Annotated in this window: 58 protein-coding genes and 1 pseudogene (2 of these 59 cut by a window edge); 26 read left to right on the forward strand and 33 right to left on the reverse strand. The window is 72.8% G+C overall.

Features of this window, described 5'->3' with window-relative positions:
- The 4 genes from aroA to FXF65_RS19725 all read right to left on the reverse strand — a co-directional run.
- Positions 1-317 carry the 5' end (the start) of a 3-phosphoshikimate 1-carboxyvinyltransferase gene (aroA, locus tag FXF65_RS19710; protein ID WP_148351421.1) on the reverse strand. 958 nt of this gene lie to the left of the window's left edge, so 317 of the gene's 1,275 nt are visible here — the first part of the coding sequence; its start codon is at positions 315-317; the stop codon falls past the left edge of the window.
- A 54-nt stretch (positions 318-371) separates the two neighbouring features.
- Positions 372-1,082, reverse strand: coding sequence for an anti-sigma factor family protein (locus tag FXF65_RS19715; RefSeq protein WP_148351422.1), 711 nt, complete (start codon positions 1,080-1,082; stop codon positions 372-374).
- Positions 1,079-1,684, reverse strand: a complete 606-nt coding sequence (locus FXF65_RS19720; RefSeq protein ID WP_148351423.1) for a sigma-70 family RNA polymerase sigma factor — start codon at positions 1,682-1,684, stop codon at positions 1,079-1,081. Before FXF65_RS19720 ends, FXF65_RS19715 begins: the two co-directional genes overlap by 4 nt.
- A 164-nt stretch (positions 1,685-1,848) precedes the next feature.
- Positions 1,849-2,679 carry a DoxX family membrane protein gene (locus tag FXF65_RS19725; RefSeq protein WP_148351424.1) on the reverse strand — a complete coding sequence of 277 codons (831 nt, stop codon included), beginning with the start codon at positions 2,677-2,679 and terminating at the stop codon, positions 1,849-1,851.
- A gap of 52 nt (positions 2,680-2,731) precedes the next feature.
- On the opposite strand from FXF65_RS19725, the gene FXF65_RS19730 reads away from it, so the two are divergent.
- On the forward strand, positions 2,732-3,529 hold the full coding sequence (locus FXF65_RS19730) for an SOS response-associated peptidase (protein ID WP_187412400.1): 798 nt from the start codon (positions 2,732-2,734) through the stop codon (positions 3,527-3,529).
- Between the two features lie 178 nt (positions 3,530-3,707).
- On the opposite strand, the gene FXF65_RS19735 is transcribed toward FXF65_RS19730, so the two are convergent.
- Positions 3,708-4,478 (reverse strand): class I SAM-dependent methyltransferase, encoded by a 771-nt coding sequence (locus FXF65_RS19735; protein ID WP_148351425.1) that lies wholly within the window; start codon positions 4,476-4,478, stop codon positions 3,708-3,710.
- Between the two features lie 367 nt (positions 4,479-4,845).
- On the opposite strand from FXF65_RS19735, the gene FXF65_RS19740 reads away from it, so the two are divergent.
- The 5 genes from FXF65_RS19740 (at position 4,846) to FXF65_RS45345 (ending at position 9,997) form a co-directional block, all read left to right on the forward strand.
- Complete coding sequence (locus tag FXF65_RS19740) at positions 4,846-5,442, forward strand: sigma-70 family RNA polymerase sigma factor (protein WP_187412417.1); 597 nt, start codon at positions 4,846-4,848, stop codon at positions 5,440-5,442.
- Positions 5,443-5,450: 8 nt separating this feature from the next.
- Positions 5,451-5,747 (forward strand): mycothiol system anti-sigma-R factor, encoded by a 297-nt coding sequence (gene rsrA / locus FXF65_RS19745; RefSeq protein ID WP_148351426.1) that lies wholly within the window; start codon positions 5,451-5,453, stop codon positions 5,745-5,747.
- A gap of 37 nt (positions 5,748-5,784) precedes the next feature.
- Positions 5,785-6,705, forward strand: coding sequence for an NAD-dependent epimerase/dehydratase family protein (locus tag FXF65_RS19750; RefSeq protein ID WP_148351427.1), 921 nt, complete (start codon positions 5,785-5,787; stop codon positions 6,703-6,705).
- A 520-nt stretch (positions 6,706-7,225) separates the two neighbouring features.
- Positions 7,226-8,638 carry an HD-GYP domain-containing protein gene (locus FXF65_RS19755; protein ID WP_148351428.1) on the forward strand — a complete coding sequence of 471 codons (1,413 nt, stop codon included), beginning with the start codon at positions 7,226-7,228 and terminating at the stop codon, positions 8,636-8,638.
- Positions 8,639-8,647: 9 nt separating this feature from the next.
- Positions 8,648-9,997 carry an HD-GYP domain-containing protein gene (locus tag FXF65_RS45345; protein ID WP_148351429.1) on the forward strand — a complete coding sequence of 450 codons (1,350 nt, stop codon included), beginning with the start codon at positions 8,648-8,650 and terminating at the stop codon, positions 9,995-9,997.
- Between the two features lie 14 nt (positions 9,998-10,011).
- Here FXF65_RS45345 and FXF65_RS19765 read toward each other — a convergent pair.
- Positions 10,012-11,742: pseudogene (locus FXF65_RS19765) on the reverse strand (bifunctional copper resistance protein CopD/cytochrome c oxidase assembly protein); the annotation flags it as partial.
- Between the two features lie 156 nt (positions 11,743-11,898).
- Between FXF65_RS19765 and FXF65_RS19770 the strand changes: the two are divergent.
- The gene (locus tag FXF65_RS19770; RefSeq protein WP_148351431.1) at positions 11,899-13,329 is read left to right on the forward strand and encodes an SPFH domain-containing protein; all 1,431 of its coding nucleotides are present in this window, start codon (positions 11,899-11,901) and stop codon (positions 13,327-13,329) included.
- On the opposite strand, the gene FXF65_RS19775 is transcribed toward FXF65_RS19770, so the two are convergent.
- Genes FXF65_RS19775 through FXF65_RS19795 form a run of 5 tightly spaced genes read right to left on the reverse strand, consistent with a single transcriptional unit; the run spans position 13,307 to position 17,252 of the window.
- Entirely contained in the window at positions 13,307-14,512 is a 1,206-nt protein-coding gene (locus FXF65_RS19775; protein ID WP_148351432.1) for a cytochrome P450 family protein, read from the reverse strand. The genes FXF65_RS19770 and FXF65_RS19775 overlap by 23 nt on opposite strands.
- Positions 14,509-15,108, reverse strand: a complete 600-nt coding sequence (locus tag FXF65_RS19780) for a GTP-binding protein (protein ID WP_148351433.1) — start codon at positions 15,106-15,108, stop codon at positions 14,509-14,511. Before FXF65_RS19780 ends, FXF65_RS19775 begins: the two co-directional genes overlap by 4 nt.
- A complete protein-coding gene (locus FXF65_RS19785; RefSeq protein WP_148351434.1) occupies positions 15,086-15,490 on the reverse strand; it encodes a DUF742 domain-containing protein in 405 nt (134 codons plus the stop codon). The genes FXF65_RS19780 and FXF65_RS19785 overlap by 23 nt, the downstream gene beginning before the upstream one ends.
- A complete protein-coding gene (locus tag FXF65_RS19790; RefSeq protein ID WP_246198946.1) occupies positions 15,487-15,918 on the reverse strand; it encodes a roadblock/LC7 domain-containing protein in 432 nt (143 codons plus the stop codon). Before FXF65_RS19790 ends, FXF65_RS19785 begins: the two co-directional genes overlap by 4 nt.
- Positions 15,915-17,252, reverse strand: a complete 1,338-nt coding sequence (locus FXF65_RS19795; RefSeq protein ID WP_187412401.1) for an ATP-binding protein — start codon at positions 17,250-17,252, stop codon at positions 15,915-15,917. Before FXF65_RS19795 ends, FXF65_RS19790 begins: the two co-directional genes overlap by 4 nt.
- Before the next feature lie 309 nt (positions 17,253-17,561).
- Between FXF65_RS19795 and FXF65_RS19800 the strand changes: the two genes are divergently transcribed.
- Entirely contained in the window at positions 17,562-18,572 is a 1,011-nt protein-coding gene (locus FXF65_RS19800) for an AraC family transcriptional regulator (RefSeq protein WP_246198947.1), read from the forward strand.
- Positions 18,573-18,718: 146 nt separating this feature from the next.
- On the forward strand, positions 18,719-19,741 hold the full coding sequence (locus FXF65_RS19805) for a LysR family transcriptional regulator (RefSeq protein ID WP_148351436.1): 1,023 nt from the start codon (positions 18,719-18,721) through the stop codon (positions 19,739-19,741).
- Here the strand turns inward: FXF65_RS19805 and FXF65_RS19810 are convergent.
- Complete coding sequence (locus FXF65_RS19810; RefSeq protein WP_148351437.1) at positions 19,738-20,547, reverse strand: hypothetical protein; 810 nt, start codon at positions 20,545-20,547, stop codon at positions 19,738-19,740. The two genes, FXF65_RS19805 and FXF65_RS19810, sit on opposite strands and share 4 nt — an antisense overlap.
- A 1-nt stretch (position 20,548) precedes the next feature.
- A complete protein-coding gene (locus FXF65_RS19815; RefSeq protein ID WP_148351438.1) occupies positions 20,549-21,121 on the reverse strand; it encodes a papain-like cysteine protease family protein in 573 nt (190 codons plus the stop codon).
- 368 nt (positions 21,122-21,489) lie between these two features.
- On the opposite strand from FXF65_RS19815, the gene FXF65_RS19820 reads away from it, so the two are divergent.
- Positions 21,490-22,065 carry an antibiotic biosynthesis monooxygenase gene (locus tag FXF65_RS19820; RefSeq protein ID WP_148351439.1) on the forward strand — a complete coding sequence of 192 codons (576 nt, stop codon included), beginning with the start codon at positions 21,490-21,492 and terminating at the stop codon, positions 22,063-22,065.
- Here FXF65_RS19820 and FXF65_RS19825 read toward each other — a convergent pair whose 3' ends face one another.
- From FXF65_RS19825 to FXF65_RS19835, 3 genes are read right to left on the reverse strand one after another with little or no spacing between them, the layout of a single operon-like run.
- Positions 22,066-23,874: a choline/carnitine O-acyltransferase gene (locus FXF65_RS19825; protein WP_148351440.1), complete on the reverse strand. Its 1,809-nt coding sequence runs from the start codon at positions 23,872-23,874 to the stop codon at positions 22,066-22,068.
- Positions 23,871-24,728, reverse strand: a complete 858-nt coding sequence (locus tag FXF65_RS19830; protein ID WP_148351441.1) for a class I SAM-dependent methyltransferase — start codon at positions 24,726-24,728, stop codon at positions 23,871-23,873. The genes FXF65_RS19825 and FXF65_RS19830 overlap by 4 nt, the downstream gene beginning before the upstream one ends.
- A 10-nt stretch (positions 24,729-24,738) precedes the next feature.
- Entirely contained in the window at positions 24,739-25,584 is an 846-nt protein-coding gene (locus FXF65_RS19835; protein ID WP_148351442.1) for a HalD/BesD family halogenase, read from the reverse strand.
- A 212-nt stretch (positions 25,585-25,796) separates the two neighbouring features.
- Between FXF65_RS19835 and FXF65_RS19840 the strand changes: the two genes are divergently transcribed.
- On the forward strand, positions 25,797-27,584 hold the full coding sequence (locus FXF65_RS19840; protein ID WP_148351443.1) for a serine/threonine-protein kinase: 1,788 nt from the start codon (positions 25,797-25,799) through the stop codon (positions 27,582-27,584).
- 112 nt (positions 27,585-27,696) lie between these two features.
- Complete coding sequence (locus FXF65_RS19845; RefSeq protein ID WP_148351444.1) at positions 27,697-28,911, forward strand: PP2C family protein-serine/threonine phosphatase; 1,215 nt, start codon at positions 27,697-27,699, stop codon at positions 28,909-28,911.
- 3 nt (positions 28,912-28,914) lie between these two features.
- Here the strand turns inward: FXF65_RS19845 and FXF65_RS19850 are convergent, their stop codons facing one another.
- The 3 genes from FXF65_RS19850 to FXF65_RS19860 all read right to left on the reverse strand — a co-directional run bounded on the left by FXF65_RS19850 (position 28,915) and on the right by FXF65_RS19860 (position 30,932).
- A complete protein-coding gene (locus FXF65_RS19850) occupies positions 28,915-30,249 on the reverse strand; it encodes a hypothetical protein (protein WP_246198948.1) in 1,335 nt (444 codons plus the stop codon).
- Positions 30,249-30,518: a hypothetical protein gene (locus FXF65_RS19855; protein ID WP_148351445.1), complete on the reverse strand. Its 270-nt coding sequence runs from the start codon at positions 30,516-30,518 to the stop codon at positions 30,249-30,251. The genes FXF65_RS19850 and FXF65_RS19855 overlap by 1 nt, the downstream gene beginning before the upstream one ends.
- Positions 30,519-30,641: 123 nt before the next feature.
- Positions 30,642-30,932 carry a hypothetical protein gene (locus FXF65_RS19860; protein ID WP_067901808.1) on the reverse strand — a complete coding sequence of 97 codons (291 nt, stop codon included), beginning with the start codon at positions 30,930-30,932 and terminating at the stop codon, positions 30,642-30,644.
- A 230-nt stretch (positions 30,933-31,162) separates the two neighbouring features.
- On the opposite strand from FXF65_RS19860, the gene FXF65_RS19865 reads away from it, so the two are divergent.
- Together FXF65_RS19865 and FXF65_RS19870 are read left to right on the forward strand one after the other, a co-directional pair.
- A complete protein-coding gene (locus tag FXF65_RS19865; RefSeq protein WP_148351446.1) occupies positions 31,163-31,699 on the forward strand; it encodes a ferritin-like domain-containing protein in 537 nt (178 codons plus the stop codon).
- A 108-nt stretch (positions 31,700-31,807) separates the two neighbouring features.
- Positions 31,808-32,776, forward strand: coding sequence for a TIGR03557 family F420-dependent LLM class oxidoreductase (locus FXF65_RS19870; RefSeq protein WP_148351447.1), 969 nt, complete (start codon positions 31,808-31,810; stop codon positions 32,774-32,776).
- 67 nt (positions 32,777-32,843) lie between these two features.
- Here the strand turns inward: FXF65_RS19870 and FXF65_RS19875 are convergent, their stop codons facing one another.
- On the reverse strand, positions 32,844-34,100 hold the full coding sequence (locus FXF65_RS19875) for a M14 family metallopeptidase (RefSeq protein WP_148351448.1): 1,257 nt from the start codon (positions 34,098-34,100) through the stop codon (positions 32,844-32,846).
- 381 nt (positions 34,101-34,481) lie between these two features.
- Between FXF65_RS19875 and FXF65_RS19880 the strand changes: the two genes are divergently transcribed.
- From FXF65_RS19880 to FXF65_RS19895, 4 genes are all read left to right on the forward strand, one after another.
- Complete coding sequence (locus FXF65_RS19880) at positions 34,482-36,008, forward strand: FAD-binding oxidoreductase (RefSeq protein ID WP_246198949.1); 1,527 nt, start codon at positions 34,482-34,484, stop codon at positions 36,006-36,008.
- A 180-nt stretch (positions 36,009-36,188) separates the two neighbouring features.
- Positions 36,189-37,433, forward strand: a complete 1,245-nt coding sequence (locus FXF65_RS19885; RefSeq protein WP_148351450.1) for an alpha/beta hydrolase — start codon at positions 36,189-36,191, stop codon at positions 37,431-37,433.
- Positions 37,434-37,458: 25 nt separating this feature from the next.
- Positions 37,459-38,016, forward strand: coding sequence for a hypothetical protein (locus FXF65_RS19890; RefSeq protein WP_187412402.1), 558 nt, complete (start codon positions 37,459-37,461; stop codon positions 38,014-38,016).
- Positions 38,017-38,081: 65 nt separating this feature from the next.
- The gene (locus FXF65_RS19895; protein ID WP_148351451.1) at positions 38,082-38,888 is read left to right on the forward strand and encodes a VOC family protein; all 807 of its coding nucleotides are present in this window, start codon (positions 38,082-38,084) and stop codon (positions 38,886-38,888) included.
- A 139-nt stretch (positions 38,889-39,027) separates the two neighbouring features.
- Here FXF65_RS19895 and FXF65_RS19900 read toward each other — a convergent pair whose 3' ends face one another.
- Entirely contained in the window at positions 39,028-39,693 is a 666-nt protein-coding gene (locus tag FXF65_RS19900; RefSeq protein ID WP_246198950.1) for a TetR/AcrR family transcriptional regulator, read from the reverse strand.
- Positions 39,694-39,810: 117 nt separating this feature from the next.
- On the opposite strand from FXF65_RS19900, the gene FXF65_RS19905 reads away from it, so the two are divergent.
- Positions 39,811-41,151 (forward strand): acetyl-CoA carboxylase biotin carboxylase subunit, encoded by a 1,341-nt coding sequence (locus tag FXF65_RS19905; protein ID WP_148351453.1) that lies wholly within the window; start codon positions 39,811-39,813, stop codon positions 41,149-41,151.
- Between the two features lie 47 nt (positions 41,152-41,198).
- Positions 41,199-41,414, forward strand: coding sequence for a biotin synthase auxiliary protein BsaP (bsaP, locus tag FXF65_RS19910; protein WP_246178684.1), 216 nt, complete (start codon positions 41,199-41,201; stop codon positions 41,412-41,414).
- Positions 41,415-41,430: 16 nt separating this feature from the next.
- Here the strand turns inward: bsaP and FXF65_RS19915 are convergent, their stop codons facing one another.
- Both FXF65_RS19915 and FXF65_RS19920 read right to left on the reverse strand, forming a co-directional pair.
- Positions 41,431-41,940 (reverse strand): GNAT family N-acetyltransferase, encoded by a 510-nt coding sequence (locus FXF65_RS19915; protein WP_148351454.1) that lies wholly within the window; start codon positions 41,938-41,940, stop codon positions 41,431-41,433.
- A gap of 93 nt (positions 41,941-42,033) precedes the next feature.
- Positions 42,034-42,822, reverse strand: a complete 789-nt coding sequence (locus FXF65_RS19920; RefSeq protein WP_148351455.1) for a hypothetical protein — start codon at positions 42,820-42,822, stop codon at positions 42,034-42,036.
- 154 nt (positions 42,823-42,976) lie between these two features.
- Here FXF65_RS19920 and bioD point away from each other — a divergent pair, with 154 nt between their 5' ends.
- Together bioD and bioB are read left to right on the forward strand one after the other, a co-directional pair.
- Positions 42,977-43,720: a dethiobiotin synthase gene (gene bioD, locus FXF65_RS19925; protein WP_187412403.1), complete on the forward strand. Its 744-nt coding sequence runs from the start codon at positions 42,977-42,979 to the stop codon at positions 43,718-43,720.
- A 3-nt stretch (positions 43,721-43,723) separates the two neighbouring features.
- Positions 43,724-44,719, forward strand: coding sequence for a biotin synthase BioB (gene bioB / locus FXF65_RS19930; RefSeq protein ID WP_148351457.1), 996 nt, complete (start codon positions 43,724-43,726; stop codon positions 44,717-44,719).
- A gap of 74 nt (positions 44,720-44,793) precedes the next feature.
- Here the strand turns inward: bioB and FXF65_RS19935 are convergent, their stop codons facing one another.
- The 3 genes from FXF65_RS19935 to FXF65_RS19945 all read right to left on the reverse strand — a co-directional run bounded on the left by FXF65_RS19935 (position 44,794) and on the right by FXF65_RS19945 (position 47,613).
- Positions 44,794-45,459, reverse strand: a complete 666-nt coding sequence (locus FXF65_RS19935) for a Uma2 family endonuclease (protein ID WP_187412404.1) — start codon at positions 45,457-45,459, stop codon at positions 44,794-44,796.
- 128 nt (positions 45,460-45,587) lie between these two features.
- Positions 45,588-46,316 carry a GntR family transcriptional regulator gene (locus FXF65_RS19940; protein ID WP_067905497.1) on the reverse strand — a complete coding sequence of 243 codons (729 nt, stop codon included), beginning with the start codon at positions 46,314-46,316 and terminating at the stop codon, positions 45,588-45,590.
- A 112-nt stretch (positions 46,317-46,428) separates the two neighbouring features.
- Positions 46,429-47,613, reverse strand: a complete 1,185-nt coding sequence (locus FXF65_RS19945) for an 8-amino-7-oxononanoate synthase (protein WP_378232177.1) — start codon at positions 47,611-47,613, stop codon at positions 46,429-46,431.
- A gap of 67 nt (positions 47,614-47,680) precedes the next feature.
- Between FXF65_RS19945 and FXF65_RS19950 the strand changes: the two genes are divergently transcribed.
- Positions 47,681-49,240, forward strand: a complete 1,560-nt coding sequence (locus tag FXF65_RS19950; protein ID WP_148351460.1) for a sensor histidine kinase — start codon at positions 47,681-47,683, stop codon at positions 49,238-49,240.
- 61 nt (positions 49,241-49,301) lie between these two features.
- Here FXF65_RS19950 and FXF65_RS19955 read toward each other — a convergent pair whose 3' ends face one another.
- Both FXF65_RS19955 and FXF65_RS19960 read right to left on the reverse strand, forming a co-directional pair.
- On the reverse strand, positions 49,302-49,565 hold the full coding sequence (locus FXF65_RS19955; protein ID WP_148351461.1) for a WhiB family transcriptional regulator: 264 nt from the start codon (positions 49,563-49,565) through the stop codon (positions 49,302-49,304).
- Positions 49,566-49,891: 326 nt separating this feature from the next.
- Complete coding sequence (locus FXF65_RS19960; protein WP_148351462.1) at positions 49,892-50,833, reverse strand: diacylglycerol/lipid kinase family protein; 942 nt, start codon at positions 50,831-50,833, stop codon at positions 49,892-49,894.
- Positions 50,834-50,921: 88 nt separating this feature from the next.
- On the opposite strand from FXF65_RS19960, the gene FXF65_RS19965 reads away from it, so the two are divergent.
- The gene (locus FXF65_RS19965) at positions 50,922-51,386 is read left to right on the forward strand and encodes a hypothetical protein (protein WP_246198951.1); all 465 of its coding nucleotides are present in this window, start codon (positions 50,922-50,924) and stop codon (positions 51,384-51,386) included.
- On the opposite strand, the gene FXF65_RS19970 is transcribed toward FXF65_RS19965, so the two are convergent.
- Both FXF65_RS19970 and FXF65_RS19975 read right to left on the reverse strand, forming a co-directional pair.
- Entirely contained in the window at positions 51,370-52,128 is a 759-nt protein-coding gene (locus tag FXF65_RS19970; RefSeq protein ID WP_148351607.1) for an RNA polymerase sigma factor SigF, read from the reverse strand. The two genes, FXF65_RS19965 and FXF65_RS19970, sit on opposite strands and share 17 nt — an antisense overlap.
- Before the next feature lie 50 nt (positions 52,129-52,178).
- A complete protein-coding gene (locus FXF65_RS19975) occupies positions 52,179-52,607 on the reverse strand; it encodes an ATP-binding protein (RefSeq protein ID WP_148351463.1) in 429 nt (142 codons plus the stop codon).
- A 135-nt stretch (positions 52,608-52,742) separates the two neighbouring features.
- Here FXF65_RS19975 and FXF65_RS19980 point away from each other — a divergent pair, with 135 nt between their 5' ends.
- Positions 52,743-53,213, forward strand: coding sequence for a GNAT family N-acetyltransferase (locus tag FXF65_RS19980; RefSeq protein ID WP_148351464.1), 471 nt, complete (start codon positions 52,743-52,745; stop codon positions 53,211-53,213).
- 16 nt (positions 53,214-53,229) lie between these two features.
- On the opposite strand, the gene FXF65_RS19985 is transcribed toward FXF65_RS19980, so the two are convergent.
- Both FXF65_RS19985 and sodN read right to left on the reverse strand, forming a co-directional pair.
- Positions 53,230-53,544: a hypothetical protein gene (locus FXF65_RS19985; protein ID WP_148351465.1), complete on the reverse strand. Its 315-nt coding sequence runs from the start codon at positions 53,542-53,544 to the stop codon at positions 53,230-53,232.
- Positions 53,545-53,744: 200 nt separating this feature from the next.
- Positions 53,745-54,149 (reverse strand): superoxide dismutase, Ni, encoded by a 405-nt coding sequence (sodN, locus tag FXF65_RS19990; protein WP_218010571.1) that lies wholly within the window; start codon positions 54,147-54,149, stop codon positions 53,745-53,747.
- A gap of 187 nt (positions 54,150-54,336) precedes the next feature.
- Between sodN and FXF65_RS19995 the strand changes: the two genes are divergently transcribed.
- Positions 54,337-54,795 carry a S24 family peptidase gene (locus FXF65_RS19995; protein WP_148351466.1) on the forward strand — a complete coding sequence of 153 codons (459 nt, stop codon included), beginning with the start codon at positions 54,337-54,339 and terminating at the stop codon, positions 54,793-54,795.
- Here the strand turns inward: FXF65_RS19995 and FXF65_RS20000 are convergent.
- On the reverse strand, positions 54,696-55,177 hold the 3' portion of the coding sequence (locus FXF65_RS20000) for a CGNR zinc finger domain-containing protein (protein ID WP_148351467.1). 82 nt of this gene lie beyond the right edge of the window; 482 of the gene's 564 nt are visible here — the last part of the coding sequence; its start codon lies beyond the right edge, outside the window; the stop codon is at positions 54,696-54,698. The two genes, FXF65_RS19995 and FXF65_RS20000, sit on opposite strands and share 100 nt — an antisense overlap.

Below are 55,177 nucleotides of genomic sequence, written 5' to 3' on the forward strand. Positions count from 1 at the left end.
AGCGCGGCGACCGGCGGGATGAAGCGCATGACCGTCCCGGCGAGACCGGCGTCCACCCGGGCCGGGCCGCGCAGCTCGCCCGGCGTCACCCGCCAGTCGTCGGCCCCGTCGTCGGCCACGTCGGCGCCGAGCGCGCGGAGGGCGTCCGCCATCAGGACGGTGTCGCGGCTGCGCAGCGGCCGCGTGATCAGGGACGGCTCCGCGGCGAGCGCGGCCAGGATCAGCGCCCGGTTCGTCATCGACTTCGACCCGGGGATCGCCACGGCGGCGTCCACCGGGCCGGCGGCGACCGGCGCTGACCAATGCGGAGAGGGCATGACCCAAGGTTATCGGGCCCGGCGCGGCGCGGGCCGTCATGATCAGTGCGGGTTTCAGACCGGGATGGTGAGGAGCGTGCCACCGGTGTCGAGCCGCACCTCGAAGTGGCTGATCTGCTGGCGGCCGAGGGCCGTCCCGCCCTGCATGACGAGCGGCTTCGGCTGCTCGGGCACCCCGTACCCCTCGTTCGGGACGCGCCACCCGGCAACGACGCTGCGCGTGCCGTCCTTCGAGACCGCTTCGAGCTGGCACCGCAGCGGCCCGCGGATGCCGCCGAGCTGGAAGTTGACCTGCGTTCCCCAGCCCTTGTCGACCAGGCCGACCGTGCCGGTCGCGCCCGTCGCCGGGTTCTTCCCGGTGAACTTCTGGCCGGTGATCGCCTGGGTGGGCGCGGGGTTCGGCGAGGTGCCGCCGTCGTCCAGCGCCGTCCCGACGCCGATGCCCGCCGCCAGCGCCGCCGCCGCGGCGGCCGTGCCGATCGCGGTCGCGACGCGCCGGGACCGCCGGTCGGCCTTCCGCCTGCGCCGCATCATGTCGATCACCGGCGCCGGAGCCGACGCGCCCGGCGCGGGGGACGGCTCGGCCGCCCGCTCGGCGGTCGCGCCGAAGGCGGAGAGGATCCCGGCCGTGCCCGACATCTCGTCCAGTTCGCCCTGGCACGCCGCGCACCCGCGCAGGTGCTCCTCGAAGGCCAGCCGGTCGCCGTCGTCGAGGAGGCCCAGCGCGTACGCGCCGACGTCAGTGTGCTCGACCTGCGGACTCATGAGGTCACCCCCCTCTCCTCCAGCGCGACGCGCAGCGCGCGCAGCGCGTAGTAGACGCGGGACTTGACCGTCCCCACCGGGATGCCGAGGTGCTCGGCCGCCTGGTTCACCGTCCGGTCGCGGAGCACCGTCTCGGTCAGCGCCTGCCGGTGCGCCGGGGAGAGCGACTCCAGCGCCTCCGCCACCACGACCTTGCGCAGCAGCGCGTCCAACTCGTCCGCCATCGGCAGGTTCTCCAGTGGGCCGTCGCCGACCTCCGGCGGCCGGACCTCGCGCTGCCGCCGGTTGTCGATCACGATACGCCGGGAGACCGTGGCCAGCCAGGGCATCAGCGAGGACGTGCGGTCGTCGAGCCGGTCCGCGTTGCGCCATGCCCGGATCATGGTCTCCTGCACCACGTCCTCGGCCCACGGGCGGTCACCGCCGGTCAGCCGGAGGACGAACGCGAGGAGCGGCCGATGGTACTCGCGGTACAGCTCGGCGGCGACCTCCTCGTCGCGCTCCTCGTCCCGCGCGGCCGAGGGCGGCCGCGCGGCGCCGGGGCGGCGGAGCAGGCTCCGCAGCCCGCCGGTCTGGCGACCGGTCGATCCGGGAAGTGCCATGGCCGGGGCGCTCCGTGGTGATGGGTGGCGTGCTGGTGGTCGGCGAACGTCACCTGGAAGTACGGGACCGCGCCACCCGGCGGTTCAACCGATTTGAGACTCCTTTAAGGTTCTCTTCGGGTTCACGGGCTCCACGGGCGCCGAGGACCACGCCGCGCGACGGGTCAGTGCTTCACGGCCTGCTTGATCTTCCCCGCCTGGACGGCCGTCCCCGCCTTCACCGTCCGGCCCGCCTTCACCGCCTTCGCGGCCTGCGCCGCCGTCCCGGCCTTGACGGTCCGCCCGGCGCGCGTCGCCCGGCTCGGCTTCGCGGGCCGGACGATCCGGAACGCGCCGCCCGCGCCCTTCAGCGCGCCGCCCGCCGCGCCGCTCACCGCGAGGCCGCCCGCCTTCCCGGCCTTGAGCACGCCGCTCGCCCTGCCGCTGGTCCTCGCGCCCTTGCTCCTGGCCTCGGCGCGTGCCGTGCGCACCTGCCGGGACGCCTCGCGGCGCGCGTCCCGCAGCGTGAGCGCGGCCTCCTTGCGCATCAGCTTCGCCTCGGCGCCGCTCTTGATCCGCTGCTCGCGCAGCTGCCGCCGCAGCTCGGCCCGGCGCGGCACGTGGCCCCGCTCGGACGCCGCCAGCAGCAGCGCGCCGAGCAGCCCCGCGTTCTTCAGCAGGTGGGACCGCTCGTCCGCGCGGCGCGCGGGGTCGTCCTCGGTCCAGTAGTGGTGCTCGGTGGCGAGCGCGGGGACGAGCTGCGCGGCGAGCAGCAGCGTCGTCAGCCGGGGGAACCGCCCGGTCAGCAGGAGGGCGCCGGTGCCGAGGCTCACCGCGCCCTGGATGCGGACGAGGGTCTCGGGGTCCTTGGGGAGCCGGTCGAAGCGGTCCGCGACCGGCTTGACCATGGGGCCGACCCGCTCGGCGCGCTCACGCGGATCCCGGAGGGCGTCCAGGCCGGTCACGATGAAAGGGGCCGCCACCAGGGGGCGGGCCAGAGTGGTGAAGGGTCGCATGACCCGCTACATGCCCAGCGGACCGTCGCTCAAGCGCGGCAGGATGGGAGCCATGTGCGGACGATACGCCACCACCCGCGCGCGTCAGGAGCTGCTGGACGAGTTCCAGGTGCAGCTCGACGCCGCCGACGGGGACATCCGGCCCGACTACAACGTCGCGCCCACCAAGCAGGTCCCGGTCGTGCTCGACCGGCGCCCGAAGGACGCGCCCGAGGAGGAGGCCGCCGTCCGGCAGCTCCGCACGGTGCGCTGGGGGCTCGTCCCGTCCTGGGCGAAGGACCTGTCGATCGGCTCCCGCATGATCAACGCGCGGGTCGAGACGGTGCACGAGAAGCCGTCGTACCGGCGCGCGTTCGCGCGGCGGCGCTGCCTGCTGCCCGCCGACGGCTACTTCGAGTGGTACGTCCTGGAGGGCCAGGACGACACGCCCGACCCGGCCGGCGGCGAGAAGAAGGCCAAGAAGCGCAAGCCGCAGAAGCAGCCGTTCTTCATCCGACCGAAGGACGGCGCCGTCATGGCGATGGCCGGGCTCTACGAGCTGTGGAAGTCGCCCGAGGACGAATGGGTCTGGACCTGCACGGTGATCACCACCGACGCGCCCGACGACCTCGGCCGCATCCACGACCGGATGCCGATGGTCGTCGAGCCCGACCGCTGGGACGCCTGGCTCGACCCGGAGCTCACCGACACCGAGACGGTGCGCGGCCTCCTCGTCCCGGCGATGGCCGGGACAATGGACGCCTATCCGGTGTCCAAGGCGGTCAACAGCGTGAAAAACAACGGGCCCGAACTCATAGCGCCGGAGGAGTCCGGGGACGGCTCGGGCGGCCATTCCGACGGCCTGTTCTGACCGCCGTCGCCGCCGCGGCGGGCGGGCCCCCGCCCCGCCATTGCCGCAATCACCTCCCGCGCGAGTCCGCGCCATCGCCTGTACGGCTCAGGCCCGCCTTCGACTTGACCTGGCGCGCAATGCGCTGGATCGCTCCAGTGCCATTCCCGGGCCCATCGACTCACGCCGGAACGCCGCGTCAGCGGGGGCGGACGGCGCTCGCCAGCAGGTGGATGCCGAGCGACTCGTCCGGGTCGGGCGCGTTCAGCTCGGTCCGGACGAGCCGCGCCAGGGCGCCCGGCGACTCGGCGAGGACGTGCTCGACCGTCGACGGCGACAGCACCGTCCTGGGCCTGACCCACTCGACCTCCAGCCCGGCGTCCGCGAGCAGCTCGCGGAGCTGGTGGGCGGAGAACGAGCGGGTGATCGTCCCGTCCGGCCAGGGGACGAGGACGACCTCCGCGCTCGGCACGTCCGACAGGTGCGCCCAGTAGTTGCGCTCGGCGAGCAGCGCCATCCCGAGGGTGAGCGAGTCGACGCAGAGCAGGACGCGCCCGCCGGGCCGCAGCACCCGCGCGATCTCCGCCACCGTGGCCTCGGTCGCCAGGTGCCGGGACAGCACCCGGTTCTCGGCGATCACCGCGTCCACGGCGCCGTCGGCGAGGAAGGAGAGCGTGCCGCTCTCCCCGACGACCGGGACCACGGTCCCCTTCGGCGCCCGCCCCGCCGGACGGGCCTGGTCCCCGGCCGCGCCCGGGTCGCGGACTTCGAGGACGCTGTGCCCGGCCGCGGCGGCCGCGGCCGCGCAGCGACCCCCGGACACGTCCAGCACCCGGGACGGTCTTCGCGGCAGCCAGCGCGTCAGCTGGGCGGCCGCGACGGCCCAGTAGAACGTCCAGTAGCGCGCCAGGGAGTCCCCGGAGACGTCGCGCAGGCTGGCGATGGTGGGCTCGGAAGGTCGCGCCGGCACCGGTAGCAACGCTTTGCTCCTGTTCTCGCCATATATGTCAGTTCTTTCCCCGTTAAGGTGCGGGCATCACCCTCCGTGCAGGACGGGGTGGAAACATCCGGTTCCGTCCCGCAGGCGGGCGCGCGGACGGGGAATCCGCGGCGGCGTCACGGTGTTGCACCGTCTCACAACCCCTGTTCGACGGAGGTGCGCACCGATGACCACGGCCGTGGCCGACCAGGAGCGGTTCGCCGGGACCGCGCCGCGCGGCGCCGCGCGGGCACCCGCCCGCGTGGGAGGGCCCCGCGGACCGATACCCTCTGTGGGATACGACGCCGGCGGCCCGCCGAAGAACTCGACGAAGGCCGGGGGCGCCACAGCCGAGGGGGTGGGTCAGGTACAGGGCACCACGGAGACCGTGGAGCAGCGCCAGGAGCGGTTCCAGCGCGACGTGCTCCCGTTCTTGGACCAGCTTTATTCGGCCGCGCTGAGGATGACGCGCAACCCGGCCGACGCCGAGGACCTCGTCCAGGAGACCTTCGCCAAGGCGTTCGCGTCCTTCCACCAGTTCAAGGAGGGCACGAACCTCAAGGCGTGGCTCTACCGAATCCTGACCAACACGTTCATCAACTCCTACCGCAAGAAGCAGCGCCAGCCGCAGCAGGCCGCCACCGACGACATCGAGGACTGGCAGATCGCCCGCGCCGAGTCGCACACGTCCAGCGGGCTGAAGTCCGCCGAGGCGGAGGCGCTGGAGCACCTGCCCGACTCCGACGTCAAGCGGGCGCTGCAGGAGCTGCCGGAGGAGTTCCGCATCGCCGTCTACCTCGCCGACGTCGAGGGGTTCGCCTACAAGGAGATCGCGGAGATCATGGGCACGCCCATCGGCACCGTGATGTCCCGGCTGCACCGCGGCCGGCGGCAGCTGCGAGGCATGTTGGAGGATTACGCCGAGGATCGCGGGCTTACCCGTGCGAAAGGGTGAGTGAAGCCATGAGCTGTGGCAATCACCACGAGACCCCCTGTGACGAGGTGCTGGCGCGGGTCTACACCTATCTCGACGGCGAGCTCGACCAGGGCGGCTGCGGCGAGGTGCGCCAGCACCTGGACGAGTGCGGCCCCTGCCTGCGCGAGTACGGCCTCGAAGAGGCGGTCAAGAAGCTCGTGAACAAGTCCTGCGCCTGCGAGCAGGCGCCGACCGACCTGCGCGCCAAGGTGCTCGGCCGCATCGAGGAGATCTGCGGCGAGATCAAGGCGACCGGCGGCGCCGAAAAGTCCGGAAGCGCCTGAGCGCCCGTATCGTTCAAGCGCCGGTATCGTTCAGCGGGTGCTCGCACTCGTCACCGGCGCGGCCGGGTTCATCGGTTCCCATCTCGTTGACCGGCTGCTCGCGGACGGCCACGAGGTCATCGGCGTGGACGACCTCTCGTCGGGCGCGAACGTCCAGCCCGGGGTGGAGCTGTGGGAGATGGACGTCGCCGACCCCTCGCTCGTCGAGAAGGCCGCCGTGCGGCGGCCCGAGGTGATCTGCCACCTGGCCGCGCAGGTCAGCGTCCGGGTGAGCGTGGCCGACCCGCTGCGCGACGCCCGGACGAACGTGGTCGGCACGGCGAACGTCCTGGAGGCGGCCCGCGCGGCGGGCTCCCGCAAGGTCGTGTTCACCTCGAGCTGCGCGGTGTACGGGGTGCCGGACGCGCTGCCCGTCCCGCCGGACGCGGAGCTGCGGCCCGCGTCCCCGTACGCGGCGTCGAAGGTCTCCGGCGAGGTGTACGCGGAGATGTACCGCGCCCTGCACCGCGTCGACTTCACGACGCTGACGCTGGCGAACGTGTACGGGCCGCGGCAGACGCCGGAGGGCGAGGCGGGCGTCATCTCGATCTTCACGGACGCGCTGCTGGCCGGCCGTCCGACCCGGGTGTACGGCGACGGCACGCAGACCCGCGACTACGTGTACGTCCTGGACGTGGTCGACGCGTTCGCCCGCGCGGCGGGGGAGCGGGGCGGCGGCCTGCGGCTGAACGTGGGCACCGGCGCCGAGACCACCGACCGCGAGCTGCACTCCCTCGTCGCCGCCGCGGCGGGCGCCCCGGACGACCCGGAGTTCGCGCCGCCCCGGCTCGGCGACCTGCCCGCGATGGCCGTCGACCCGGCGGCGACCGGCGACGCGCTCGGCTGGGAGCCGCGGGTGGCGCTGCCGGAGGGGCTCGCCGCCACCGTCGCCTGGGCGCGCGACCGCGCCGCCCCCTGACCCTCGCCGAATGGTGTGACGTCGGTGTTTTGCCTCCCATTTATCGAGGCCCCGCGCGCCCCATTTCGAGTGCACGTGCATTCAGGTGTGCATTCAGTCGTGCATTCTGTCGTGCAGCTCGTTTGCGCGGACACGTTAAGTGCATTCCGGAGGGACAATTGATCACCTAAGGTGACGATTGGTTCACGCTTTGCTCACGTTTTCCCGCATGCCTGTGTGACCTCGGCACCGCGCGTTAGGCTTGGGCCGAAATCAGCGACGGGAGCACGTGCGCCACCGCGAATTCGGGGTATGTGCTCGCCCGGGCGGGCCGCTCCCCGATGGCCGGCCCGTGACCGGACGGATCGGAACCGCGGGGGGAGGCAGGAGAGCCATGCTCAAGCGCGTGACACCGGCGGGAGACCGCCCACACGCCTCGGCGGCGTCGCTGATGATGCCCGAGGGCGTGTCCTGGGTCTAGGTGCCGACAGGCACGCGGAGCCCGGCGGCGGCCCGCCATTCGTCATCCCGAGGGGCGGCAATGCGTGGACTACCTCTCGCTGCCTGGGCGTACGTCTGCGGTGTGGTCGCGCTCGCGGCCGGACTCATCGCGACGTCGTCCTTCGCCGAGATCGACTGGTTCGTGCTGGCGGTGCTGGCGGTGCTCTTCCTCGTCTGCGACTCCGCGCCGGCGCGGCTGAACCTCGCGCGGGCGAGGGTCTCGATGAGCTTCGCCGCGAGCCTCGCCTCGGTGGTGCTGCTCGGCCCGGCGGGCGCGGCCCTGCTCGGGTTCTGCGCCGTCGTCACCGGGCAGCGGTTCTTCGCCCCGGTCAAGCGGCTCTTCAACGGCGCGCAGCTCGCGCTCAGCGGCTTCGTCGCCGGGACGGTCTTCGACCTGCTCGGCGGCGACGGCTTCGACGCCGAGCAGCCCCGCTGGGTGGAGGGCGTCATCGGCCCGTTCCTCGGCGCGCTCGTCACGTTCGTCGTGGTCAACCTGACGCTGATGGCAGGCGTCCTGCTGCTCAGCAGGCAGGCCGCGCCGCGCGAACTGCTGCACGAGTCCGGGCAGCTCGCGTTCGGCTGCCTCGGCTACGGCATGGTCGGCCTGCTGATCGCCGGGCTGTGGCCGGGCGTCGGGCCGTTCGCGGCGGTGCTCGTCCTGCTGCCGCTGTTCATCGCGCGCTGGGCGATGGACCAGGCGTACGCGCAGCAGCAGGCGCACGCCGCGACGCTCGCCGCGCTGTGCCAGGCCGTCGAGACCAAGGACTACTACACCCGCGGCCACTCCGAGCGCGTCTCCCGCGGCTCGGTGATGATCGCGACGGAGATCGGGATGCGCGCCGACCGGGTCGAGGCGATCCGCTACGCCGGGATGCTCCACGACGTCGGCAAGCTCGGCGTCCCGACCAAGGTGCTGCAGAAGAACGGGCCCATGACGGAGGAGGAGTTCGCCGCGATCCAGTTGCACCCGATGCGCGGGCTGGAGATCGTCCGCGAGATCGGGTTCCTGGACGAGGCGCTCGCCGGGATCATGCACCACCACGAGAAGATGGACGGCCGCGGCTACCCGATGGGCCTCGCGGGCGACGAGATCCCCGAGTTCGCCCGGGTGATCGCCGTCGCGGACGCGTTCGACTCGATGACGTCCACCCGGTCCTACCGGCCCGCCCGCAGCGTGTCCGACGCGGTGGCGGAGCTGCGCCGCTGCATGGGCGACCACTTCGACCCGGTGATGGTCGAGGCGTTCCTGCGGGCGCTGGAGCGCGACCCGTGGACGCCGCCCGACCCGGTCGTCCTGCCGGACGACGACGTCGTCGAGACCACCCAGCAGGACCACGACGACCCGAGCGCGCCCCTGCGCGTCGCGGGCGACCCCGCCAATGACCCGGCAAAAGACCCGGCCGGTGATCCGGCGGGCGACGGGGTGCGCCCCGGCGACGGGGCACGGCGGTGATCGCGCGCCATGGCGGCTGACACGGCAGGGGAGCGGCGGGCCGCCGGGGAGCGGGCCGCCTGGCAGACGATCGACTCCGGTCAGCTCCTGCTGATCGCGACCGCCGGGCTGTTCGTGATCGTGGCGATCGCGCAGGTCGCGGCGGCCGGGCTGCGGCAGCCGAACGTCGCGATCATCTTCGGTGTGCTGATCGCGCTCGGCGAGCTGTTCCGCCTGGTGATGCCGGGCAACCGGGAGGTCGCGCCGATCGCGGCGGCGGGCGCGATGGGCTACGCGCTGCTCGTCGGCGTCGGCCCGGAGGGCGCCCCGCCGGACGCGCCGCTCGGCGTCGTCCCGGCCGACCACTCGGCGCTGCAGGTCGTCGCGGTCACCGCGGTCGGCATGCTGGTCGGCTCGCTGCCGCACGTCGCGGTCGGCCGGATGCCGCGCCCGGACGCGATGGCCCGCCGCCTGTTCAACGTCGCGGTCGTCGCGCTGTGCTTCCGCCCGGTGCTGTCGCTCGACCTGCCCTGGCAGGCGGTGCTCGCGGTGATGGGCCTCGTCGTGGTCGGGTCCTGCTTCACCGACGTGCTGATCGCGGCGATGATCCGGGCGGAGGCCGTCCGGGCCAGGTTCGGCATCGCGCTGCGGGACGAGATCGACGCCAAGCTCGCGCTGTGCGCGGCGACCAGCGCGACCGCGATGCTGATCGCGGTCGCGACGACCGCGATGGGCGAGGCCGCGCTGCTGGTCTTCACGGTGCCGATCCTCGTGACGCAGTTCGCGTTCCGCCGCTACGCGGGCATCCGCGCGACCTACCTCCAGACGGTGCGGGCGCTGTCGCGGGTCACCGAGGTCGGCGGCTACGTCGAGACCGGGCACTCGCGGCGGGTGTCGCAGCTCGCCGTCGCGATGGGACGCGAGCTCGGCATGTCCGAGGAGGAGCTGCTCGAACTGGAGTACGCGGCGCTCATGCACGACATCGGGCAGCTGTCGCTCGGCGACCCGATCCCGGGCGGGGCGACGGTGCTGGCGTCCCCGGCCGAGCAGCGCCGGATCGCGGAGCTGGGCGCCGAGGTCATCAAGCAGACCGGCGTGCTGGACCGGGTGGCCCACATCGTCCAGCTCTCGTCCCACCCGTACCGGACGGGGCCGGAGCCCGCCGGTGACTCCGCGGACGCGGCCCGGCCCATCCCGCCGCCGCTCGCCGGGCGCATCATCAAGGTCGCGAACGCCTACGACGACCTGGTCGGCGACTCGTCCGACCGCGACCGGGGGGCGGCCGTGCTGGAGCGGCTGAGGCTCGACTCCGCCGCCGAGTACGACCCGACCGTGGTGGAGGCGCTCAGCCGGGTCGTCGACCGGCGGCCCCGCCAGTAGGCGCGCCGCCAGTGGCGGCGCTGCGCCTCCGCGACGGCGAGGGTGACGGCGGCGGACAGCGTCCAGAGGAGGAGCGCGCCGAGGCGCTGGTCGTGCAGGGGCGGCGGGCCCCAGCGGCGGCCGAGGTCCTCGTACCAGCCGCCGAGCACGGCGCCGTCCCGCAGGAGCGCGATCCCGGCGACCGCGTGCAGCGGCAGGACGGCGAACGGCATCAGCGTCCCGGCCGTCCCGTGGAAGTACGCGAGCCCGACGACGAGGAACAGCGCCAGCGCGAGCGAGTGCAGCGCGTGGTTGGCGAGCGACGCGCCGAAGAACGGCGACACGTACCACCCGTAGAGGGTCAGCGGGAGCAGCGCGGACGCGGTGATCGGGTGGGCGAGCGCCCGCACCGCCCGGCTGCCCGCCGCCTCGGCGAGGAGCCGCGCGTTGTCGCCGCGCAGGGCCCGCGACGCCAGCCGCTGCGGCGCGCCGTACAGGAGCAGCGGCGGGGCGACCACCCCGACGAGCACGTGCTGGACGGCGTGCGCGCTGAACAGCACCATGCTGTACCGGGACAGCCCGCCGCAGGTCGCGAACAGGACGACCAGCAGGCCCGCCGTCCAGGACGCGGTGCGCCGCCACGGCCAGTCGCGGACGCGCGCGAGGCCCGTCCCGTAGAGCACGGCCCCGGCCGCGATCAGCACGGCGAAGAGCGGGTCGGGCCACCAGTCGAGCAGGTACGGGCGGACGCCGGGCGGGCCGGGCAGCGGGAAGCCGAGCCGCAGCGCGACGACGTCGAGCGTGCCGGGCGCGTTCTCCGGCGGCGGCGTCCTGGACAGCCCGGTCGCGAGCGCCATCGTCGCCGCCATGACGAGGATCTCGGCGGCGGCGAGCCGGACGAATCCGCGCGGGCCCCGGCCGTCCCGCAGCGCGGGGAGGGAGGCGCGCCGGTGCCACCAGCCGAACGCGCCGAGCACGGCGAGCGCCACGGCCTTGGCGACGACGAGCGTCCCGTACCGCGACCCGAGGTGGAGCCCGCCGAGTCGCACCCAGGCGTTCACCGCGCCGCTCGCCCCGACGACGAGGAACGACCCGAGCGCGAGCGAGCTGTACCGGCCCGCGACCTCCGCGAGCCGGACGTCCGGCGCGACGGTGACGAGCGCGACGAGCCCGCCGATCCACAGCGCGACGCCGCCGACGTGGGCGATCAGGCTGTAGACGGCGAGCGTGTGGTTCGAGGCGTTCGCCGCGTGGCCGGTGAGCAGCGGCGGGAGGAGCCCGGCGAGCGCGCCGACCAGCAGGTATCCGGCGGCGCGCGGTGCGCCGGGCAGGCTCGCCGCGACGGCCAGCGCGACGGCGATCGCGAGGACGAGCAGCAGCGCCCGGCCCTGCGGCAGCTCGACGAGGAACGTCCGCATCATGCCGCCGGTGAGGTCGGCCGGGCCCGTCCCGAACAGGTCGAGGACGGTGAACACGATCAGCGCCAGCGTGCACAGCGCCCAGAGCAGCGCGGTCGCCGACGCGCCCCGCAGGCACCGCCGGACGACCGGCGACGGCTCCCGGACGAACACCGCCGCGACCAGCAGCCACCCGACCGTCAGCACCGCCGCCGCGTTCCCGCCGAGCTCGGCCACCGACAGCCCGGCCTTGGTCAGCGCCCCGGACTGCGACAGCCCCGGCGTCGCCGACGCGCTGAACGCCCCGCCGACCCGCACCACCACCGCGAGGACGACCAGCGCGAGCGCCGCGGCGCCGATGGCGAGCATGGTCCGATCGGTCACCGGAGCCGGAGCCGGAGCCGGAGCCGCGGCCGTGGGCGCGGGGCGCTCGTGCGTCGTCACGGCCGGACATACGCATAAGGCCGACCGAAAGGTTCAGGCCGCATTAAGGTACCGCCAACCGATCAAGCGGTGAGGAGCGGGATGAACGCCCCTGATCAAGGCAGCAACACGTATCTGGAGAAGGTCGTCGCGCAGCAGGCGGAGCTGGAGGGCGACCTCAGGGCGAGGCGCTCGTCCTCGGCCCCGCCGCCGTTGGCGCCGGGCGCCGTCCCGCCGCCGCCCGGTCCGCTCGCCAAGCGCGACCGCGCCCTCGGCGGCGGCGCCCCGGCAGGGGAACGTTCCGCGCCCGGCCCGGTGGACGTCCGAATCAGCGGGTTCTGGCGGTGGAGGAACGTGCTCGTCCCGCCGAACGCGTTCGTCGTCCACACGCGGCGCGGCCGGGACGAGCCGCTGCACATCGGGCTCGGCGTGTCGTTCCGGTTCAACCCGTCCACGGACTCGTTCCTCGTGGTGCCGGGCGCGACGCAGACGATCCTGATCAACGCCTACTGCATCTGCCGGGAGCTGCAGGGCGTGCTCGTCCAGGGCTACGTCCAGTGGATCGTCCAGGACTTCGGGACCGCCTACCGCAAGCTCGACTTCGGCGACGCCGACGACCCGATGCGCCTGGTCAACCTCCAGTTGCGCGAGCAGGCGGAGGCCGCGATCAAGGACAAGGTCGCGACGATGGGCGTCCGGGACGTCCTCAGCGACAAGCAGCCGATCATCGAGGAGCTGACCGCCCGGCTGCGCGGCGTCGCCGAGGGGCAGGAGGGCGACGAGGGGCTCGGGCTCCGGATCGTCACCGTGCAGATCAAGGAGGCGGTGGTCAGCTCGTCCCGGCTCTGGGAGAACCTGCAGAAGCCGTACCGGGCCGAGCAGGGGCAGATCGCGCGGCTCGCGGAGCTGGAGGCGGCGGAGGCGGTCGCGCAGCGCGAGATGGCCGCCGCGCGGATCAAGGAGACGCAGCGGCTCGAACACGAGCGGGAGCTCGCCGAGCTGCGCGCCCGCAACGAGTCGCGGCTGTTCGACACGGAGGCGGCGGAGAAGCTGCGCCGGACGAAGCGCGAGCACGACGACACCCGCGAGGTCGCCGAGCTGCAGACCGAGACGACGCGGCACGCGCTGCTGATGGAGCGGGAGCGGCACGCCGAGGAGGCCGAGACGGGACGGCTGCGCATCGAGCGCGACCACGAGCTGGCCCGGCTCAGCGCCGAGGGCGAGGCCGCCGTCGCCGAGCTGCGCGCCCGGTCCCGGCACGAGCAGGAGCTGCTCGACCTGGAGCGGGAGGGCGCCCGCGCCGCGCTGGAGAACGAGCGGACGCCCGCCGCGCTGCAGGCCCGGCTGATCACCGAGCTGCCGCACATCATGGCGCGGCTGCCGAAGCCGGACGAGCTGCGCACGATCACCGTCAACGGCGTCGACCAGACCAGCGCCGCCGGGCTGGTCACGCAGCTCGCCGCCGTCGTCGGGGCCCTGCGCGCCGCGGCCGGGGACTCCGCCGGGGACGCTAGCCCGCGGGCGGGAACCTGACGGGCAGCGCGGTCAGGGCCCGGTGGAACGGGCCCGGCCGCCACTCCAGCTCCTCGACCGGGACGGCGAGCTCCATCTCCGGCACCCGGTCGAGGAGCCGCTCGATGGCGACCGCCGCGATGAGCCGCGAGTGGCCCTTGGCCGGGCAGGAGTGCGGGCCGCCGCCGAAGGCGAGGTGCGCCCGGTTGCCCGTCCGGTCGCCGGACGCCCGCGACGGGTCGGTGTTCGCCGCGGTGTAGCCGATGATGACCGGCTCGTGAGCGGGCAGCCGGTGGCCGCGGAACTCGGTCTCCCGGCGGGGGAAGGTCGGGCCGCAGTTGGAGATCGGCGGGTCGGTCCAGAGGACCTCGTCCAGCGCGTCCTGGACGGGCAGCGTGCCGCCGGACAGCCCGCCGAAGAACCGGTCGTCCGACAGCAGCAGCCGCAGCCCGTTCGCGAGGAGCGAGTTCAGCGGCTCGGAGCCGGACGCGAAGAGCATCCCGATCTGGTTCGCGGTCTCGTCATCGTCGAGCGCGGCCGGGTGCCGGAGCATCCAGGACGTCACGTCCCGCCCCGGGTTCGCCTTCCGCAGCGCCACCAGCTCCTGGATCGCCTCCGAGAGCGTCGCGAGGGACGCCTCCGGGTCCGCGCCCTCGATGATCCCGGCCATGCCCCGCTCGTACCGGTCCGCGAGTTCGCGCGGGCAGCCGAGCATGTCGGACAGGACGAGCAGCGGCAGCGGCCGCGTGTACTGGTCGATCAGGTCGGCCTTGCCGTCGCCCGCGAACGCGTCGATGAGGGCGTCCGCGCTCGTCTCGACGTACCGGCGCAGCTCGGCCGGGTGGACGCGGCTCAGGCTGTCGACGATCGCCGACCGGAACCGCGCGTGCACGGGCCCGTTGGTGGCGAGCGCGTTCGGCCGGGCCATCAGGATCGGCAGCACCGGGCACTCCGGCCCGACCTCCTCCTCCCACTCGGCGCTGCCGCGCGGGAACCGGCCCGGGTCGCGCATGATCTCCAGCGCCGCGTCGTACCCGACGACCAGCGTCGCGGGGACGCCCGGCGCCAGCTCGACGGGCGCGAGCTCGCCGTGCGCCCGCGCCAGGTCGTAGACGTGGCCGGGGTCCCGCGTGAACTCCGGCCCGTACATCGGGATGCGCCCAGCGTCGTCGGCGGCGGTGTGCTCGGGGCTTTCCGCGGTCACTGCTTCTTCTCCCGGGTGGTGGTCACGAGGTGGTCGACGAGCGAGATCAGGGCCTCGGTGGACGACCTGCGGTCGCGGGCGTCGCAGTTGACGAGCGGCGTGCCGGGCGCGAGGTCGAGGGCCTCGCGGACCTCATCGTCCGGGAAGCCGGGCGAGCCGTCGAAGTGGTTCACGGCCACCGCGTACGGGAGGCCCTGCTTCTCGACGATGTCCATGACGGCGAACGACTGCTCCAGGCGTGCGGTGTCGACGAGCACGAGCGCGCCGAGGGCGCCGCGCGCGAGGTCGTCCCAGAGGCGGTTGAAGCGCTTCTGGCCCGGCGCGCCGAACAGGTAGAGGACGATCTCGTCGCTGAGGGTGAGGCGCCCGAAGTCGAGCGCGACCGTGGTGGTCGTCTTGTCCTTGATCCCCGCCAGGTCGTCGACCGTCGCGCCGGCCTGCGTCATCCGCTCCTCGGTGCGCAGCGGGCGGATCTCCGACAGCGTCCCGACGAACGTGGTCTTGCCCACCGCGAAGTGCCCGACGATGAGGATCTTGACGGACGTCCGTACGGTGTCGCGCAGGTAGGGCGTCTCAGAGACGAGCCCGGAGTCCATCGAGCACCTCCTGGAGGAGCGAGACCTGGGACGGCTGGACCGCGGCGGCGGGGGCGCCGGCGCGGGTGCTGACATGGCCGCTGTCCACCAGGTCGGACAGCAGCACCTTGGTGAGCCCGACGGGCAGGCTCAGATGACCGGAGATCTCCACGACCGACAGCGCGCCGCCGCGGCACAGCTGCACGATGCGGACCTTCTCCGGGCTGAGGCCGGTGAGCGGCGGGCCGGTCCCGGGTCTCGCGCCCGGCTCGGCCCGCCCCGGCGGATCGCCGGCGGCGATGACGAGGGTGACGAGGTCGAACACGTTGCGGGACGGATGCGCCCGCCCCCCGGTGACGACGTGCGGACGGACGAGCGCCCGCTCGTTCCGGCGCGGCGTCATCCGGGTCGGCCCGCCCCCGGCCGCGGCGGGCTCGTCATCTCCTTGCCGAGCCGCTGGACGAGCTCCTGCAGCCGGAACGACACGGACTCCATGTCCACGTGCTGCGTCGCGGACACGGCGAGGTACGCGCCCGGCCCGGCGGCGACGAGGAACACGTAGCCGTCGTCGAACTCGTTGACGGTCTGCCGCCACGTCGTGCCGGGGTCGCCGCAGAACTCGGCGGTGCTGCGGGCGAGCGACTGCAGGCCCGCCATGCCCGCGGCCTGCCGCTCCGCCTCGTCCCTGCTGATCCGCTCGGAGTGCGCCATGAGCAGGCCGTCCGCGGAGAGCAGGATCGCGTAGCGGGTCTCCGGCATGCGGAGCGCGTCGTCCAGCATCCAGCCGAGCCGGTTCGTACCGTCGTCCATCGCGCCGTTCCCCTCGTTCATCGCCGCTGCTCTCCGCCCGCCGTGCCGGGCCCCTCGTCGCCGGGGGCGCCCGCGCCGGGCGGCGTGCCGCCGCGGCCGGACCGCGTCCCCCGCTGCCAGGCGCCGAGGCCCTTCGCCGTCTCCCGCGCGGGCCGGGCGGGCGGCTCCGCCGCGTCCGCCCCGTCGGCGGGGGGCTCGGCGGCGGGGGGACGGTCGGCGACCGCGACGCGGCTCCGCTTCGGCAGGCCGCCCGCCGTGGACGCCGTGGCGGCCGCCTTGTCGCTCGCGGCGGCGGCGACCGTCTTCGGCGCCGGGCGCGGCGCGGCGGCGGGCGCCGGCTCCCGGTCGTCCGGGACGTTCGTGAGCAGCGCCGACGGCACGAACACGACGGCGCGCACGCCGCCGTAGGGGGAGCGGGAGTCGACCGACACCCGGAAGCCGTAGCGGGCGGCGAGCACCCCGGCCACGGCGAACCCGATCTGCGGCGGGTCGCCGAGCCGGTGGATGTCCACCGACGCCTCGCCGGACAGCAGCTCGGACGCGCGCTGCAGCTCGTCGGCGTCCATCGCGACGCCCGCGTCGTCGATCATGATGGCGACGCCGTTGTGCGTGGAGCGGAAGTTGACCTCGACGGTCGTGTCCGGACGGGAGTGGCGCGCGGCGTTGTCGAGCAGCTCGGCGAGCGCCAGCACGACGGGCTCGACGGCCCGGCTGGTCACCGCCGAGTTGAGTGCGCCCTCCAGGTTGACGCGCAGGTAGTCGCGGATGCGGGAGGTGCCGCCGCGCACCACGTCGGTCAGCGAGGACGCCGAGCGCTGCTGCCCCGGCCACGACCCGCACAGCACGGCGGTGGCCTGCGCGCGCCGTCCGAGCTGCGCGTTCATGTGGTCGATGCTGAGCAGGCCCGCCAGCACGTCCGGGTCGTCGTGCCGGTCCTGCATGGTGGAGATCGCGAGCTGCTGCTCGTTCGCCAGGCTCTGCACGGCGCGCATCATCGCCCGCAGCGTCGACTTCGCGGACTGGTCGGCGTGCTCCTTGACCTGCTCCGCCGACCCGGCGAACAGGTCCATCACGGTGCGCAGGGAGTGCGCGAAGGCGGGCGCCTCGCGGTCCACGTCGTGCAGCGGGCCGACGAAGCGCGCGCCCGGGTCGCCGAGCGACCGCACGAGCTCCGGCAGCCGGACGTCCGCGAGGTGCCGCAGCTCCCGGTCGCGCAGCTCGACGCCGCGGGCGAGGCCGGCGTTCTGCGCGCGCAGCAGGTCGGCGGCGCGGCGCTGCTGGACGAGCAGGACCGCGGTCGCGATCCCGGCGCCGGCCACGAGGACGAACGCCGTCGCGAAGAGGAAGGGCTCCATCAGATCCTCGGGTGCACACGAATGGGGCGAGGCGGGCCGTCACGGACCGCCTCTCGGCCGGGGGGTGGGTTCCGGGCGCATGCGAACGCCGCGGTTTCGGCACCGTAGGACGGGTGCGCCGCCGGGCGCTTGCCCCCGGGCGCAAGGATTTTGCGGCACCGCGCATCGGGTGATCACGCACCGTCTGAATCGCCTCACTTTCCGCTGGAAACGCCTGTTCGGACGGCCTGAATCGGATACGCTCACCTGCGCTGATCACCGTCCGCGCGGCCGGGGTCGGCCATGGGTGCGACGGCGGACAATTCGGGCGTGCACCACGGAACGGGACGCATCGGCGAAGGGCCTGCGGTGGACGACATCCTCGGCGGGCCCGCCCGTGCCGACCGCGCCGCCTACCGGCTCGCCCTGTACCGCTCGGACCGGGCGGGCAGGATCCACGTGGGCAACGTCTATCCGAGTGCCGCCCAGGCCGACGCCGTGTACACCGGCGAAGTCCGCGAACGCGATCCCGACCGCGACGATCCCGACCGCGACGATCCCGACCACGACGATCCCGACCACGACGAGGACGTCTACCGGTTCCTGCTGCCGCTGCACGGCGAGCTGGTGGTCGTGCTGGGCGACGGCGGCGAGGCCCCGCTGCGCCCGGGCACGGGCGGCCTCGTGCCGCCCGCCGCGTCGCTGCGCGCCGGACGGCACCCGTCCGCCCGCGTCCTCGCGCTGACGATCCCCGCGCGCGAGGTGGACGGCAGGCTCCCGCCGGAGTCGCCGTTCGCCGCCGGCCCGTCGGCCGGGCTCGACCTGTCCGCCGGGCTCGGCCGGGTCGTCGCCGACATGGTCCGGGCGGTCGGGGAGGAGCGCGACTCGCTCACCGAGCGGCAGTTCGAGGCCGCCTGCGACCGGATCACCGAGCTGCTGTGCATCGTCGTCGCGGGCCAGCGGGCGGGCGGCGACCGGCCGCCCGCGCCCGGCCACCTCGCCGAGGTGGAGGCGGTGGTGCGGCGCTACGTCCGCGAGCACGTCACCGACCCGGCGCTGACCGGGGCGCGGGTGGCGCAGGCCCTCGGCTGGTCGCTGCGGCAGGTCCAGCTCGCGCTGCAGCGGGCCGGGACGACGCCGCGCGAGCTGATCCGCGAGGAGCGGCTCCGGCTCGTCCGGGACAGGCTGCGCAGCCCGCTCGACCGGCACGTCACGATCACCGACCTGGCGCACGCGACGGGGTTCTCCTCGGCCAGCGCGCTCAGCCACGCGTTCCGCAGGCGGTTCGGGGTCAGCCCCCGTGAGCTGCGGCAACAGGGACGCGCGCAGACCGCGCGGTGACGTCGGACCGGGTTTGGCAGGCGTTGTCTGGCACGCATTTCCAGGCTGCGCGGACCAATCTGGGGTTAATATTCGACTGAAATCAGCAAACGGGGCGAAAGACGGTCAGGAGCGCGCTCGTGGACCTCGGCCCCCACCATCTCCGGATGATCGAGGCTATCGCCGCGACCGGCAGCATCAGCAAGGCCGCGGCCCGGCTCGGCCTGACCCAGCCCGCGGTGAGCACCATGCTCCGCCGGGTGGAGAGCCACCTCGGCGTTCAGTTGTTCGTCCGGTCCCCGGAGGGCGTCACGCCGACGCCGGTCGGGGCGGAGGTCGCCACCCGCGCGCGGGCCGCGCTCGCGAGCATCGACGACCTCAACGCCGCCCTCGCGCACCGGATCAGCGACCCGTCGGCGATGCCGCTGCTGCGGGTCGGCGTGCAGGTGTGCCCGGTGCTGACCGGGCTGGGCGAGCACCTCGGCGGGCTGTCCCCGGCGTCCCGGCTGCACCTGCGGGTCGACCAGGGCGGCGGGCGCATCCCCGCGCTGCTCACCTCCGGCGCGCTCGACATCGGGTTGTTCCAAGAGCCGTTCGAGCACGTCCCGCGGCCGCTGGGCGCACTCGAACGGCTCGTCCTGGTGGAGCGGGAACCGATCCTCGCCGGGATGTCGTCCGACAGCCCGCTCGCCGCCCGCGACACCGTCGAGCTGGCGGAGCTCGCCGAGCTGGACTGGGTCGACGACCCGCTCGACGACGGCCCGTGGCCCGCGTACATCCGCGGGGTGTGCGCCGGCGCCGGGTTCCAGCCCCGGGTGCGGTACTGGGCGAGCGACTGGGGGATCTCCGCCTCCATCATCCGGTCCGGACGCGCCGTCGGGCTGTACCAGCCGACCGCGAGCCCCCGCGAGGGGATCGCGCTGCGCCGGATCGAGGGCGACCCGATCTCGCAGCGGATCGTGCTGGTCTGGCGCCCCGAGGCCGAGCAGGCCGCGGCCCGGCTGCGCGGCATCTTCAACGACGTGTACATGGACCTCGTCCGGGCTCAGCGGATCTACGGCGAATGGTGGGACGAGCATCCGGAGGCGCATCCGGCGTTACCCGTGCCCGCGTCCCCGGGGGCGGACTCCGCCCGGGAGGCGGGTTCCGGGAAGGGGGGCGGTTCCCGGAACCCGCTCGGAGGCGGCTAGTAGCTGCCCGGGGTACGGCGTCGTCGCGCCATGACGACGCCAGCCGCGGTCACCAGCCCGCCCGCGCCGAGCGCGAGCAGGACGGGCGCCGGGCCCCTGTCCGGCGCCCGATCGCTGACGCCGGTGGTGGGCGAGAAGCCGCCGAGCTTCCCGGAGCGCTGGTACGCGGAGCCAGGGAGCTTGTCCGCGTAGCGACCGTGCACGAGCTTCTGGTACGACCCGACCGTCACGCCCTGCTTGACGGACGTCTTGGCCGTGTCGTTCAGAGCCGTGACGCGGCCGTCCTTGAGCCGGTACCAGGCGTGGATCTGCGGCTCGGTGAACACCTGGCCGCCGGCCGCCTTGGCCGGGTAGACGGCCTCCTCGGTCCCGGAGATCACGTTCATGATCGTCCACTCGGCGCCGGTCTTGGTGAGCCACACCGTCGCGTGCTGCCCGGTCGCCGACTTCGCGCCGACCGCCATGTAGGCGAACTGCGCGACGGGAGCGTTCGGCGTCCCCTTCACGAACTCGGGGTTGAGCGAGTACACGGGGTGGACGGCGCCCTCAAGCTTCGGCGCCTTCGCGGCGATCGCCGCCTGCGGGACGGCCTGGTTGGTGACCTGGCCGCGGTTGTGCTGGTCGAGGTGGACGAAGAACTGCCCGATCCGCTGCTGGGCGGTGGCCGACGAGGCGACCTTCGCCGCGGCCGCCTCGTCCGAGGACGGTCCGGCCGCGAACGCGGCGTTGCCGCCCATCAGGACGGTGCCGCCGATCAGGGTCGCCGCGGTGAACTTTGCCACGTTGTCGAACTTGGCGTTCCGCATGTCACGCACCCACCTTCGAGAGGGCCTCGCCCCAGCGGAACTGCCCGTTGCTGACGTAGCTGCTGTGGCTCATCTCGCCGTACCTGGGGCTGGCCGGCCACGGGTCGCCGTAGGAGAGCGTCTGGCCGGTGTAGCCGTAGATCACCTGGGCGTGGCCGCCGCCGGCGGTCCAGTAGATGCCGGTCTCGATCGGGCGGTTGCCGTCGATCTCGGTGACCACGGCCTGGTAGGACAGCGGTCCGGTCACCTGGCCCGGGGAGAGCCCGAGCTTCTGGAACGCGGTCTGGTCCCACTGCAACTGGCCGGGCTGGTTCGGGCACTGGCCGCCCGCGGGGCGGTTCCTCGCGAGGTTGCAGAACTCGTTCTGGCTGACGTTGCCCTTGTTGTGGAACTTGGCGATGGTGAGCCCGCTTGCGGCCCAGCACCACTGGTTCTGCTGCTGGACCTCCTGCTGGATCTGGAGGACGCCTGCCGAGGCGACCCCGGACGACACCGCGAAGGTGGTCGCCGCTACGCCCGCGACACCGGCCGCGATCCGTAGGCGTGCCCGGGCGGGTCGGGTACGCGTTCTCATTCGCTTCCGCCTTTTCTCCCGGCTAACGCCGTGCGGCCTCTCGTCCGGGCACGGTGCGCGCGAAGGGCCTCCGTTTCGCCGGACGGGAGCATTGGCCGGCGGGAGGACGGATCGCACACCTCGCGGTATCCCTACCGGTGCCGGGGGAGTCTTCCGGGCGGGGAACCCCGGGCGAGAGGCCGTAGGAACACCATGACAGTCTCATTGGCGACAAACCGCCGGTAATGTCAGCAGGTCATAACGGCGGTATATATGACCCTGTTTCCGCAGGCCGGGCGGGTGCCGACGGCCCCCGGACCGGCCCCCGCGCGGGGTTGCGCGGCGTCCCGGCCCGCATGGAAACGGCGGATACGGTCACACTCCCGGACATGCCTGAACGCGACGGCGAGCCCGTCACGGCCGTGGTCACCTGGGACGTCAAGCCCGGCCGGGAGCACGACTTCGAGGAATGGGCCGAGGGCATGCACCAGATCGCCATGCGCCGTCCCGGCCACCGCGGCGCGACCTGGCTGCGCGCCGAGGGTTCGCGGAACCGCTACTACACCGTGGTGAACTTCGACGGCCAGGAGCACCTGGACGAATGGCTGGGATCGCGCGAGCGCGCCGACTGGCTCCGCCGCCTGCACGGGATCGCGGCCGAGCACCAGCCCGAGACGACCGGCCTGGAGACCTGGTTCAGCCTGCCGGGGGAGTCGGTGCCGCCGCCGTCCAAGGCCAAGATGATCGTCGTGACGTTCATCGCGGTGTATCCGATCAGCCTGCTGCTGAACGCGTTCGTCACCCCGCTGACCATGTCGTGGCCGGTGCCGCTGAAGGCGATGACGTTCCCGGTGATCCTCGTCCCGCTGCTGACCCTGCTCGTCATGCCGCTGCTGAGCCGGGCGTTCCGGCGGTGGCTGTACCCGCTCGGGCGGTCGCACCGCCCCGCGAAACCGGGCCGCTGATCAGACCAGCAGTTCGTGCAGCTCCCGGACGGCGTCGCGGAGCCGGTCGGCGAACGCGAACATCGCGTCCGCGACCGGGCGCGGGGTGCTCAGGTAGACGTTGAACCGGTCGGGGAGCAGGACGTACGCCACGCCGACGCACTGCTCGCTGGTCGAGCCGAACCCGAAGTACCGGATGTGCTCCGACGGCGCTGAGCTGGTGCTCAGGTAGTCGTCCCGCATGACGAGCCAGCCCGGCGACGCGAACAGCGGCGGCGGCTCGGTGACGCCGACCTCCGCGCCGCGCCGCCGCTGGATCAGCTGCAGCTCCCACAGGTGCTGCTCGGGCGCCTGCCCCGCCTGGCACTCGCGCGCCCGCCGGACGTGCGCGTCGGCGGCGGCGCGGAACGCGTCCCGGCGGATCTCGCGGCCCGCGGCGGGGTCGTCCATGACGTCGGCGAACCGTACCGCCTCGGGCGTGACGACCCGCATCGCCTCGGTGCGGCCGTGCCGGTGGTGGCGGGTCGCGATCGACTCGTAGGTCGCGCCGGTCAGGCCCTTCGCGCGCCGGTGGGCGAGCTGGTAGGCGAGCTGGACGAACGCGTCCGGCGACGTCCCGAGCCGCTTGATCTCGGCGGACCCGAACGTCGCGAACGACACGGTCGTCGTCGCGGTCGAGGCGCCGTAGGCGGCGAACGCGGCGGCGGCGTCGCGGATGTCGCGGCGGAGCGCGTCGTCGAGGGCGAACTCGATCGGCTCGATCACCGGGAGCCCCTGCGACCGCGCGCCCGACCGCCGGGACAGCATCAGCGGGGACGTGCCGAGCAGCGCGTCCACGAAGCTGAGGACGGTGGTGCCGTCCAGGCCGCAGTGCTCGACGTTGATCCCGGCCGTCCCGTCCGCGAAGACGACGAACGACACGGCCTTGTCGAACCAGCGGTTGCCGCTGTCGCCGTGCAGGAGGTGGTCGCAGGCGTCGAGGGTGTTGCGGGGGACGAAGTCCTCCAGGCAGACGCAGAACAGGGCCGTCTCGACCTCGTCCAGCGCCCGCGCGTTGCGCGGGTCGGCGGCGAGCAGCGCGGTGCGGCTCGCCGCCCAGTCGGCGCGGGCCTTGGTGGTGAGGTGCCCGGCGGACGGCTCCACCGCGGGCTCCGCCTTCATGATCGTCTCAAGGCCGGCGGTCAGCTCGTCCAGGGAGTGCGGGCGGCCGTCCGGACCGAGCACGTCCATCCGGATCAGGTTGCCGCGGAAGAACACGACGATGTGCCGGGCCTGCGACGGGCCGGGCCACGCGTCGGAGTACGGGCCGCGGACCGTGTCCTGCTCCGCGCCGGGGATGCGGGTCGTGGAGAACAGGAACTTGTTCTGCACCATCGACAGCGGGCGCCCGCGGTGCACCACCGGGGGGACGGCCTCGTCGTCCAGCCGCAGCTTGTAGTCGAGCGCCCCGGCGATCAGCCCGGCCGCGCGCTGCGCCTGGTCCTCGTCCGACTCCTTGAACAGGAAGAAGAAGTTCGCGTTCAGGGCGATGCGGTCGCGGCGGCCGAGGTAGCGGTACGGCCAGAACGTGTCGAGCCAGCTGTGCACGCCCTCGGACGCGTCGTAGCGTTCGAGCGCGGCGTGCAGCTTGCGGCCGGGGCCGTCCGGGCGGGCGAAGTCGGCGACCGCGGCCGCCGTCCGCGCCCGCTCGGCCGCGGTCAGCAGCGGCGCGCACCACTCGAGGAACCGCTCGCAGGTCGCGTCGAGCGTCGGCAGCGGCACGCGCGGCAGCGCCGCCTCGTTGCCGAAGGTGCGGGACGAGAGCTCATCGCTGGGGTTGCTGGCGTTCACTTCGATCCTCGTGTTTCCGGGCGGTCGCCGACCTGGGCGGGCCGGGGCGGGCAGGGCTGGGATGTGTAGAGCTGGGCGTAGAACCAGCCGTCGGTCTCCACGCCGGTCGGGTCGACGCCCGCGGCGCAGAGCCCGTCCAGGACGCGGGCCTGCTCCTGCGGCGTCGCGAACCGCCGCTGCCGGAACAGCCCCTCGTGGCGCACGGTCCGGTACCCCGCGGCGCCGAGGGTCTCCGCGATCGGCTCGAAGGGGAACATGCGCAGCACGAAGTGCGCCATCCACGGCCGGTTCCCGCCGGGCCCGCCGAGGATCCTGGAAATGGTCCGCTCGGTGACGTACCCGAGGCACCCGGTGGAGATGACCAGATCGACGCCGTCGAGCCGCGCGCGCTGCTCGTCGGTCGGTTCGCCGTTCTCCAGATCGGCGTGGACGGCGCCGTCCAGGAATCCGGCTTCGAGGGCATAGGAAAGGGCTTCCTCCGAGGCGTCCAGGCCGAGGAAACGCACGGGGTCCGTGCGGCCGCCGGAACGGACGAGCTCCCTGTCCCGAGTGAGTAGCGACTCGCGTGTTCGCTGATGCGCGTCCCGGTCGGCGTAGCGATGGTACAGCTCTTCCATGGTGGCCCCATATTTCACCAGGGCGGCGTTGACGCCGTAGGAGCAGCCGATGTCCAGAACGGTCGGGACCGGCGCCCCGCACGCCTCCCGGTATTCGCTGATCAGCCGCCGGAAGTGCGGTTTCGCCAGCTCCGGTATGGAGTAGTCGAGTTGGCGGAGAGTGCCGAAGTACGCCCGCGGATCGGGCCGCGTGTAGATGTGGTCGAACGAGATCTTGCCGGTTTCGCCGGTGCGCATCCGCCGTCCCCTAGTCGAGCAGCCGGTCGACCCGGACGGCGCGTCCCTCCGCCGCCAGGTGCTCGGGCAGGACGCGGCCGAAGAGCTGCCGCGTCCGCGCGACGCTGCCGACGACCCCCGGACGCTCGCTGTAGGCGAAGATCGCGGTGTGCCGCGCCGTCCTCCCGGCGACCCGGCCCACCCGGTGCAGCGAGTACCGTCCCTTGAATAATTGCAGGTCACCGGGCCGGAGCGTCAACCGCTGGACGAGGTCGCCGCCCCGTCCGGCGAGCACCCGGCCGACGTCGCCGAAGTTCTCCGCGTCCGCCGACCGGATGTTCGGGCAGTACTCGAAGCCGCCGCCCGCCTCCGCCTCCTGGACGAGCATGCTCACCGTGAACTCGTTGGTGTCGAAATGCCAGGGATGCTCCATGCCGGGTCTCACGACGTTCAGGCACAGGCCCGACAGCGGATCGGCCAGCTCGTACACGACGGACATTCCGAAACAGGCGGCCGTGAACCGGCGGAACAGCGGATTTGAATAAAGCCGGTGGATCGCGAAACCGGCCGGGATGCGGTCGCGCGGGACGAACGCGTTGCCCCGCTTCATGGTGACCCGTCCCGGATGGCCGTCCGGCAATGGCGTGGTCACGTCGATGTTGTAGGCGTTCACCGTTTCGACGTCGGCGTGGGCGTAGGGCGCGATCTTCGCGCATTCCGTCCGCAATGCGTCCAGCAATGCCGGACGAATGAAGTCGGGCAGCACGCAGCAGCCCGTTTCCGCCAGCTCCGCCCTGGCCCGCGAAATGACGGGGAGCCATCCGTCCGGCAGATAGCGGTCGGCGACCACCCGCCCGAAGTCCTCCGCTGCGTCCATGAACGTCCTTTCGGCTCGGCGCGCCGCATAACCGCGTTCTAGCACAATCCGGGCACTAGATCATGACCGCGGCGAGACGCTCCCGGGACGTCTCCGCGGCCGGGCGGCTCCGGCGGCGGGGTGGCGATCGCGGCGACTTTCCGCGAACCTTTCCTCACGCGGCGGCGTCACCGTCCAGTGGAAACATGATCTAGGAGTGCGGGGAGCGCGGGATGGACTGGCGGCTGACGGACTTCACCGAGGACCGCGAACTCGGACGCGGCGCGCAGGGCAGGGTCGTGCTCGCCCGGCACGCCGGGTCCGGGACGCCGGTCGCGATCAAGTACCTCGTCCAGGGCGATCCGGGCGCGCTCGCGGCGCTGCGCTCGGAGGCGCAGATGCTCGGCCGCCTGACCAGCCCGTACGTCGCGCGCCTCTACCAGTTCGTGGAGCGCGAGCAGGGCGCGGCGATCGTCATGGAGGCGATCAACGGCGCGTCGCTCAAGGAGGTCCTGCGCGAGCACGGGGCGCTCGCGCCGGAGGCGGCGCTGCTCGTGCTGAAGGGGTCGCTGCTCGGGCTCGCGGCGGCGCACGCCGTCGGCGTCGTGCACCGCGACTACAAGCCCGCGAACGTCGTCGTCCAGGCGGACGGGCTCAGCAAGCTGGTCGACTTCGGCGTCGCCGTCCTCGCCGGGCAGGGCTCGCTCGCCGGGACGCCCGTCTACATGGCGCCCGAGCAGTGGCGCGGCGAGCCCGCGACCCCCGCCACCGACGTGTACGCCGCCACCTGCGTGTTCGTCGAGTGCGTGAGCGGGCACCGGCCGTTCGCGGCGGGCGAGCGGGCCGCGCTCATGAACCAGCACCTCACCGCCCAAGTCGACGTGTCGGACGTCCCGGAACCGCTGCGCCCGCTCGTCCTGCGGGGCATGGCGAAGGAGCCGGCGGAGCGTCCGGCGGGCGCCGCGTCGTTCGTCGGCATGCTGGAGTCGGCCGCGGTCGCCGCGTACGGGAGCGACTGGGAGCAGCGGGGCGTCCGCGCGCTCGCCGCCGCCGCGGTCGCGCTGGCCGCGCTGTTCCCGCTCGGCGCGCTCACCGTCGCCCCCGCCTCCGGCGCCGCGGGCGCGGCGGGCGCGGCCGGGGCCGCCGGGTCGGGCGCGGCCGGATCGGGCGGCGGCGCGGGCGCCGCCGGAGCGGCCGCCGGAAAGGGCATCCTCGCCACGGCGGCGGGCAAGGGCGCCGTCGCCGCCGCGGGCGCGGCCGTGGTCGCCGCGACGGCGGGCGGCACCGTCTACGCCACCCAGGACCACAAGGAGCCGCCGCCCCCGCCCGTCGCGGTCGTCGCCCTTGCCGCCCAGAACGAGACCCTCCGCAACCCGGAGATCGTGGTGCAGAACGTGCAGTACCCCAAGGTCAGCGGCCTGCGGAACCCGGCGCTCGAACGGCGGATCAACGCCGAGCTGCGCGGCCCGCTGGACCGCCTCATCGCGATGTCGCGGGCCCTCGACCGCGATTTCGGCTGCCACGGCAAGCCTGTGAAGATCGGCACGAGGACGCGGCTCGGGCTGCGCGGGCCCCGGCTCGTGTCCGTCCGGTACTTCCAGATCACCGACAACTGCCAGCAGGCGGACGGGTCGCCCGGCGGCGAGGTCGTCACCGTCGACCTGCGCACCGGCCGCAGGCTCACCGCCGCCGACGTGTTCCGTCCCGACGCGCTCACGGACGCGGGCGCCGCCCGGCTCCGGTCGATCGTCGCCCAGCATCCCGTCGGCAACGAGCGCCGCTGGACCGACTGCACGCCGGACGGCAGGTTCAAGCGGTCCTACTTCTTCCCGGGCAGGCCCATCGGGCCCGGTCAGACGAGCTCGCCGCCGAACCTGAGCCCGTTCTTCACGCCCGCCGAGTTCCAGCTCTCCTACCTCGCGGGCGGCAGCGACGGCTGCGGCGACCTGAACTTCGGCGCGTCGTACGCGAGCGTCCGCGCGATGCTCAAACCGGAGATCGTCGCGATGCTGCCCACGTAGGCCGCCGAGAGTCCCGGCTGGTCCCGTCACATTGGACGGGGCCGGGCTGGGTACACCGTCCCGGAACGGAAACGGCAGATCACGTCGAGGAGACGGCCCGGGACGGCGACCGATGCTGAGAGAACTGGTGGCGGCGAGCCACCTGATGTCGATGGAGCAGTTGCCGGACGCGGTGGCCTTCCACGCCGCGGACGCGGGCCTGCACGGCACGCTGATCTACATCGTCGACCTCCAGCAGACGGTGCTGCGCCTGCTCACCGGCGTGGGCCCGGACGCCGGGCGCGAGCCGGGCCCGGAGACCCCGGAGTTCAAGGTCGAGGGGACGCTCGCGGGCCGCGCGTTCCAGACCGTCCGGCCGGTGACCGGCCAGGCGTTCGACGACGGGACGTGCCAGTACTGGCTGCCGATCCTCGACGGGGCCGAGCGGATCGGCGTGCTCAGGGTCACCATCCCCGCCGACGACGACCGGGCGAAGGACGACGCCGAGTACCTCGCCGGCCTGGTCGCGCTGATGATCGTCAGCAAGGGCCCGTACAGCGACTCGCTCTCCCGGCTCGTGCGCACCCGGGAGATGACGGTGTCCGCCGAGATGCAGTGGCGGCTGCTGCCGCCGCTCACCTTCGCCAACGACCAGGTGGTCATCGGCGCCGCCCTGGAGCCCGCGTACAAGCTCGGCGGCGACACCTTCGACTACGCGCTCGCCGGGAACACGGCCCATCTCGCGATCTTCGACGCGATGGGGCACGACACCACGGCGGGGCTGACGTCCAACCTCGCGATCGCGGCCTGCCGCAACAGCCGCCTCCACGGCGCGGGCCTCGTCGAGACCGGGCAGGCGATCGAGGCGGTCCTCGCCGAGCAGGACGGGCACGGCCGCTTCGTCACCGCCGTGCTGGCCGAGCTCGACCTGCGGTCGGGCTTCTTCTCCTGGATCTCGCACGGCCATCCGCCGCCCGTGGTCGTCCGCGACGGCCGCTGGGTGACGACCCTGGAGTGCCGGCCGGGCGCGCCGCTCGGGACCGAGCTGGGCGACACCCCAGAGCTGTGCAGCGAGCAGCTCGAACCCGGCGACCGCGTCATCCTCTACAGCGACGGGATCGTGGAGGCCCGCGACCCGCACAAGAAGGAGTTCGGGCTCGACCGGTTCGTCGACTTCATCATCAAGCGGGAGGCGGACGGGCTGCCCGTCCCGGAGACGCTGCGCCGCCTCATCCACAGCATCCTCCAGCACCACTCCGGGCGCCTGGACGACGACGCGACCGTCCTGCTCGTCGAGTGGCACGGGCCGTTCGGGGACGGCACGCGGGACCGGCTGCAGCAGACCTGACAGTCACGCCTGCGGCTGCGGGCCCCGCACGTACCGGACGGCCCACCGGCCCAGCCCGCGGGCGATCCCGAACAGGATCAGCGCGACACCGGCCAGCGGCAGGACCAGCAGGACGATCTGCAGCCCCGACGTGATCAGTTCGAGCGCGCCCGCGCCCGCCGACGCCTCCGCCGCGAGCCGCCGGATCATCCACCAGTCCTTCTGGGCGAGCGCGGGGATCTGGCTGATGATGAGGCCGAGCTGCAGCAGCAGCACCGGGATGATCGTCAGCACCCACACCGTCACGAAGATCTGCGGCCAGCGCTTGAGGTCGTCCAGCCGGGCGTCGGCGGGGCGGCGCAGCAGCGTCCGGCGCAGGATCGGCCCGATGTACTTGAACAGGTCGGGGATGCCGATCAGGTCGGACATGATGTAGTACCCGTCGAACCGCAGCGTCGGCAGCAGCTGCTGGATCATCTCCAGGTTGACGTACAGGACGGCGACGAGCAGCGGCTCGAACCCCGTCTGCAGGTAGGCGAGCGTCAGCCCGAGGACGAAGATCGCGTTGAAGTAGACGCCCGCGAGGTCGGTGCGCAGCCGCCCGCCGCGGCCGAGCCGGTACGACTCGGTGATGTCGGTGTAGAACGCGGGCCAGACCAGGTAGATGCCGCAGCCCATGACGCCGGGCCGCACGCCCCCGTACCGGCAGGCCGTCGCGTGCCCGACCTCGTGGAACGCGCAGGACGCGACGCCGAGCCCCATGACCAGCAGGATGCTGACCGGGTTCATGATCGCCGTGGTGATCGCGTCCACCATGGAGCGGGTGGTGAGCAGCCAGGTCTCGGCGGCGCCGAACGCGGCGAGCATCGCGATGAGCACGACCGGCCGGAACAGCCAGCCGAACAGCCCGCCGACGAACCAGGTGAACGACTCGGGGAGGACGGCGACCCGGAACTTCAGTCCGAGGAACGGGTCTGCCTTCACGGACTGGGCGGGGGTGCCGTCGCTGTAGGTGGTGACGCCGAGCGGGGCGAGCTTGCGGTCGGCCAGGTAGACGACCTGCTCGCCGGTGAGCCGCGCGCCCGCCTCTTCGCTGACCGCGGCGGCGACGCGGTCGAGGGCCGCGGCGGCGTCGCCGCCCGCGAGGTCGCGGTGCTCGTGCAGCGCCTTCGCGACGAGGAACAGCAGCGGCGGCAGCCGGACGAGCTGCCCGTTCGGCAGCCGGACGAGCTCGGGCGGCTCCCGGTAGCCGGAGTTCTTGAACTCCCCGACCAGTTCGGCGCCGTCGACGAGGGCGGGCAGCGTGAGGGCGGCGGGCGGCTCGGCGCCGTCCACGGCCGGAGTCGCCGGGGTGCCCATCAGCCGTGCTGCTGGACGACGGTGCCCGGGACGCAGGTCAGCGACGAGTAGGGGGCCTGGGCGAACAGGCCCGTCCCGAGGAGGCCGTTGTTGCCGGGGGAGTTGGTCGCCTGGCAGGCGTAGACGATCGTGGTGTCGCCGCCCCCGCCCCCGGCCGCGCCGCCGCCGAGCGGCGCCAGGGCGGACAGCAGGAGCCGTCCGGGCAGGACCTCGGCACGGAGGCCGTCGAGGTCGGCGAAGGTGAGCGTGCGAGGGTGCGTGTGGCTCATCGGATCGCTTTCGCGTCGTGGGACAGGTCGTGGGACGAAGGGCCGTGAAAGGGGGGAAGGGCCGACGGGAGAACGCCGGCCCTTCCCATACGGGCCAGGGGCCCGCTTTCATGCGTCGCCGGATCAGTGACCCGAGACCACCGAGCTGCTCGCGCAGGTGAACGAGGAGGTCGGGTTGTTGGAGCTGAGCCCCAGCGCGCCGATGAGCCCGCCCTGCGGGTTGTTGTTGATGGCCTGGCAGTTCGGCACGACCGCGGTGGTGCCGCCGCCGTGGCCGCCGCCCCCGTGGTTGAAGTTGAGGTTGCTGTTGTCGTTGTCGCTGCCGCCACCGACGAGAAGGGTGGACAGCACGGCGCGCTCCGGCAGGACCTCGCCGGCCAGCTTGTCCAGCTCGGTGTAGCTGAAGGACTTCATGTGGTTCCTTTTCTCGTTGTCACGCCCGGTTCTCAAGGTGATACCGGATGTCTCTTCTCCCGCCTCGGGTCGAGGCGAGATAGCTCTACGTATAGCAGATGTGACTCACGGTGGCCAACACGGGGGGTGACGGCGATTCCGCGATCTCGGCGCTCGCGCATGCCGCGCCCTTGCTGGGTAGTACCGGGTCGTCCGAGCGAAGATCGATGGGCTGACCAGGGGGATCGGAAATGGCCGACAGGACTTTCAGCATCGACGTGGCGGCGATCCGGGACAGGGCCCGGCGGAAGATGGCCGACGGCCCCGTGACGGAGGGCTACCGGCGCAGCACCGAGGAGGTCATCGGCGTGCTGAACGACGTGCTAGCCACCGAGATCGTCTGCTGGATGCGCTACTCCCGGCACGCGATCAGCGCCAGCGGGATCGACCGCGCGCAGGTCGCGGCGGAGTTCAACGAGCACGCCGACGAGGAGCGCGACCACGCGATGCGCGCGGCGGAGCGGATCAACCAGCTCGGCGGCGAGCCGGACTTCGACCCCGACACGATCACGACGCGGTCCCACACGACCTACGACACGTTCGACGACTCCGACCTGAAGGGGATGCTGCAGGACAACCTCGTCGCGGAGCGCATCGTCATCGAGTCCTACCAGGAGATAATCCGCTGGCTCGGGGACGGCGACGTGACCACTCGGCGGCTGATGGAGCACATCCTCGAAGAGGAGGAAGAGCACGCCGACGACCTCATCGACCTCCTCGGATATTGACGAATCCCGGGCATTGAGAAGACGCTCGCCCGGGACGAGATTTACCGAGACTTGACGAGTCGGCCGGGCGCCGACGATTCACCTCGTCCGGACGGGTATCGAGCCCGGATGGAATTCGGATACACGCTGCTCTGCGAGCAGACGCCGCCCAAGCAGCTCGTCACCGACCTGGTCGAGGCGGAGGAGGCCGGGTTCGACTATTCGGTCATCTCCGACCACTACTTCCCGTGGCTGGAGGACCAGGGCCACTCGGCCTACGCCTGGTCGGTGCTCGGCGCGCTCGCCCAGGCCACCCACCGCATCCCGCTGATGACGTTCGTGACCTGCCCGATCATGCGCTACCACCCGGCGGTGGTGGCGCAGAAGGCCGCCACGATGGGCGTCCTGTCGGACGGCAGGTTCACGCTCGGGCTCGGCGCGGGCGAGAACCTGAACGAGCACGTCGTCGGGCGCGGCTGGCCGTCGGTGGACGTCCGGCACGAGATGTTCGAGGAGGCCGTCGAGATCATCCGGGCGCTCCTCGGCGGCGGCTACCTCAACTACCGCGGCCGGCACTTCAACGTCGACTCGGCGAAGGTCTACGACCTGCCGGACCAGCCGGTCAGGATCGGGATGGCCGCGTTCGGCCGGCGTGCCGGACGGCTCGCCGCCCGGCACGCCGACCTGCTGATCTCCGACCAGCCGATCGGCGGCGTCGTCGACCTGTTCCACAAGGAGGGCGGCGCGGGGAAGCCCGTCTACGGGCAGATCCCGGTCGCGTTCGGGAGCGACGTCGAGGAGTGCAGGCGGCGGGCGCACCGCATCTGGCGCTTCTCGGTGCCCGCCTGGAAGGTCATGGCCGAACTTCCCGGGCCGGGGAACTTCGAGGCGGCGTCCAGGACCGTCCGTCCGGAGGACGTCGCCGAGTCCGTCCCGTGCGGGGACGACGTGGACGACTACGTCCAGGCCGTGCAGCAGTGGGTGGACGCGGGCTTCACCCACATCGCCTTCTGCCAGTCCGGCCCGGACCACCAGAAGGACTTCCGCACCTGGGCGGAGGCGGACCTCCTGCCCGTCCTGCGCGAGCGCTTCGGATGAGCCGCCGGAGGAGCGGGACGCGGTCCAGCACGGACGACCTGCGCCCCGCTCCGGCTCCGGCGCCGGGTCAGCCGGTGCAGTACTGGCTCTCCTTGCCGATCGCCCGGTAGGGGCAGTCGGCGTAGTCGGTCAGCCGCAGCAGCGCCTCGCGGCTGCGCTGCACCTGCCCGTCGATCGCGGACGGCGGCGGGTAGAAGTCGCCCCCGCCCAGCTCGAACGTGAACGACACGATGTGCTGGTCGCCCCACGTCCAGTCGTCGGACGTGCCGTCGGTGATGTAGAGGTCGCTGTCCTGCTCCGGGGTGAATCCGTTCGTCGCGGCGAGTTCGCGGCCGATGGTGCGGTGGACCGCCTCCTCGTCCGCGGACATGCTCCCCGGGACGGTGTCGCTCATCGTGTACCCGAACGGCCAGAGCACCAGTTCGGCGACCGAGTGGATGTCCAGGAAGACCTTGATCTGCTGCTTGCCGCCGACGACCCGGCTCCGCACGAAGTTCTCGATGACCTTCACCTCGGGCGCGGACTCGGCGCTCGTGCCCCGGTACGTCTCGCTCGCGCCGTTGCTGGACGACCCGCCGCAGCATCCCCACTTGTAGTTGAAGTTGCGGTTCAGGTCGGTGCCGACCGAGGTGGGGTTCGGCTGCCGGTTCTTGCGCCACATCCGTCCGGGCTGGGTGTCGCTGGTCATGTCGTAGACCTGGCCGTCCGGGTTGACCATCGGCATGAGGTAGATCTCGTTCTCGTTCACCAGGTTCGTGATCCGGCTGTTCGTCCCGTAGCCGTTGGTGAGCTGCCCGAGATAGTCGAGCGCCTGCTCGGCGGTGAGCCGTTCGCGCGCGTGGATGTTGGCGATGACGAGCATTTCCGGCTCGTTCTCGTCCGTGGCGACATTGTCGCTGATCTTCACGCCGACGATGTCGCGTCCCTCATAGGACTTGCCCGCGACGAACTTGCTGGCGATCTGCGGGTGGGCGGCCACCACCGAATCGACTTCCTGCCGCATTTCCGCGTACGTGTGGTACGACGTCGCCGACTTCAACGGCCCGACGGCCCGGGGCGGCGCCGCCGTCACCGCGAATCCGAGCTTCCTTATCGCCCGAACCTCGGACGGAAGCGCGCTGACCCGCAGTTCCCCGCCTTGCACACGGTCGATCGCCGCTCCAGTCCCGGCGACCTGATTGCGCTGCTGAACGGTCCGCACCCCGCGCACCACGTACTCGCCCGATGTCTCGGGCCCCGACGCGGACGAGGGAACGGCGACCCCGGCCAGTACCAGGGCCAGCGCCGCGACGACGGCGAAAAGGAAATGCGGTCTGCGGGACATGACGGTCTACCTGCCATTGGCTCTGTGCGCCGCCGACCACACTGCGGAGGTTTCCCCAAGGCCGACCGAACGCTCGCGATAGCCGCCACGATGACCTGCCGCCCCCCACCTGACAATGGCCCATCGTTAACTTGAGACACCCTCCGACCACCCGTCCCACCCAAAAAGCGCCAGCTCAGAGTTCCCCGCCCACCGCCCTTTTCAAGCCCCCGCCCCCGCACTGTGAATTTTCAAGTCCCAGTGAACTCGGGTGTGAGGGCAGGACCTCGCCCGGAGGTTAACTGTGTGTTGCTGATCGCCTACTCGGTGGGGCGGGTGGGAAGGGTCTGTCGCGTTCGGTTCGAGCGGGCGGAGGCGATGGGGATGGGCGAGGGGCCGACGGTGCCGACGACGAGGGTCACGCCGGGGGACAAGCGGTATCCGGCGCTCAGCCGGGGGTTCAACCAGCGGTGGATCGGGCGGCCCGACTACGTCCAGCTGGTGCGGACGCCCGAGGAGGTGCGGGAGGCGCTCGCCACGGCGCTGCGCGAGGTCCCGGACGACCCGGAGCGGACGCGGATCACCGTCAAGGCGGGCGGCCACTGCTACGAGGACTTCGTCTGCGGCCCGGACGTGCGGGTGATCCTCGACGTCAGCCCGATGTGCGACATGGTCTACGACGACGCCATGCAGGCGTACTGCGTGCAGGCCGGGGCGACGAACTGGCACGTGTACAGCCACCTGTACCCGATGAGCGGGCGGGCGCTGCCGGGCGGGTCGTGCTACTCGGTGGGGCTCGGCGGGCACATCCCGGCCGGCGGGTTCGGGCTGCTGTCGCGGCAGCACGGGCTCACCGTCGACTACCTCTACGCGGTGGAGGTGGCGGTGGTGGACGAGTACAAGAACGTCGAGCTCGTCGTCGCCACGCGCGACGACCGGGGCCCGCTGTACGACCTGCTCTGGGCGCACACCGGGGGTGGGGGCGGCAACTTCGGGGTCGTCACCCGGTTCTGGTTCCGGGAGCTGCCGGAGCCGCCGAAGGAGGTGATGCTGACCGGGCTCGCGTGGGACTGGAAGGACTTCACCGTCGGCGAGTTCGCGAAGCTGGTGACGGCGTACGCCGAGTACTTCCGCGACCACCAGGATCCGACCACGGCGGAGGGGAAGCTGTTCGCGCTGCTCAAGCTCAACCACGTGAGCAACGGCCAGATCGGGCTGCTCGCGCAGGTGGAGGCCGACGACGCCGAGGGCCAGCAGGCGATGGCCGAGTTCGTGAACGCCGTCGACGGGCGGATCCGGCCCGCCGCGACGGTCATCAAATCGGTGATGGGCGACCATTTCGTCCACATGGACATTCCGCGCGTGATGCCGTGGCTCACGGCGACGCAGGCGCTGAACGCCAGCGGGGAGAACCGCTGCGGCAAATACAAGTCGGCCTATCTGCGGAAGCCGTTCACCGACCAGATGATCGAGGCCATGTGGGCCTATCTCGGCAACGAGAGGTACACCGACTACCCCAACCCGCAGGCGCTGATCCAGGTCGACTCCTACGGCAGTGCGGTCAACCGGCCGGAGCACAAGACGGCGGCGCGGCAGCGCGACTCGATCCTCAAGCTCCAGTACCAGGTGTACTGGACGAAGAACGACCCCGCCGAGGACCTGCACCTCTCCTGGATCCGCGACACCTACAAGGCGACGTTCGCGACGACCGGCGGCGTGCCCGTCGCGGACGGCGACGTCACCGACGGCTGCTACATCGGCTACCCGGACGTCGACCTGAACGGCGAGCCGTGGAACGAGTCCGACCAGTCGTGGGAGACGCTCTACTACAAGGACGGATACCGGAAGCTCCAGGAGGTCAAGCGCCACTGGGATCCGCGGGACGTCTTCCGGCACACCCAGTCCATCCGCCCGAACGGCGCGCCCTGACACGGAGTGCCGTGACGGGGCCGGGAACGGCGCGGCGGCGGCGCGAGTCTCGCCTTTATTGCATTCATTGCCAATACTTGCGGGCGTGACGGCGGGGACAGTAGTTTCGGGCGATGCGGGGCGCCGCGCCGGACGCGCTCCGGGCCGGCCGGGAGCCCATGAAGACCGGCTGGGGAGCCCATGAAGAAGCGCACCGACAGGAAGATCGCCCTCGCGGGCACCGCCGCCGCGGCCGTCCTCCTGCCCGCCGTCATGGTCGGTCTTGCGCAGGCCGGGATCGGCGTGCCGAAGGGGCGCTCCGAGGCGTCAGGCGCCTCCGATCCGGTGCCCTCCTTCGGTCCCGCCACGGAGCCGGGCGCGCCGAAGCCCCGCAGCGCGTCGCCGAAGCCGCCGAAACTGCCGCACGTCCCGCCGAACACGAACCCGTTCAAGACCGGCGGCGGCTCGCCAGCCCCAGACGACCCCGACTCCAACCCCCGCAGCCACGGCAAGAAGCCGAAGACCCCGGGCGGGACGAGCGGCCGCGGCTACGCGAAGGCGCCCGACGGCGCGACCATCACCGGCGTCAAGAAGGTGAACTCGCGGCAGTTCGACGTCACGATCGCGTCCCCGGCGCTCGGCGCGAAGGTGAAGACGCGCGTCATGGTGCCGAAGGGCTGGACGCGCAAGACGACCAAGACGTGGCCCGTCGTGTACGCCTACCACGGCGGCAACAACAACTACACGTCCTGGACGAAGGACTCCAACATCGAGCAGGTCGTCGGCCCGTACAACGCGATGGTCGTCATGCCCGAGGGCGGCTGGAACGGGTCGTACACGAACTGGTGGAACGGCGGCAAGGGCGGCATCCCCGAGTGGGAGACGTTCCACATCCGCGAGGTCATCCCGCTGATGGAACGCAACTTCCGCGCGGGCTCCATGCGCGCCGCGATCGGGCTGTCGTCCGGCGGGCAGGGCGCCATCACCTACGCCGAGCGCCACCGGGGCACGTTCAGGTACGCCGCGTCCTACAGCGGCGCCCTCAACATCACCGCGCCGGGGATGCCGATCATCCTGACGACCATGAACCGGGAGGCGGGCACCTCGATCTGGGGCGACCCGATCACCGCGCGGGCGAACTGGGAGGCGCACGACGCGGCCGTGATGGTGGCGAAGCTGAAGGGCGTCGGCGTCTACGTCTCGTCCGGCAACGGGCAGCCGGGGCCCCACGACAACCCCGACGCCGCGCCGTGGGACGCCGGGCGCATCGGCGAGCAGCTCTCCGGCGTGATGAACGACAACTTCGTCGCGGCGGCGCGGCGGGCGGGCGTCCCGGTCACCGCGCACCTGTACGGGCCGGGCATGCACAACTGGAAGTACTGGCGCGTCGAGCTGGTGCGGAGCTGGCCCGCCATCGCCGCCGCCATCGGCGCCCGAAAGTCCTGACCGGGGCGCGGGTGAACGGGGCACGGTGAACGGGTTCGCGCGGCGGGAGTTCCAGCTCGTCCTGCTCCGCCGGATGGCCGACTACCAGCCCGGCCTGGTCGAGGACGCGATGCGCTCCCTCGCCGCCACCCGCACCGAGATGCGGGAGGTCAACGCCCGCTGGCAGCGGATCGTCCGGTCGCGGACGTTCCCGCGCGGGCGGCGGCGGTACGAGGCCGTCCTCGGCCCGCCCGGCGCCGTCGAGCCGCGCCGGATCGGCGACGCCGACTGCGCGGTCGCCTGGTGGCCGCCGTTCCCGCTGTGGCCCGGACTGCGCTTCGAGATCCTCATGGCCCCGGACGGGACGGTGCTGCACGAGTGGCTCGTCCGGCACGACGGCGTCCCCGTGCCGAGGCTGGAGCGCGTCGACGACCTCGTCCCCTGGTCGTGCGTGGTGGACGACGTCAGCCGGAACTTCGGGACGGTCGCCCACCAGGACGGCGACGCGCCGAGCCGCTGGCACGCCACCGTCACCGAGCCCGGCGGCGGCACGGTCACGGCGCACTTCGTGTGGGGCCTGCTCCAGGCGGTCGAGCACACCTGACACTTTGGGGCGATCTTGGCGGTTCCCGGCATCGGACATTGCGCGCCCCTCCCTACGTTGGAGGAATGCCCGAGGTGACCGGACACGCCCCCGGGACCGCTTCCTGGGCGGAGCTGACGACTCCGAGCGTGGAGGCGTCCAAGGCGTTCTACCGCGAGGTCTTCGGCTGGTACTCCTACACGCTGACCGTCTCCCCGCTCGGCGACTACGAGATCTTCACCCTCGGCGGCGTCCAGGGCCCCGAGGTCACCGGCGCGTACGCGCTCGCCGACGAGTCCGAGCCCGGCTCCTGGACGTGCTACTTCCGCACCGACGACGTCCCCGCCACGCTCGACGCGGTCCGCGCCGCGGGCGGCCGGATCGCCGTCGAGCCCACCGACGTCGGCGACCTCGGCCGGATGGCGCTGTGCACCGACTCGCAGGGCGCCGACTTCGCGCTCTGGCTGCCCTTCAACCTCAAGGGCGCGGGCGTCATCGACGAGCCGAACACGATGTGCTGGGTGGAGCTCGCCTGCCCCGACGTCCAGGACGCCCGCCGCTTCTACGGCGAGGTCTTCGGCTGGACGCCCGTCGACCGCTCCTACTACGCCCCCGACTACACCAACTGGAAGATCGGCGACCGGTCCGTGGCGGGCCTGGTGCAGATCGCGGAGTGGTGGCCGCGCAGCTTCCCGCCGCACTGGATCCCCTACTTCTGGGTGTCGGACTGCGACGCCACCACGTCCCGCGCCGCCGAACTGGGCGCGCAGGTGCACGTCCCCCCGGTCGACATCGGCCCGGGACGCTTCTCCGTCATGACCGACCCGACCGGCGCCCGCCTCGCCGTCATCACACCGTCATCCCGCGCCACCGCCCCGCACCGCCTCGCCTGACCCTGCACTGGTCGACCCTCAGCCGGTTGCGCTCAGCCGACAGCGGCGCCAACCGCGCCGCCGGCTCCTCAAACCCGTGCCGGGCACGGCCGCCGAGCGCGGCCGCGTACTCGCTGGCGGGGACGATGACCCGCGTGTGTCAGGGGCGTGCGTCAGGGGGTGGGGCGGGGGCGTCGAGGGCGCCGAGGAGCATGCGGACGAGTTCGTCGATCACCTCGTCCAGGGAGGCGTCGAGCCAGCCCGCGCTCCAGTCGTGGAGGAGGCCGTTGACGCCGCCGAGGAACGCGGTCGCGGCGATCCGGTGGTCGCGGGCCGGGATCTCGCCGCGGGCGGCGGCGGCCGCCGCCTCGGCGCGGATGAACTCGACCCAGCGGGCGCGGCGGTCGCGGCGCTGCCGGTCGAGCCGCGGGCCGGCGCCGACGATCTCCACGAAGGCGACCCGGACGCGCCCCGGGTCCGCGGCGACGCTCGCCGCGTACACGCGGAACAGACGGCCGGTGCGCTCGGCGAGGCGAAGGCCCGCGACGCCCGGCAGGGCGTCCACGACGGCCCGCTCGGCGGCGTCGTTGATCTCACGGTGCAGCTCGGCGAGCAGGTCCTCCAGGGTGCGGAACTCCTCGTAGAACTGCCGGGTGGACAGCCCGGCGGCCTCGCTGAGCGCCGCCACCGTGGTGCCCCGGTAGCCGGGGCCGCGGCCGAACATCTCCAGCCCGGCGTCGAGGAACCTGCGGCGGCGCTCGGCCCGCCGCTCGGCGGCCGTCCTGCCCCCGTACCGGCCGGTCGGGGTCGCGCGCCTGCCCGTCACCGCGACATTTTCCCGCATTCCGCTGATCTGTCGAGCATCCCGTCACGGCGCGGGGCCCACTAGTCTCGGGGCCTGGCGGGGCGCCCGGCCCGGCCGTTCGCGAGGGGAAGTCAACACGTGTTCGAGTCCGTGCTCGTGGCGAACCGCGGGGAGATCGCGGGCCGGATCGTCCACACGGCCCGCGCGCTGGGCGTCAAGGCCATCGCGGTGCACTCCGCCGCCGACGCCGCGCTGCCGTTCGTCGCGGAGGCCGACGAGGCCGTCCTCATCGGCCCGGACGACCCGGCGCGCAGCTACCTCAACGTCCCGGCGATCCTGGAGGCCGCCGACCGGACGAACGCGCAGGCCGTCCATCCCGGCTACGGGTTCCTCGCCGAGAACGCCGACTTCGCCCGCGCGGTCGCGGGCCGCGGCCACGTCTGGGTCGGCCCGCCGCCGCTCGCCGCCGCCCGGATGGCCGACAAGATCAACGCGCGGAACCTGATGAAGGAGGCGGGCGTCCCGGTAGCGCCCGGCGTCTGGGAGCCGGTCCCGGACGCCGCGACGGCCGTCGAGGAGGCCGAGCGCATCGGCTACCCGGTCATGGTCAAGCCCGCCGCGGGCGGCGGCGGCATCGGACTGGCCGCCGCCCACGACGAGACGGCGCTGCGCGAGGCGTACGAGACCTCCCGCGCCCGCGCCGAACAGATCTTCGGGCGGGCCGACGTCCTGCTCGAACGGTACGTGGAGGGAGCGCGGCACGTCGAGGTGCAGATCCTCGGGCTCGCCGACGGGACGGTCGTGCCGCTCGGCGAGCGCGACTGCTCCGTCCAACGCCGGCACGAGCAGGTCGCGGCGGAGACGCCGTCCCCCGGCGTGGGCCCCGAGCTGCGCGAGCGGATGCTCGCCGCCGCCGTCCGCGCGGGCGAGACGGTCGGCTACCGCGGCGCCGGGACCGTCGAGTTCCTCGTCGACCCCGCGACCGGGGAGTTCTTCTTCCTGGAGATGAACACCCAGCTGGAGGCCGCGCACGCGATCACCGAGCTGGTCACCGGCATCGACCTGGTCGAGCAGCAGTTCCGCGTCGCGTGCGGGGAGGCCGTCTCGTTCGCGGACGCGGCCCCGCGCGGCCACGCCTTCGAGTTCCGCGTCCACGCCGAGGACCCGCTGCGGTTCGTCCCCGGCACGGGCGAGATCAAGGTGTGGGAGGAGCCGGTCGGCGACGGCATCCGCATCGACGCCGGATACGCCGAGGGCAGCGCCGTCACCGCGCACTACGGCCCGCTGCTCGCCAAGCTGAGCGTCCACGGCGACGACCGGGAGCACGCGCTGCGCCGCGCGCGGGCCGCCGTCGACGCCTTCCGCATCGAGGGCCCGCGGACGAACCTGCCGTTCCTGCGGGAGCTGCTCGACCGTCCCGAGTTCGCGGACGGGACCTACGACACCCGGCTCGTCGGCCACATGCGCGCCCCCGCATGACCCCGCGCGCCGCGACCGAGGCGGACCGACCGGAATAGGGTGGCGCCGTGCAGACGAACGACGTGTCGACGAACGACGTGCAGGCGTACTGCGACCGCTGCGGCGAGCCCACCGCCTCCGCGGACGGCCATGCCGCGTGCCGCGCGGCCCGCGCGATGGAGCCGCCCCGCTACTGCGGGCACTGCCGACGGCGGATGGTCGTCCAGGTCACCCCGGTCGGCTGGACGGCCCGCTGCGCCGAGCACGGCGAGTCGCACGGCTAGAACTTGAGTCGCACGGCTAGAACTTGAGCGAGTAGGTCAGCAGGTCGATCCCGGGGGCGGGGGCCCAGTCGCGGCAGGGCGTGCGGACGAACCCCATCCGCTCGTACAGCCGGTGCGCGTCCCCCATGTTCTGCTGCGTCGACAGCCGGAGCCCGGTCAGCCCGGCGGCGCGGGCCCGGTCCGCGCAGGCGCGGACCAGCGCGCGTCCGATCCCCTTCCCGCGCGCGCTCGCGAGGACGGCGAGCATCCGGAACTCGGCCTCGTCCGGCCCGGCGAGCGTCGCGTACGGGCTGCCCGGCGGGCAGTACGTCACGGCCCCGCCGACCTCGCCGCCGGCTTCGGCGATGAGCAGCTCGCAGTCCGCGGCGCGGGCGGCGGTGTCGCGCAGTTTCTCGACGTACGGCGACGCGGACGACACCAGCCCGCCCGCGACGTAGACCTCCACGGTCAGGTCGCCGATGAGGTCGTACTCGTCCGAGGCCGCCGTCCGGACGACGACCGGCTCGTTGCCGTTCAGCGTGCGCATCGAGGGGTGCTCCCAAGTCCGTCCCGCCGCCCGCGGTCACGATCGACCGCGGGCCCCGGCGTAACAGGCTATAGGCCCACAAGACAGACAGAATCAGGTGATGTCACGACAAGACGACTCGGCGGGCAGCAGCGGGCGCAGCCGGACCGAGTACGTCTTCCCCTCGCTCCGCCAGGCGACGTCCGGCCTGGTGGCGGGAACCTTCCGGGCCGGCGCGAGGGTGCAGACGGCGCCCGCCTCCCTGACCCCGCCGCCGAGCGGGGCGAGCGGCCACGCCTTGACCGTGCCCGTCCCGGCCGTCTCGCCCGCGAGGACGGCCGTCTTCGCGGGCTCGTACGGCTTCGGCTTCGCCGCCTGGTCGGAGGCGGGCCAGGCCGCCGGGTCGAGGCGCTTGAGGAACCGCGCCTCGGGCCCGGACTGGGACTCGGCCTGGATGATCCGGGTCGTGGCCCCGTCCATCGTGACCACGGTGATCATCGCGTCCGCGATCCGGTCGGACCCGACGGTGTGGGACCGGCCGAGCCCGGCGGCGCGGGCGTCGTCCAGGAGCCGGCGCACCGCCTCCGGCTTGAGTAGGTACTCGGTGAGCTTGCCTTGCGGCTGCCCGGCGGACGCGACGACTACGCGTCCGTTGGAGTAGAGGGAGAACTCGGGGACGCTGCCCGGGCCGCCGACTCCGGCGAAGCCGCCCGTCCTGCGCCAGCGCAGGACGAGCTTCTCAGCGGAAGGGGAGCGGTCGACGAGGGACGCGGTGGGTGACGGGGAGCTGGCGGGTGCGGGGGACGACGGCGGCGGCGAGGACGGCGCGGACGCCGTCTCCGATCCGCCGCAGGAGGTCAGCGCCGCGCAGGCCGCGAAGGCCGCGCAGGCGAACGCCGGCACCCGGTGGGAACGTGTGTACGGACCGGCCATGACGGTTCGACGTCCGCGCACCCCGTCCGGTTCCCGCCGATTCCTCCCGATACAAAGTCGGCCGCCGAAGACTGTGGGATCCGGCGGCCGTCCGGTCGAGGGCCCCGCGCTAGTGTGCCGCCTTGTGAGTGTGCTCGTGGTGACCGGGACGTGTACCGGCGTCGGGAAGACCGTCGTCAGCGCGGCGCTGGCGGCGGTCGCCGCGGCGCGCGGCGTCTCCGTCGCCGTGGTCAAGCCGGGCCAGACCGGCGTGACCGCCGGGGAGCCCGGCGACCTGGACGAGGTCCGGCGCCTCGCCGGGATCGACGACCTGCACGAGCTCGCCCGCTTCCCGGACCCGCTGTCGCCCGCCGCCGCGGCCCGCCGCGCCGGGTCGCCGCCGGTGCGGCTGGCCGACGCGGCCGACCGCGTCCGGGCCCTGGCCGCGCCGGAGCACGCGGGCACCGGCCCGAGGCTGGTGCTCGTCGAGGGGGCGGGCGGCCTGCTCGTCCGGTACGACGACGAGGGCGCCACGATCGCCGACCTCGCCCGCAGCCTCGACGCCGCCGTGGTCGTCGTGACGCGCCCCGGCCTCGGCACGCTCAACCACACGGCGCTGACCCTGGAGGCGATGGCGCACCGCGGCGTCCAGCTCGCGGGCGTGGTGATCGGCGCGTGGCCGGACGACCCCGACCTCGCCATGCGCAGCAACATCCGCGATCTGGAGACGATCGCGGCACGACCCCTGTCGGGCGCCCTGCCCGCGGGCGCGGGCGCGCTGGACCCGGCGGAGTTCCTCCTCGCCGCCCACCGCGGCCTCGCCCCCTCGTTCGGCGGCGCGTTCGACGCCGCGGAGTTCCGCGACGGCTACGGCCTGGACAAGGAGTAATCCGTGACCGACATCCTCGAAACCGCGCGCCGCCAGGTCCTCGACGAGGGCCGAGGCCTGTCCGCCGCGCAGGTGCTGGAGTGCCTGACCCTGCCGGACGACCGCGTCGGCGACCTGCTCGCGCTGGCCCACGACGTGCGGATGCGGCACTGCGGACCGGAGGTCGAGGTCGAGGGCATCGTGTCGCTGAAGACCGGCGGCTGCCCGGAGGACTGCCACTTCTGCTCGCAGTCCGGCAAGTTCGAGTCGCCCGTCCGCGCCGTCTGGCTGAACATCCCCGAACTGGTCGAGGCGGCGAAGGAGACCGCGAAGACCGGCGCCACGGAGTTCTGCATCGTCGCCGCGGTCCGCGGCCCGGACGAGCGCCTCATGTCGCAGGTCCGCGACGGCATCAAGGCGATCAACGACGCGGTGGAGATCAACATCGCGTGCTCGCTCGGCATGCTCACCCAGGACCAGGTGGACGAGCTGGCCGAGATGGGCGTCCACCGCTACAACCACAACCTGGAGACGGCCCGCTCCCACTTCCGCACGGTGGTCACCACCCACACCTGGGACGAGCGCTGGGACACCCTCCGCATGGTGAAGGCCGCCGGGATGGAGGTGTGCTGCGGCGGCATCGTCGGCATGGGCGAGACGATCGAGCAGCGCGCCGAGTTCGCCGGGCAGCTCGCCGAACTGGAGCCCGACGAGGTCCCGCTGAACTTCCTGGCGCCGCGTCCCGGCACCCCGTTCGCCGACTTCCCGCTGGTCGAGGGCACGGAGGCGCTGAAGACGATCGCCGCGTTCCGGCTGGCCCTGCCCCGCACCATCCTCCGCTACGCGGGCGGCCGCGAACTCACCCTCGGCGACCTCGGCACCCGCGACGGCATGCTCGGCGGCATCAACGCCATCATCGTCGGCAACTACCTGACCACCCTGGGCCGCCCGCCCCAGCAGGACCTGGACCTCCTGACCGACCTCCAGATGCCCATCAAGGCCCTCTCCCAGACCCTCTAGCCCGAACGATCAGACCGTCTAACCCGACGGGCCGGACGAGCCAGGCCGGGGCGGCTGGACCGGGGCAGGCCGGGTCACGCCCTCCAGGGCCTCCATCCCGCGGTGTTGATCTCGATGTCGAACGGCTCCGGGAGATGGACCGTCGCGCCGAACTCCCAGGACTCCTGGTGCAGGTAGGCGCGGGAACCATGGTCGGGGATCGAGTAGAGCGTGGTGCTCGCGACCTTCGGGTCCCGGTCGATGAGGAGGTAGTAGGGGATCTCGACCAGCGCGTAGCCCCACCACTTGGTCCGCCTGCGCGGAGTCGCGTCCTTGACCGGCGGCCTGTCGTAGACGGCCTGGTTCCTCGACGTGACCTCCACGACCAGCTCGATCTCGTCCGGTCTGAGCTCGACCTCGTCGGCGTCTCCGGCGGCCTCGAAGACGCCGTCCTGCGCCACGATCAGGTCGGGGACGTAACCCTGCTCGAAGCCCGCGAGGTTCAGCGTCATCACCTGGCGAGCGGTCCACGGATACGCCGGGTCGGCGAATCTCGCCCGGTCGATCGCGCTGGAGACGCGGTGGATCATGTTGCCGTGGGCCACGGTGGGGGTGGGGGACACGACGATCTCTCCTCCGATGATCTCGGCCCGAGAACCCTCGGGGAGGTGGAGGAAGTCGTCGAGTTCACCGCTGGCCCACAGCGCGTAGGGCGTATCTGGAAGTGCCGCCCGATAGGACGGCAACGTCTGGATGGTCACGTTCGGCGATCCTTCCCTCACGATCTGCTCCGGTCATCGTAGGGGAACACGTGTTCGGATCGTGCGCGATCCGTCACACTCGGTGCCTGGAGGCCGTCGCCGTGACCGTCGCGCACTCGCCTACCAGGCTAGCGGCGGAGGCGGGTGATGAACTTGTAGCGGTCGCCGCGGTAGAGGGACTGGGCCCATTCGACCGGTTGGCCGGTGGTGTCGAAGGCGTGCCGGGAGAGGAGGAGCATGGGGAGGCCGACGTCGACGCCGAGGAGCTGCGCGTCGTGCGGGGTGGCGAGGACGGTCTCGATCGTCTCCTCGGCCTCGGTCAGGTGGACGTCGTAGGCCGTGGCGAGCGTCTCGTACAGGGAGCGGTGCCGGGGCAGCTCGCGGCGCAGGCCGGGGAAGCGGCGGGCGGGCAGGTGGGACGTGTCGATCGACATGGGCTCGCCGTCGGCGAGGCGGAGCCGGTGGACGCGCAGCACGCGCCCGCCCGGCCGGATGCACAGCAGCGTGGCGAGCCGCTCGTCGGCGCTGACGTACCCGGCCTCCAGGATGCGGGTCTCGGGACGCAGCCCGTGGTGCCGCATGTCCTCGGTGTAGCTGACGAGCTGGAGCTCCTGCGACACCTTCGGCTTGGCGACGAACGTGCCCTTGCCCTGGATGCGCTGGAGGCGCCCCTCGACGACGAGCTCGGCGAGCGCCTGCCGGACGGTCGTGCGGGACGTCTCGTACTTCTCGGCGAGGGTCCGCTCGGGCGGCAGCGGGCTGCCCGGCGGGAGCGACTGGATCAGCTCGACGAGGAGCTCTTTGAGCTTGTAGTACTTCGGGATGCGGGGCGCCTGGTTCGGGTGGCGCTTACCGATGTCGGCCAGTGAGGCCCGGTCGTATCCGTGTTCGAGTCCGCCCCCGTGCCGGGGCCCGCCCCTGACCTCCGTCACGGCATCTCCTCACGTTCATCACCGGTTCTCCCCGATGTTATGTGTGAAGACTACGGCCGGTAGAGGAAGCGACCTCCGCCAGGGCCGCGCCGAGCAGTGTGAGGTCGGCCTCCTCCAGTGTGGCGCGTGCGGTGAGGCGCAGGCACGCCCGCCCCTTCGGCACCGACGGGGGCCGGAAGCAGCCGACGCGGAGCCCGTGTTCAGCGCAGATCTCCGCGGCCCGGACCGCGGCCAGCGGTTCGCCCAGGAAGACGGGGACGACGGCCGCCGCCGGGACGGTCGTCTCCAGGCCGGAACCGGCCGCGAGGTTTGAGATGCGGCGCGCGGTCTCGCGGGCCCGGACGGGCGGCTCCGGATCGGCTTCCAGGACGTCCAGCGCGGCCAGCGCGGCGCCCGCGGCGGGCGGGTTCAGCCCGGTGTCGAAGATGAACGACCGGCCGGTGTCGACGAGGGTCTCGATCACCTCGGCCGGGCCGCAGACCGCGCCGCCCTGCGCGGCGAGGGACTTCGACAGCGTGAGGGTGAGGACGACGTCCGGCTCGCCCGCGATCCCGGCGGCGTGCGCGGCGCCCCGGCCGTGGTCCCCGACGACGCCGAGCGCGTGCGCCTCGTCGACCACCAGCAGCGCGCCGTGCGCGCGGACGGCCGCGTGCAGCTCCCGGAGCGGCGCGAGGTCGCCGTCCACGGAGAACACCGCGTCGGTGACGACGATCGCGTGGTCCTCGTCGCGGCCCGCGAGCGCCCGCGCCACGGCGGCGGCGTCGCGGTGCGGGACGATCGCCGTACGCGCCCGCGACAGCCGGCAGGCGTCCACCAGCGAGGCGTGGTTGACCTGGTCGGACACGACGAGCGTGCCCGGCCCGGCGAGCGCGGTGACCGCGCCGAGGTTGGCGAGGAAGCCGGAGGAGAACACGAGCCCGGCGGCGCTGCCGGTGAACGCGGCGAGCCGCCGGTCCAGCTCGGCGTGCAGCTCGGTCGTCCCGGTGACCAGGCGCGACCCGGTCGAGCCGGTGCCCCAGGCGCGGGCGGCGGCGACGGCGCCCTCGACCAGCCTGGGGTCGCCCGCGAGCCCGAGGTAGTCGTTGGACGCGAGGTCCACGAGCCCGCCGGGCCCGGCGGGCGGGCGCGGCCGCAGCGTCCGGTGCAGCCCGTCCGCGGCGCGCCGCGCGGCCGCGTCCCGGAGCCTCGCCAGGGGATCACCCGTCACCGTCATGCGCGGCATCCTGCCAGGTCGCGCGGCGGCCCCGGCAGCGGCCCCGGCACCAAACCCGATCGGCGATGATGGTGGCGTGCCTACCTTGACCGATCTCGTCCGCGACCAGAGCGACCTCTCCCGGGAGGACCTGGAGTGGCTGCAGGCCCTGGTGTCGGACTGGCAGCTCCTCGCCGACCTGTCGTTCGCCGACCTGCTGCTCTGGGTGCCGCTGCGGTCGGCGGACGCGCTGCCCGCGGGCCGCGGCGCCCGCGCCCCGGCGGTGGACGAGGCCGTCCCCGGCTGGATGGCGATCGCGCAGATGCGGCCGACGACCGGGCCGACCGCCTACCCCGAGGACCTCGTCGGCAAGGTCGTCCGGACGGGCCGCCGCGGCCTGATCGACGTCGCCTGGCGGGAGGGGCGGATCGTCCGGGAGGGCGACCCGGAGTGGGGGAGCGGCATCCCCGTCCGGGAGGAGTCGATCCCGGTGCGCCGCGGCGACAAGATCCTCGGGGTGATCCAGCGCAGCACGAACCTCAGCTCGGCGCGCACCCCGTCCCGGCTGGAGCTGACCTACCTGCAGAGCGCCAGCGACCTCGCGACGATGATCTGCGAGGGAACGTTCCCCGCGCCGGGCGAGGAGCCGAACATGGTCCGCTCGCCGCGGGTCGGCGACGGGCTCATGCGGCTGGACCGCTCGGGCCGCGTCACCTACGCCAGCCCGAACGCGCAGTCGGCGTACCGGCGGCTCGGCTACCCGGCCGACCTCGTCGGCGAGTCGCTCGGTCAGATCACCGCCGCGCTGTGCGACACCGGCGAGCCGCTGGAGGAGGCGCTCAGCGTCACCCTCTCCGGCCGCGCGCCCCGCGAGGTGGAGGTCGAGTCGCGCGGCTCGATCATGCAGCTCCGGACGATCCCCCTCGTCGTCGGCGGGACGCGGATCGGCGCCGTCGTCCTCTGCCGGGACGTGACGGAGCTGCGCTGGCGCGACCGCGAGCTGCTGACCAAGGACGCCACCATCCGCGAGATCCACCACCGGGTGAAGAACAACCTCCAGACGGTGGCGGCGCTGCTGCGGCTCCAGGCGCGGCGGCTCCAGATCCCCGAGGGCCGGGCCGCGCTGGACGAGGCCGTGCGCCGCGTCGGGTCGATCGCGATCGTGCACGAGACCCTGTCGCACACCCCGGACGAGCTGATCGACTTCGACGACATCGTGGACCGGGTGATCGCGATGGCGGGCGAGGTGTCCACCCCGGAGACGAAGGTCACCCCGAAGCGGACGGGCAGCTTCGGCGTCCTGCCCGCGGAGATCGCGACGCCGCTCGCGATGGCGCTCACCGAACTGCTGCAGAACGCCCTCGAACACGGGCTGGCGAACCGGTTCGGCACGCTGGAGGTCGTCGCGCACCGCCACGACCAGGGCGAGTCGCCCGCGGACCGGCGCCTCGTCACGGTCGTCGCCGACGACGGGGTGGGGCTGCCGGGCGACTTCGACGTGGAGAGCAGCAACAGCCTCGGGCTGCAGATCGTCCGGACGCTGATCGTGGGGGAGTTGGGCGGCCGTCTCGATTTCCGTCCGCGTTCCGGCGGCGGTACGGAGGTCGTGGTGGACGTGCCCTTGGAGAACGGTCGGCCTCACCCGTCCAGGCCCTGAGGGGCCGGGGGTGAGGCCGCCTGCGGGTGGATTCTCGGTCTCGGAGGGGTGCCGGGCCGGGTCAGCGGCGCGCGGCGCCGAGGGCGGCGCGGTGCGCGCGGGTGCGGCGCTTGAGGGCGCGGCGCTCGTCCTCGCCCATCCCGCCCCAGACGCCGGACTCCTGCCCGGACTCCAGCGCCCAGCGCAGGCAGGCGTCGGTCACGTCACAGCGTCGGCATACCTGCTTGGCCTCTTCGATCTGTAGAATCGCGGGCCCGGTGTTGCCGATCGGGAAGAACAGCTCGGGGTCCACGTCACGGCAGGCTGCGCGGTGGCGCCAGTCCATGCGGTCCACTCCTTCGTCGGGTGGTGGAGAGCATCCACGCACTCTTGTGAACGGTTTCACATGTCGCGAACGCCCAGGTGGCGATAAGCCAGGTCCAGGGGTTGATGTTCGGCGGCGCCGCGGTCAGGAGGCCGGCGGCGTTGGGGCCTCTTGCAAGCGGACGCACTTTGAGCGTGTCAAAGCGTCGCGGGGCGACGCAAGACCTTTGAGAAAGGATTCTCAAAGTATGGGTGTCGCATGTGTCACATCCGCGGGTCGGCCGTGTTACTTGGCTCTCACCTGGGGTCGGGCACGTCCGCGAATGACCTGTGGCTCCCGGACGGTCGTCAGATGACGATACGGACGGCCTTCGGCACGGACCGGAACGTCACCTCGCGTTGCTCGCCGAGGTAGTCGCCGTCCAGCTGAAAGGCCATCGGACGGTCGGCGCTCAGTGTGACCTCGGTCGCGTCGTGCACGTTCACGACGTGCCGGCCCTGGACGGGACGTGTCCGCGGGGCCAGCATCTGCGCCACCGCGCTCAGCGTCGGCACGACGTCCAGGGAACGCATGCCGAACACGTCCAGGCCGCGCGAGAAGTTCGCCTTCGGACTCGGATTCACCGGCAGCCGTCCCATGAAAGTCCACGGGGCGGTATTGGAGATGAACGCGAGGAACAGCCCGCTTTTCGGAGGGCGGCCGGGTTGCCGCAAAGTGAGCGCCGGATGGCGCCGATCCATCCCGGAGAGCAAATGGCGGAGCGCCGTCATGGCATAACGCGAGTTATAGGCGGGCGCGCCCGCCGCGCGGCGCCGCTCGACCTCCCGGACGACCTCCGCGTCCAGCCCGACGCCCGCGCAGAACGTGAAGTAGCGCTCGGTCCCGCCCGGATGGGACGCCGCGCCGAGCCCGATGGTCCGGTACCGGCCCGCGCGCAGCGCGTCGAGCACCGCCCGCGTCGCGCCGATCGGGTCGGACGGCATCCCGAGCGTCCGGACGAACACGTTCGTGCTCCCGGACGGCAGCACCGCCAGCGCGGGCAGGTCGGCGGACGGCCCCTCCGCGAGCAGGCCGTTCACCGCCTCGTTCACCGTGCCGTCGCCGCCGAGGGTGATCACGACGTCGTAGCCGTCGACGGCGGCCCGCCGCGCGAGTTCGGTCGCGTGGCCGCGGTGCCCGGTCTCGGCGAGGACCAGGTCGAGGTCGCCGCTGAAGGCCCGCACGAGGATGTCGCGGGCCCGCCGGGAGGTGGAGGTCGCCTTGGGGTTGGCGATGAGCATGGCGCGCACGGCGCCAGGGTATCGATCGTTCCGCATGCGTTCGCCCCGCGTTTCCCCCGGGAGCGGGTCGCGCGGCGGTGCGAGTAGGGTTTCGAACGTGTCGAAGCGTCCCAGCACCGTGTACGCCGCCGCCGCCCTGGAGGGCGCGGAGGGCGCCGCCGCCGTCGGTTTCGGCGTCTACACCGGCGTGGAGACGGCCATGGGCGCCGCCGTCGACCCGGTCAGCGCGATCGGGGTGACCGTGCTCGCCCTCGCCGGCGGGTTCGGCATGCTCGGCTGCGCCCGCGGCCTGCTGCGCGCCGACCAGTGGAGCCGGGCGCCCACGGTGCTGACGCAGCTCTTCGCGCTGCCGGTCGCGTGGTCGCTGTGGCAGAGCGAGCGGCCCGCCATCGCGATCCCGATGGGCGTGGCCGCCGTCCTCGCGCTGGTCGCCGTGCTCAGCCCGCCCAGCACCGCCTGGCTGGTGCACGACCGCGACGGCGACCACGACGAAGACGGCGGTTCCGACGACGACCACGGCGACCACGAGGACCGCGACGGAGCCGCTACTCGTCCGCGGTGAGCCCCTCGCGGAGCTGGGCGAGCGTGCGGGCGAGCAGCCGGGACACGTGCATCTGGGAGATGCCGAGCTCGGCCGCGATCTGCGACTGGGTCATGTTGCCGAAGAACCGCAGCAGCAGGATCTTCTTCTCGCGCGCGGGCAGCTTCTCCAGCAGCGGCTTGAGCGACTCGCGGTACTCGACGCCCTCCAGGGACTCGTCCACCATGCCGAGCGAGTCGGCGACGGCGGGGGCGTCCTCGTCCCCGGAGTCGGGGGCGTCCAGCGACACGGTCGAGTAGGCGTTGGCGGACTCCAGGCCCTCCAGCACCTCCTCCTCGCTCATCTGCAGGTGCGCGGCCAGCTCGCTGACGGTCGGCGCGCGGCCCTCGCGCTGGGCGAGGTCGCTGATCGCCTTGGTCAGCGACAGCTTCAGCTCCTGGAGCCGGCGCGGCACGCGCACCGCCCAGCCCTTGTCGCGGAAGTGGCGTTTGATCTCGCCGACGATGGTGGGCGTGGCGTAGGTCGAGAACTCGACGCCGCGCTCCAGGTCGAACCGGTCGATCGACTTGATCAGCCCGATCGTGGCGACCTGGATGAGGTCGTCCAGCCACTCGCCGCGGTTGCGGAAGCGGCGGGCCAGGTACTCCACGAGCGGCAGGTGCAGCTCCACGAGCTGGTCGCGGATGCGCTGGCGCTCCGGGTCGCCGTCGGGGAGCTCGGCGAGGCGCTCGAACAGGGCGCGCGCCCGGGCGCGGTCCGGCACCGCGCTGTCGGAGCGCTCGCTGCCCGCGCCGGCGATCGTCGTCTTCTCTGTCACGGGGCCCCCGCCGTACCGCGCCGCTTCTGCAGCGTCACGGTGACCCGGTCGTCGGCGCCCACCCGCGCGTCCACCTCGCCCGCCAGGGACGACAGGACCGTCCAGGCGAAGGTGTCGCGGCTGGGTTCGGCGCCGTCCACGGTGAGCACGGACACGGAGATGCGCATCGCGTCCCCGGTCAGCTCGAACTCGCAGACCAGGTCCGTGCCGGGCAGGGCCTGGGCGAGCAGCATCGCGCACGCCTCGTCGACGGCGATGCGCAGATCTTCTATTTCGTCCAGCGTGAAGTCCAGCCTGGCCGCAAGGCCCGCGGTCGCGGTCCGCAGCACGGACAGGTAGGCGCTCGCGGCAGGCAGCTTCACCGTGACCACGTCACGGACGGACAACTTCGTACTGGTCGGCATTGCAGCGGTTTCCTCGGTCACGTCACTCCCTCGCAGGATGGTCCCGCTGCTTCCGAAACTACCGCCTGGAATGCCCACCCGGAGACACCGGCGCGCCTGGCTTTCTCACCAATGTCCGCGAGAACGCGCCTGGAGCGGCTCGGCTAGCCTTCCGGTGTGATCCGAATCGCGACTCCGGACGACGTCCCCGCCATCCTGCGGCTGATCCGGGAGCTGGCCGAGTACGAGCGCGCCCTGCACGAGGTGAAGGCCACCGAGGAGCAGCTCCGCGCGAGCCTGTTCGGGGACGACCCGAAGGTCTTCGCCCACGTGGCCGAGCACGAGGGACGCGTCGTCGGCTTCGCGCTGTGGTTCCTGACCTACTCCACGTGGAACGGCACCCACGGCGTCTACCTGGAGGACCTGTTCGTCGAACCGGACGTCCGCGGCCACGGGTACGGCAAGGCCCTCCTCACCGAGCTGACCCGGATCGCGGACGAGCGGGGCTACGAGCGCGTCGAATGGTCCGTCCTCAACTGGAACGAGCCCGCGATCGGGTTCTACCGGGCGCTCGGCGCCCGTCCCCAGGACGAGTGGACGGTCTACCGCCTCACCGGCGACGCCCTCACCAAGGCCGCCCGCAGCTAGCCGGGCCCCGGCAGGGCTAGCGTCCGCGTCCGGAGCACACCGGGCAGGGCGCCTCGGCGTAGCTGCCGCCCGCGACGACGACGCCCGCGCCGAGGCAGTGCGGGCACAGCCCCGACCCGCGCACCGCGGGATGCTCCCAGACGGCGGGAGGCCGCCCGCGCGGACCGGCCCCGGACGTCTCGCCGCGCCGGTGGCGCGGGCCGTCCTCGGCCTGCTCACGCGCGCCGCCGACGACCTTGCGGCCGTCGCAGAACACGCACATCAACCGCAGCGGGCCGAGGCGCTGTTCGCCCGTCCCGCCGCATTCCGGGCATTCGATCTCGTTGCTCACACGCACCGCCGCGTTCGCAGTCCGCCGGCCCGCCGGCCATCCAAGAAAAGAATGACCCGCCCGTGGCCTCCGGGCAACGCCCCGGGGTCACGGAGGTATCACGGACGCGGCTCCGGACCCGCCTCCGGCCCCTCCGGACCCGGCTCCGGAGATGGCTGAGGCCCGGCCCCGGCGGGGTCGGGCCTCGGTGCGCGGGCCGGTCAGCCCTGCTTGGTCTCCCAGAAGATCTTGTCGATCTCCGCGATCTTGGCGAGCAGTTCGTCCGCGACCTTGACGTCCATGCTGGCCTTCGTGCCGCCGCCGCCCCCGGCGAGCTTCGTGGCCTCGTTGAACAGCTGGTGGAGCTGCGGGTACTTCTCGAAGTGCGGCGGCTTGAAGTAGTCCGTCCACAGCACCCAGAGGTGCTCCTTGACGAGCTGGGAGCGCTGCTCCTTGATCAGGATGGCCCGGGCGCGGAACTCCGGGTCCTCGTTGGCCGCGTACTTCTCGCAGATCGCCTTGACCGAGTCGGCCTCGATCCGGGCCTGCGCCGGGTCGTAGACGCCACACGGCAGGTCGCAGTGCGCGGACACCGTCGTCTTCGGGCGCAGAAGCTTCAGCAACACCTGCGATTCCCTTCCCTCGTTGCGGATCATGCTCAGGGCACCGACATTACCCTTGTGCCCCTGGGCGCGTCCGGCCAGGGCACTCGGTATTTCGGCCTAAGACCCCGGCCGCGGCGCGGCCCGGAACCCCTTTCCAGCACTGTCATGACCGACGCCCGGCGAAGTATGCGGCGGGACGAGGAGGACCATGCGGATCCCGAGGCCCCGCCACCCCGAGCGCTGGCTGCTCGCCGGCGCGGCGGTGGCGGCGTTCGCGGCGGCGCGGCGGACGCTGGTCGCCGTCGAGGTGTCCGGCGAGTCGATGCTGCCGGGGCTGTGTCCGGGGGACTGGCTGATCGTGCGGGCGGGGGCGCGGCCCGCGCCGGGGGACCTCGTGGTGGCGCTGCATCCGGAGCGCGGGCAGCCGCTGATCGTGAAGCGGGCGACGCACCGCTCGCGCGACGGCTGGTGGCTGGAGAGCGACAACCAGGCCGCGCCGGGCCGCCGCGACAGCTGGGACTTCGGGGCCGTGCCGGACGCGCTCGTCCTCGGCCCGGTCGTCGCGCGCTACTGGCCGCCGTCGCGCATGGGCACGATGACGCGGGACGGCTCCCGGTGGGAGGCGGCGGTCACGCTCGGCCGCCCGGCGCAGCGCTCCGAGCAGTAGCGGCGCGTCCGGTTCGCGCTGGTGTCGATGAAGACGCGCTCGCAGCCGTCCGCCCGGCAGACGCCGAGCCGGTCCGCGCCCTGCGCGGCGATCTTCGCGGCGAGGCCCATCGCGGCCCGCGCGGCGTAGCGGTCGGGCACCGAGCCCGCCTGGTTGAAGTGCAGGTGCCAGTCGGGGCCGTCGTGCCGGGCGAGCTGCGGATGGACGGGGTGGTGGATGAGCATCGTGTTGAGCCGGTCCACGGCGTCGTCGTCGTCCCCGCGCGCCGCGGCGGCGAAGATCGCGTGGAGCTGGGCGCGGAGCTCGCGCATGGCGTCGAGGTCGCGGTGGGCGACGCGGCCCGCCAGGTGCGGCCGGTGCGCGAGCAGGGCCCGCAGGCCGT

Source organism: Actinomadura syzygii, from assembly GCF_008085905.1.
GTDB classification, from domain to species: domain Bacteria; phylum Actinomycetota; class Actinomycetes; order Streptosporangiales; family Streptosporangiaceae; genus Spirillospora; species Spirillospora syzygii.

Bases quoted from the DNA above. Each gene is read 5' to 3' on its own strand.
- FXF65_RS19715 (WP_148351422.1), bottom strand. From the start codon at position 1,082: ATGAGTCCGCAGGTCGAGCACACTGACGTCGGCGCGTACGCGCTGGGC.
- FXF65_RS19720 (WP_148351423.1), bottom strand. From the start codon at position 1,684: ATGGCACTTCCCGGATCGACCGGTCGCCAGACCGGCGGGCTGCGGAGC.
- FXF65_RS19725 (WP_148351424.1), bottom strand. From the start codon at position 2,679: ATGCGACCCTTCACCACTCTGGCCCGCCCCCTGGTGGCGGCCCCTTTC.
- FXF65_RS19730 (WP_187412400.1), top strand. From the start codon at position 2,732: ATGTGCGGACGATACGCCACCACCCGCGCGCGTCAGGAGCTGCTGGAC.
- rsrA (WP_148351426.1), top strand. From the start codon at position 5,451: ATGAGCTGTGGCAATCACCACGAGACCCCCTGTGACGAGGTGCTGGCG.
- FXF65_RS19755 (WP_148351428.1), top strand. From the start codon at position 7,226: ATGCGTGGACTACCTCTCGCTGCCTGGGCGTACGTCTGCGGTGTGGTC.
- FXF65_RS45345 (WP_148351429.1), top strand. From the start codon at position 8,648: ATGGCGGCTGACACGGCAGGGGAGCGGCGGGCCGCCGGGGAGCGGGCC.
- FXF65_RS19770 (WP_148351431.1), top strand. From the start codon at position 11,899: ATGAACGCCCCTGATCAAGGCAGCAACACGTATCTGGAGAAGGTCGTC.
- FXF65_RS19780 (WP_148351433.1), bottom strand. From the start codon at position 15,108: ATGGACTCCGGGCTCGTCTCTGAGACGCCCTACCTGCGCGACACCGTA.
- FXF65_RS19785 (WP_148351434.1), bottom strand. From the start codon at position 15,490: ATGACGCCGCGCCGGAACGAGCGGGCGCTCGTCCGTCCGCACGTCGTC.
- FXF65_RS19790 (WP_246198946.1), bottom strand. From the start codon at position 15,918: ATGAACGAGGGGAACGGCGCGATGGACGACGGTACGAACCGGCTCGGC.
- FXF65_RS19795 (WP_187412401.1), bottom strand. From the start codon at position 17,252: ATGGAGCCCTTCCTCTTCGCGACGGCGTTCGTCCTCGTGGCCGGCGCC.
- FXF65_RS19805 (WP_148351436.1), top strand. From the start codon at position 18,719: ATGATCGAGGCTATCGCCGCGACCGGCAGCATCAGCAAGGCCGCGGCC.
- FXF65_RS19810 (WP_148351437.1), bottom strand. From the start codon at position 20,547: ATGCGGAACGCCAAGTTCGACAACGTGGCAAAGTTCACCGCGGCGACC.
- FXF65_RS19815 (WP_148351438.1), bottom strand. From the start codon at position 21,121: ATGAGAACGCGTACCCGACCCGCCCGGGCACGCCTACGGATCGCGGCC.
- FXF65_RS19820 (WP_148351439.1), top strand. From the start codon at position 21,490: ATGCCTGAACGCGACGGCGAGCCCGTCACGGCCGTGGTCACCTGGGAC.
- FXF65_RS19830 (WP_148351441.1), bottom strand. From the start codon at position 24,728: ATGCGCACCGGCGAAACCGGCAAGATCTCGTTCGACCACATCTACACG.
- FXF65_RS19835 (WP_148351442.1), bottom strand. From the start codon at position 25,584: ATGGACGCAGCGGAGGACTTCGGGCGGGTGGTCGCCGACCGCTATCTG.
- FXF65_RS19840 (WP_148351443.1), top strand. From the start codon at position 25,797: ATGGACTGGCGGCTGACGGACTTCACCGAGGACCGCGAACTCGGACGC.
- FXF65_RS19845 (WP_148351444.1), top strand. From the start codon at position 27,697: ATGCTGAGAGAACTGGTGGCGGCGAGCCACCTGATGTCGATGGAGCAG.
- FXF65_RS19850 (WP_246198948.1), bottom strand. From the start codon at position 30,249: ATGGGCACCCCGGCGACTCCGGCCGTGGACGGCGCCGAGCCGCCCGCC.
- FXF65_RS19855 (WP_148351445.1), bottom strand. From the start codon at position 30,518: ATGAGCCACACGCACCCTCGCACGCTCACCTTCGCCGACCTCGACGGC.
- FXF65_RS19860 (WP_067901808.1), bottom strand. From the start codon at position 30,932: ATGAAGTCCTTCAGCTACACCGAGCTGGACAAGCTGGCCGGCGAGGTC.
- FXF65_RS19865 (WP_148351446.1), top strand. From the start codon at position 31,163: ATGGCCGACAGGACTTTCAGCATCGACGTGGCGGCGATCCGGGACAGG.
- FXF65_RS19870 (WP_148351447.1), top strand. From the start codon at position 31,808: ATGGAATTCGGATACACGCTGCTCTGCGAGCAGACGCCGCCCAAGCAG.
- FXF65_RS19875 (WP_148351448.1), bottom strand. From the start codon at position 34,100: ATGTCCCGCAGACCGCATTTCCTTTTCGCCGTCGTCGCGGCGCTGGCC.
- FXF65_RS19885 (WP_148351450.1), top strand. From the start codon at position 36,189: ATGAAGAAGCGCACCGACAGGAAGATCGCCCTCGCGGGCACCGCCGCC.
- FXF65_RS19895 (WP_148351451.1), top strand. From the start codon at position 38,082: ATGCCCGAGGTGACCGGACACGCCCCCGGGACCGCTTCCTGGGCGGAG.
- FXF65_RS19915 (WP_148351454.1), bottom strand. From the start codon at position 41,940: ATGCGCACGCTGAACGGCAACGAGCCGGTCGTCGTCCGGACGGCGGCC.
- FXF65_RS19945 (WP_378232177.1), bottom strand. From the start codon at position 47,613: ATGCCGCGCATGACGGTGACGGGTGATCCCCTGGCGAGGCTCCGGGAC.
- FXF65_RS19955 (WP_148351461.1), bottom strand. From the start codon at position 49,565: ATGGACTGGCGCCACCGCGCAGCCTGCCGTGACGTGGACCCCGAGCTG.
- FXF65_RS19995 (WP_148351466.1), top strand. From the start codon at position 54,337: ATGCGGATCCCGAGGCCCCGCCACCCCGAGCGCTGGCTGCTCGCCGGC.